Genomic DNA, 57,101 nt, shown 5'->3' with positions numbered 1-57,101 from the left:
ATTTAATTTTTATTTATTATCTATTTAATATAAAAAGTGGTGAAAGCCACTTTTTTGTTTTAAGTTTGTTAACAAATTAGAAATAAATTAGGTCAAGTAAACGATTTCTGTGAAAAGAAGTATATGGAAAACGTTGTAAAATAGTAATTTGATAATAATAAATGATAAATATTTACAGAATACCATAAAAGTGTTATTATTATTAATAATCTCCTAATAGGAGAGCGCAATTATAATTAAATATAGAGGGGGCATTTTAAATGAATGGATTAACTATTGTAGGGTTAGCCATAGTTGTATTAGGAATTGCCTATGTGACTTATGGAAGATATCTTGCTAAAACTTGGGGAATTGATCCAAATGCAAAAACACCTGCTTATACAAAAGAGGATGGAGAAGATTACATTCCAACACCTAAAGCAGTTGTGTTTTCACATCAATTTTCATCAATAGCAGGGGCAGGACCTGTAACGGGGCCAATTATAGCAGCAATGTTTGGATGGGTTCCAGTGTTATTATGGGTACTTATAGGTGGAATATTTTTTGGAGCAGTTCATGATTTTGGAGCATTATATGCATCAGTAAAAAATGAAGGTAAATCAATAGGTGGATTAATAGAACAATATATAGGAAAAGCAGGAAGAAAGTTTTTTTTCTTATTTGCTTGGATTTTTACTTTACTAGTAATTGCAGCATTTTCAGATATAGTTGCAAGTACATTTAATGGATTTGGAGAAGGTGGAGCATTAAATACACCTAATGCATCAGCAGCATCTATTTCAATGTTATTTATTGTTGTAGCTATGATATTTGGTGCATTTATTAAATATAAAAAGCCAAGTCAAAGTTTACAGTTTATAATAGGTGTAGTACTTTTAGTTTCAATGTTAGCTATAGGTATTGCTTTTCCATTATACTTTGATAAAACTACTTGGTTAATAGTAACATTTGCTTATTTATTTTTAGCATCAATAACACCAATGTGGTTATTAATGCAACCAAGAGATTATTTAAGTACATTTTTATTAATTGGAATGATTGTTGGAGCTGTTTTAGGAGTTGTAGTTGCAAGACCCGAAATGAATTTACCAGCTTTTGTTGGATTTGAAGTTGATGGTAAATATTTATTTCCAACTTTGTTTATTACTATAGCATGTGGTGCAGTATCAGGATTCCATAGTTTAGTATCATCAGAAACATCATCAAAGCAAGTTAAGAATGAAAAGGACATGCTTTGCATTGGATATGGAGCTATGTTAATAGAATCACTACTTGGTATTGTTGCTTTAGTGGTAGTTGGAGCTGCAGCTGTTGGGGGAAAAATGCCAGAAGGAACACCTTTTGCAATATTTTCTAGTAATGTTGCAGGTTTCTTAGGATTATTAGGTATACCACAACATGTAGCTACTTGTATAATGACAATGTGTGTATCAGCATTAGCATTAACATCACTTGATTCTGTTGCTCGTATTGGACGTATGTCATTACAAGAATTATTTAAGGATGATTCAAAAGAAGTATCTGGTATTTCTAAGATAATGACTAATAAATATTTTGCAACAATTATTACATTAGTAATTGGACTTGTGCTTTCACTTGGTGGATATAATAACGTTTGGCCATTATTTGGAGCAGCAAATCAATTATTATCAGCTTTAGTGTTAATAACCCTAGCAGTATTTTTAAAATCTACAAAGAGAAAAGGCTTTATGCTTTGGGCACCTATGGTTGTAATGTTATCAGTAACATTTACGGCTTTAGTTCAAGCTATACTTGGAATTATGAAGAAAATTGGTGCAGGACAATTTGTGTTCCTAACAGATGGATTACAATTAATATTTGCACTGTTATTAATAAGTTTAGGATTTGTAGTAGCAGTTTCTTGTTTTAAAAAGTTGTTTTCAAAGGATAATAAAGTAGAAGCTGCAAGTAATAATGCAGTATAAATTTTAGTTTAAATTTCAATATGCAAGTGATAGGTTACCAAATAGAAAATAAAAATTTATTTTTAGAAATTAGGTATTAATTTAATAATTAGATTATAACTTATCACTTGTAATTTGAAATTTTTTTATTATTAAATAAGTAGGGTTTAAAGTTGTATTATGAAATAACTAAATTATGTTAAATAAAAAACAATTCTATTAGTTGACATAGAAAAATCACTATGATATCTTTATCATAAAGACAATAAGGGACATGGGTTGTTACTGGTTATGCAGGCTTTACCAAATTATTTATGACATTATAAAAAATGTTGTTTTATTTGAGTATGGTCTTTTTTTGTACTTTAAATTAAAGAAAAGGTGTTAGTAAATGAAGATAGATAAGATAATCAATAATAATTTAATTAGAACCTTTGATAATAACGGTAAAGAAGTTCTTGTTATGGGATGCGGATTAGGATTCCAAAAAAAAATTGGAGATACTGTAGATAAGAGCAAAATAGAGAAAATCTATTCTATTGAAAATAAAAATGATTCTAATAAATTAATGACTTTACTAGCAGAAATACCTTTGGAGTATATTCAGGTTTCTAATGAAATTATTTCTTATGCAAAGTATTCGTTAGGGAAGAGATTGGATGATAATGTTTACGTAACATTAACTGATCACATTAGCTTTGCAATAGAACGTTATAAACAAGGGTTAAATTTTAAAAATGCTTTATTATGGGAAATTAAAAGGTTTTATAATCATGAATTTTTAATTGGTAAGGAAGCCTTAGCAATTATTAAAAAAAGATTAGATGTAGTTTTACCAGAAGATGAAGCTGCATCAATAGCTATGCATATTGTAAATGCAGAGCTAAATTCAAGAAATATGAATGAAACACTTGATATCACTAAGATGATTCAAAATATCTTAAATATTGTAAAATTCCATTTCAACATAGAATTGGACGAGTATTCATTACATTATGAGAGATTTATAACTCATTTAAAATTCTTTGCACAAAGAATGATTAGTGGAAAGATAATAAAAGATGATGATACTAATTTCTGTGAAATGATAAAAACACAATATAAAGAAGCTTATTCATGTGCAGAAAAAATAAAAAAATATGTTTTAAAAGATTTTAATCATGAACTTTCAGATGAAGAAATGATGTATTTAACAGTTCATATTAAAAGAATAATAAAAGAAGATTAAAAAAACTCAGCTCCTTTAGTTCTATGAGTACACTAAAGTGTACCTTCAAGGAGCAAAATTGAAATTTTGACTTTCAGGCAAGTTGGATTAACTAAATCAAATATTTAGAATCTTACTTAGGATTGTTACTAGTAATGTAGGCTATACCTAAGAAATATAGATTTGAGCGCTCATCTATATTTCTTAGGTTTTTTTATAAATAAAAGCTTAGTTATGAAAGGTAGTTACCGTAAGCAGTAGATACTGTATTATGGGCTTTACTTCATTAAAATTAATAAATTTTAAATGGAGGATATTAAAATGGATTATGCAGTAGTTGCAAAAAAAATATTAGAAAAAATAGGTGGAGAAGGTAATGTTAACAGTGTACAACACTGTATGACAAGACTTAGATTCATATTAAAAGATGAAAGCAAGGCTGATGATGAAGCTATAAAAAAGATTAAAGGTGTTATGGGTGTTACAAAACAAGGTGGCCAATATCAAGTTATTATTGGTAATAATGTTGGAGCATGCTATAAAGAAATATTAAAGTTAGGGAACTTTAAAGAAGGAAATTCAAATGAAGTTAAAGAAAAAAAAGGGGTATTTACTAGTATATTAGATGTAGTATCAGGATGTATGTCTGCAACAATGCCAGCAATCGTTGGGGCAGGTATGATAAAGGTTTTACTTGTAATATTACCAATGATAGGAATATTATCAGAAACTAGCCAAACATATACTATTTTAAGTGCTTTAGGAGATGCAACATTTTATTTCTTACCACTAATACTTTGTATTTCTGCATCTAAAAAGTTTAATATAAACGCTTATACTTTAGCAGCAGTAATTGGTGTTATGGTATATCCGGATTTTATAGGATTAGTTGATGCTGGTAATAAAATATCATTATTTGGATTGCCAGTTGCATCTGCAAGTTATGCTTATTCTGTAATTCCGGTAATTATGATGGCATGGGTAATGACATATATTGAAAAATTTACGGATAAAATTACTCCAGCAGTTACAAAGAATTTCTTAAGACCGATGTTAACACTTTTAATTGCACTTCCAATAGCTTTAGTTGTTATTGGACCTATAGGATTCTATGCAGGTGAAGTTTTATCAAGTGCAATGGTATTTATTTATGACAAAGCAGGTTGGTTTGCAATAATGGTAATGGGTGCATTAATGCCTTTATTAGTTATGACAGGTATGCATTGGGCATTTGTTCCACTTTCATTAATGAATATAAATAATCCTAATGTTGGATTTGATACTTTATTATTAGTTGGTATGTTAGCTTCTAACTTAGCACAAGCATCTTCATGTTTAGCAGTATTCTTTAAATCAAAAAATAAAGATTTAAAACAAGTTGCTGGTGCTTCAGCTGTTTCAGCATTCCTTGCAGGGGTTACTGAACCAGCAATGTATGGTGTTACTTTAAAATATAAGAAACCATTATACGCTTGTATGATTGCAGGTGGTATTTCAGGGTTATATGCAGGATTTGTTGGATTAAAATGTTTCGTATTTGCTACACCGGCTATTTTATCAATAGTTCAATTTATAAATCCAGCTGGTGGATCTAACTTTACAAATGCATTAATAGTTGCAGCAATGACGATTGTTATAGCATTTATATTAACTTGGGTATTTGGATTTGAAGATCCAGCTAATGAAGAAGAAGAAGAAAGTCAAGAAGAAGAGATTGCAGCAGATATAGCAGTAAATGAAGAGAAAACTAGCCCACAAACTGATGCAGTAGTATTAGCACCAATTAAAGGTAAAGCAGTTTCTTTAAGTCAAGTTAATGACATTACATTTTCAGAAGAAATAATGGGTAAAGGGGCAGCTATAATTCCAAGTGAAGGAAGAGCAGTATCTCCAGTTGATGGAGTAGTTTCAGCAATATTTGAAACAAATCATGCAATAGGATTAACTGCAGATAATGGCGCTGAAATATTAATTCATATTGGTTTAGATACAGTTAGGCTTGGTGGAAAGTACTTTACTGCTCATGTAAAGAATGGGGATAAAGTAAAAGCTGGGGATTTATTAGTAGATTTTGATATAAAAGCAATACAAGAAGAAGGATATGACACAATTACTCCAGTATTAGTTACAAATCCAGATAACTATAGCAATATTTTAACTTTGATAGATAGAGATGTTAATGAAAAGGAAGAGTTTATTAAAGCAACTAAATAATTTAAACAAAATGTTGTATCGAAATACTATTATATTTTAATTTTGATACAACATAAAATTAAAATATATGGAGGTAGTAAAAATGATTAAGTTTCCAGAAAACTTTTTATGGGGTGGAGCTACAGCAGCTAACCAATTTGAAGGTGCATATAATGAGGATGGTAAAGGATTATCAATTCAAGATGTTATGCCAAAAGGAATAACAGGTGCTGCAACTGAAGAACCAACAGCAGATAATATGAAATTAATTGGTATTGATTTTTATCATAGATATAAAGAAGATATCAAATTATTTGCAGAAATGGGCTTTAAGACATTTAGATTATCTATTGCATGGTCAAGAATATTCCCAAATGGTGATGATGCAGAACCAAATGAAAAGGGATTAGAGTTTTATGATAAGGTATTTGATGAGTTAGCTAAGTATGGTATTGAGCCTTTAGTTACTTTATCTCATTATGAAACACCTTTACATCTTGCAAAAGAATATGATGGATGGGTAGATAGAAGATTAATAGGTTTCTTTGAAAAATATGTTAGAACAGTGTTTACAAGATATAAGGACAAGGTAAAATATTGGTTAACATTTAATGAAATTAATTCAGCGTTACATTTTCCTTTAATGAGTGCTGGAATATGGACTCCAAAGGAAAAGTTAAGTAAGCAAGATCTTTATCAAGCAATGCATCATGAATTAGTTGCTAGTGCATTAGCAGTTAAGATTGGTCATGAAATTAATCCTGAATTTAAAATAGGATGTATGATTTTAGGTGTACCAAATTATCCATTAACTCCAATGCCAAGTGATGTATTAAAAGCTGTAGAACAAGACAGAGGAAATTTATTCTTTGCTGATATTCATGCAAGAGGAGAATATCCTAAGTACATGAATAGATATTTTAAGGAAAATAATATAGAAATTAAATTTGAAGATGGAGATAAAGAAATACTAAAAAATACAGTAGACTTTATTTCGTTTAGTTACTATATGAGTTCATGTGCAACAGCAGACCCAACGAAAAAGGCTGGGAAAGGAAACTTAATTGCAGGGGTTCCAAATCCATATTTAAAGGCATCAGAGTGGGGATGGCAAATAGATCCTGAAGGTTTAAGATATATCTTAAACTTCTTATATGACAGATATCAAAAACCATTATTTATAGTTGAAAATGGGCTTGGTGCTGTAGATGAATTAATTACTGATGAGCATGGAAATAAAACTGTAAATGATGATTATAGAATTAATTATTTAAATGATCATTTAGTTCAAGTTGCCGAGGCTATTGAAGATGGTGTTGAACTAATGGGATATACTACATGGGGATGTATTGATTTAGTATCTGCATCAACAGCTGAGCTTAGAAAAAGATATGGTTTCATTTATGTTGATAGAAATGATGATGGAACTGGAACTTTAGAGAGATATAAAAAGAAAAGCTTCAATTGGTATAAAGAAGTAATTGCCACTAATGGTGGAAGTTTAAAAAGATAATTATTTATTGGGTAATATTTAATTTAATGTATAAAAATAAAATAAAATAAAATTTCGGAAAGACACCTACATTTACTGATGTAGGTGTTTCTTTTTTATACATAATAAAGGTTAAAGTAACACTATTAAAATAAAAAACATAATATATAGTAAGTATAAGTAGTTAGTTAATTATGCTAAAAATATAGAGGTGTTATGTATGGATAATTATGAGGAAAGATCACGTAGAGGTCACAAATATTATTCAATTAATAGAAATAGTAGGTTACAAGAAAATGAATTGAAAGAACTAAAAGAAATAGGCGGAAAGAAAGTCTTAAAGATATTATTAGCTAATTCAAGTAACCCATTAATGGATATAGAGTCATTAGAAAATTCCTTAAGTCCATTATATAGTGATTTTAATAGAAGAACCGTATATTCTTATAGTCTTGAAGAGGAGAAATCACTTTTGAATTTATATTATGGCTATTTACAATAATAGTAATATAACGAAAGTGTAACAAGAGATAAAAACGATATGGACAAGTATTTTAAACCAAATGATATGGTAAATGGATATAGGGTTATTAAAATTATAGGACAAGGAAGATATGGAATTGCATATTTGGCTAAAAACAATCAAGGGGAAAAATGTGTTATTAAGCAATTAAAGAGTAAAATGCTAAATGTTACAAGAGATAAGTTATTTTATGAAGAAGATATTTTAAAAAGTTTAGATAGTCCAAGATTTCCTAAGTTTATTTCAAAGTTTAATGATGGAGTCAGAGAAGGATATTTATTAGAGTATATTGATGGTAGAGTGTATTATGATTTAATTAGTAAATATGATTATGTATTTAGTAGAAAAGAGATATATAATACAGCAAGTCAACTTTTAGATTTAATAGAAATTTTGCATAGTAGTGGTATAGTACATCGAGATATTAGACTTCCTAATGTTATCATTATGAAAAATAGTAAGCTAGCATTAATTGATTTTGGATTGGCTCGATATATTGATGGGTATTATAAAGAGAAGATGGATTATTGGTATATAGGAGATTTTTTAATACACTTATATTATTCATCTTATGAACCGGTATATGCAGAGGAAAGACCGTGGTATATGGAATTAAATTTAACTTCCCAAGAAAGAACCCTTTTAAAAAGATTAATGGGATTAGATAGAAGGTTTAGAAGTATTGATGAAATACGTGAACAATTATATAGAATTAAGAGTAGGTATTAGGAGAAAGCACCATGTAGTGTTAAATTCTAGTATAATATTACATGGTGTATTATTAAGATAAGAAAATAGGGGAGTGGGCTATAATGGAAGCTATAAGGATATTAGAAGTATATCCAGAAAGTTTTAGGGCAAATATTTATACCGATGATCCATTTAGAATGATTGGATTAATAGATGTAGATATTGAATACACTTATGGAATTGAGAGAGTAACATTAGCATTTTATAGATCCTCAGGAACAAATAGCGGTAAGATACAGGGATTATGGTATCCTATAGTTGGAATAAAAATTAAAAATGGAAAATTTACTGAGTTTTCAAGTGATATAAATATAATTATGAAAAATTCTACTAGACAAGGAAAAGGTAAAAAAGGGTGGCTGGCAAAATCAATATTCTTTTCTAAAAAGATAGATGCAAATTATCAAAAAAGAGGATTTTCATATGGAAGGCATTATGAAAAACTATTAGGTATTGGAGAATTATTAAGGCAGTTATATAATAAGCAAAAATATATATATGATAATTCTTTAAGTGCTAAGGAGTATAATAAAATACTGTATTCTGAGGAAATAAAACAAGGAAATAAATTAAGTCAAAAGGTGAATTTTGATAATTTTATAAAAGATGTATTTGAGCAAAGATAATTAAACTAAGACATGTATTGCTAAAAATTTAGTAATACATGTCTTTTTAAATTAATAATCATAAATTAGTTTAAATTTTAGAATGTATATAGTAATAATAATGTGTTATGAAATATTTTGAAAAATTAATATTTATAGTATAATTATGTAAATAAGAGCGATTAGCATTCAATTTAAGTAAAGTATAGGAAGGAATAGTATGAAAATAGGATTAGTATTAGCAGGCGGTGGTGGAAAAGGAGCATATGAGCTTGGTGTATGGAAAGCTTTAAAAGAATTAAATTTAGCGCAATATATATCGGTTTTTTCAGGAACGTCTATAGGTGCATTTAATTCTGTATTATTTGCTATGGATGATATGAAAAAGGCAGATGAGCTTTGGGAAGAGGTAACCATGGATAAATTAGTTCCTATTAGTAAAGGGGAATTAATAAAAAGAGGAATAGGTTTATATATTGGAGGGAAAAATCTTCAATTGGCTAAAAAGTTCTTAACTGATAAACTTGAACATGGAGCTATAGGTAATGATGGGGCCGTTGAAGTATTAGAAAAATACTTAGATTTTAATAAGATTAAGGAAAATAATAAAATATGTTATGCTGCATGTACAAAATTACCAGATCTAAATGCAAAGTATTTTAGGATTAATGATTATGATGAAGAAATAGGTAAAAAAATAGTGTTGGCTTCAGCTTCATTACCATTAATATATGAAAGTACAGAAGTATTAGGTGAGAAATATATTGATGGAGGTATTGCAGACAATGTTCCTATTCAACCTGTATACGGTGAAAAGTGTGATATTATAATTGTAGTTTTATTATCTAAAGAAGTGCAAATAGATAGATCGCTTTATCCAAATTCAAAACTTATTATAATATCACCAGAAAATCTAGTTGAAAATACGTTAACAGGAACATTAAATTTAGATACAGATGCTAAAAGGGTAAGAATAAGTGAAGGATATAATGATACAATCAATAAACTTGAGCCAATTGTAGAATTAATAAATTATATAAATTTAAAAGAGGAAGAAGAAAAGAATCCAGTTTTATTTAAATTATATGAGTATTTAAAAACTATTAAAAAAACAAGTACTAAGAAAGCAAAAGGATAAATACTTTATAAATGAATTCGTATGATATTAGATGAGGTTAATGTAGAAGTTATTGAGCTGTCATTTGATAATTTTATAAATTTATAAAGAAGTGGATAGAATAAAGTTAGAATTTATTAAATTTAATATTATTAGTATAATTATAAGTAAAGGTAGTAATGTTTGATTTTGAATACAAAACTGGTATAATTTACTTAAATAAAAATTTAAAATGAAAGCGAGGTAGGTTAGTTTAAATTTTATGACTAGCCAAATAAATATGTTAAAAGAGACATTAAAAAAAGATGAAATAGCTGCTATGAAAGCAAGAGATAAAGCAAGAGTAAGTGTTTTAAGATTAGTTAATTCTGAAATTAAGGCATATGAAGTTAACAATAGAGAAGAAATTTCAGATGAAAATGTAATAAAAATAGTAGAAAAGAGTATTAAGCAAAATAAAGAAGCTTTAGAATATGCAAAGCAAGCTAATAATGAAGAAAAAATAGCTGAAGGGAATTTTGCAATCGAAGTATTAACTCCATATTTACCAAAACAATTAACTGAAGAAGAAGTTAGTGCGATGTTAAGAGAAATAATTACAAATGGTAATTATACTGCAAAGGATATGGGAAAGATAATGAAAGAAATTATGCCAAAGGTTAATGGGAAATTTGATAGATCTAAAATTAATCCTATGGTAAAAGAGATTTTAGTATAATATTATATTATAATGGGCATGTATCATAATTATTAAGATATAGCCCATTTTTTATTTGCAATAAATTATATATAATTTATTTGATTTATTTATAAGATAAAGAAAGGAGTAAGTATGGAAATGATAAAAAGGTATATAAAAAATAATAAAGGACGATTTTTTACTGTTCTTATATTTTTTATAGTATTTTTGGTTTTATTTATTTGGACTAACAATAATTATAATATTTATAAATCTACAATAGCAAAAGTAATAAGCTTAGAAAATGTTTATGATAAAACTGAAAAAGGAACAAATGATATAGAAGAAAAATACTATATTCAAACAATGGTTGTGAAAGTAAAAAATGGACAGTATAAGGGGCAACAAATAACTTTGAAAAATTCATATTCATCATCAATGTTAATGAATGAGAAATATAAAAAGGGTGATGATTTATTTATAAGTATTAATGAAAACAGTAGCGAATTATCAGGGAGTATTATAGGATTAAAAAGAGATAAATTTATAGTTTTACTTATTGGATTTTTTGTTATAGCTTTAGTTGCTGTAGCAGGAAGGTTTGGAATATTTACATTATGTACTTTAATTGCTAATATAGTAGCATTTATATATTTTATTAAACTTTATGTTTCAGGCAAGGATTTTATGTTAATAAATGTTTTAATGATTATTTTCTTTAGTGTAGTTACTTTATTGATACTAGGGGGATTTTCTAGAAAGAACATTGGAGCAATTTTATCTACACTAATTACTACTTTTTTAATATTTGCACTATATAAGATTTCATTAGCTTATACTGGAGATTTACATTATGAGTTAATGGATTATATTGCAGGGCCTAATGATTTAGAGAATATATTTTTATCAGGGGTTTTAGTTGGATGTTTAGGAGCTGTTATGGATGTAAGTATTACAGTAAATTCTGCAGTTAATGAGTTGGTAAATGCAGCAAAATCTATTACATTAAAGCAGTTAATTAAATCTATTAGAGAAATAGGTCATGATATTATGGGAACAATGATTAATGTTTTAATGTTTTCTTATATTGGAGGAAGCTTATCTATTGTAATTTTAAAAATAATAAATGGGTATAATTTTCAAAGATTAATTCAATTTGATATATCTTTTGAAATAATAAGATTTTTAGTAGGAGCTATAGGAATAGTTTCAGCTGTCCCTATATCAGCTTGTGTAGCTCTATTATTTTTTAGAAAGGGGATGAGTAAGAATGATAGTGTTGCTAACAATAGTATTGCTGATGTTAATGATTCTAGTAGGAGGAGATAGGGGCGCAAAGTCGTTTATTGCACTTGCATGTAATGTGCTTTTATTAGTAATGGCTGTATTTATTATTAGTCATGGGGTAAATCCTGTACTTGTTACAATCATTGGAACTATAATTTTTTGTCAGATAACATTAATTTATCAAAATGGACATAATTTAAAGACCTATGCAGCAGTAATTTCGGTGGTAGGTGTTATTTTATTGCTAAGTTTATTAGTTTCAATATTAGGAACAAAGTCTAATTTGGGTGGATATAGTGAATTAGATTTAAGTTCTGAATTAAGTGTATACTTATCTCCTAATATTAATATAAACATGAATCAATTAATGATATGTATGATTATTATAAGTTTATTAGGAGCAGTAATGGATACTGCTATGGCTATTACATCTTCACTATATGAATTTAACGAAGTTAATAGTGAATTAACTTTTTCTGAATTAGTAAGATTAGGTTTTAATGTTGGAAGGGATATTTTAGGGACAACTGTTAATACAATATTTTTTGCTACTATAGGTGAAACTATGATGATAGGAATATTATTTATAAAAAATAAATATACTTTTGAAAGTGTTATTAATTCAAAAGAATTTTATAAGAATTTATTCGATTTAGTTATTTCTAATATAGGATGTTTATTAATAATTCCTATAAGTATTTTTATTTGTACTTATATGATTAAGAGTAATAATAGTTTTATTAAAAAGGTAAAGGATTATTGCCAAAAGATGAGTAATGAAAATTAAATTTTAATTTTATGTAAAAATGCTACATAACACCTAAATAAATGTAGTATTTTTCTGTATTATATTACAAGATAAAACATAATATTCTATAAAAAACTATAATATTAAAAAAATATATATTATGTTATAATAAGGAATATGAGGGGAGATAAGTTGGGGATTGTGTATAAGGGGTAAATATAATAATGAAAAATCATATTTTAGTAATTAATAATAATTTAGAAGACATTGAAAAAATAAAAAATATATTAGGTAAAGTCTATAGAATTACTATAGTCAAATCAACCCAAAAAGCACTTGAAGTGGTAAAAGATGATACACCAGATTTAGTATTAGTAGATATTAGTTTAATTAGAATTAGTGAAGATGAATTTATTAAAATAATAAAAAAAAATAAGAAGTTATATAAAATACCAATAATCTTTATAGCGGCTAGTTTAAGATATAAAGATGAAGAGCTGAATATGGAATTAGGTGCAATAGATTTTTTAAGAAAACCTATAGAATCAGAGATAATGCTTAAAATAATAAAGCTTAATTTAGAATTAAAAAACTATATAAAAGATTTTGAATATAGAATTCATGAAAGAAATAATAGAATTGAGGATTTAAAAAATGCATTGATATTATCTTTATATGAATTAGTTGAATGTAGAGATTCTCATACTGGAGAGCATGTAAAGAGAACAGCAAAATATGTTGAGATATTGACTGAAGAATTAGTTAAAGAGGGGATTTTTAAAGAGATATTAACAAAAGAATATGTTAAAGATATGATTAGAACAGCTTTATTGCATGATATTGGGAAAATTGGAATTGATGATGCAACTCTTTTAAAAGCAGGATCATTAGATAGCGATGAATTTGAATTTATGAAGTTACATACGACTTTAGGAGCAAAGGCATTACAAAAAATAATAGATGAAATTAAAGAAGAAAATAAATTTCTAAATATCGCTAAGGATATGGCTCATTATCATCATGAAAAATGGGATGGCACAGGATACCCAAAAGGGTTAAGTAAACTAGATATTCCTCTTTGTGCTAGGATAATGGCTGTTGGTGATGTATATGATGCATTAACAACCATGAGACCTTATAAAGAAGCATTTTCACATGAAAAAACTGTAGAGATTATTTTAAAGGGAAAAGGAACAAGTTTTGATCCGAATATTATTGAAGTTTTTGAGAAGATTCATATTAAATTAAAAGTTGAAAAAGAAGCAATGAATAAATAGTCAATTATCAGTTTTATTTATAATACAAAAAAAGTTAGGATGGAGATGATATCCTAACTTTTTATTGTTTTAAAAGTACCAATTTTATTGGTATTAGTATGAGGCATATCAAAAAAAAATAGGTTTGGCTAAGTGTACTTAGAAACAAAGGAATAATAAAGGCCATATTAACCAAGCATTACCAAATCCACAACCATTATTGAAATTTCCACAGCATCTATTATTCATACAAGAGTTGTTATTTCTACAACAATTTCTTCTACAATTATTACAATTGTTTCTCATGTTTACTCCTCCTATAAATAGTAAAGCTTGTTTTTAGAGCTAAACTATTTTGCTTATACTATAATATACTCAAAGGTAGTAATTTGGTGCACATAACAACAAGAAATGTAAATAAAAATATATTTATTTTACTTAATTTTTAAGAAGAAGCACGCTATAGAGAATAATATTGAGAATCTATTTTATTATTTTAATAAATAATATAAAATAATAGTAATCAAAAGGAGAAATAAAAAGAAAAGAGGGAATAAAAATGAGTAGACTTTTAAAGTTAAGAGAATCAATGAAAAAATATAATATAAATTATTATATAATTCCAAGTTCAGATCCACATCAAAGTGAATATGTAGCAGAGTACTATACGGGTAGAGCTGCGATTTCAGGTTTTACTGGATCAGCAGGAACATTATTAGTTGGAGAAAATGAAGCTAAGTTATGGACTGATGGAAGATATTTTATTCAAGCTGCAGAACAGTTAAATGGAACAGGAATAGACTTAATGAAAATGGCTACACCAGGCTATGATACTATAAATGAGTGGATAGAAAAGAATGTGTATGAAGGAGAAACTATAGGGTTTGATGGAAATTGCTATAGTGTTAATCAGTATAAAGAACTATTAAATATAAGTAAAAAGAACAACTTTAATATAAAAATGGACAAAGATCTATTAGAAGAGGTTTGGGAAAATCGACCTAGTTTACCTAAATCAAAAATATTTATTCATGATGTAAAGTATTGTGGAAAAACTGCTAATGAAAAGTTAAAAGCTGTAAGACTCGTTATGAAGGAAAAGAATGTAGAAAGTTATTTATTAACTTCCTTAGATGATATAGCTTGGTTATTTAACATAAGAGGAAATGATGTTTTGTTTAATCCAGTAGCATTAAGCTATTCAATAATCACTGATACCGAAGCTAAACTATTTATTGATAAAAGCAAGGTAAATAAGGAAGTTGAAGATGAGTTAAAATTACAAGGAATTGAAGTGTTTGAATACCTAGAAATTGAAGAAGAAATAAAGAAACTTAATGGTAAAGTGCTAATAGACCCTGCAAAAGTTAATGCAAAATTATACTCTTTATTAAAATGTGAAATAAAAGAAGAGGTAAACTTAACAACTAATTTAAAAGCAATAAAAAATAATGTTGAAATAGAAAGCTTAAAGAATTGCCATATTAAAGATGGAGTTGCAATGGTTAAGTTTATCAAATATTTAAGAGATAATATAGGAAAAGAAAAGATTACAGAATTATCAGCTAGTAAGGTATTAACTGAACTTAGAAGTAAGGAAGAACTAGCAATGGGTGATAGTTTTGGAACTATAGCAGGGTATAAAGAACATGCAGCAATGATGCATTATAGTGCTACAGAGGAAAGTGCTTATGAGCTTAAAGAAGAAGGATTATTTTTAGTAGATTCAGGTGGACAATATTTAGATGGAACAACAGATATAACAAGAACTTTTGTTTTAGGAAATATTACAGAAGAAGAAAAAAGGGATTTTACGTTAGTATTAAAGGGACATATTAATTTAGCTAATGCAAAATTCTTAAAGGGTGCTACTGGAGGAAACTTAGATGTATTGGCAAGGGGACCTTTATGGCAATATGGATTAGATTATAAGTGTGGAACAGGTCATGGAGTTGGATTTTTCTTAAATGTTCATGAAGGCCCACAAGGAATAAGACCGTATGGAAATAATGTAGTTTTAGAGCCAGGAATGATATTAACTAATGAACCAGGTGTTTATAAAGAAGGTAAATTTGGAATAAGAATTGAAAATATTATGGTAGTAGTTGAAGATGAAACTAATGATAATGGAGAGTTTTATAGATTTGATACAATATCATACTGCCCTATAGATTTAAATGGAGTTAAGGTTGAGTTATTAAATGATGATGAAAAAGCATGGCTAAATAACTATCATAAGAAAGTATATGATAATCTTTCTCCTTATTTAAATGAAGAAGAAAAAGAAGTTTTAAAAATGGAAACTAGAGAAATATAAATATTGTGTAGGAATTTAGTTGATTTATATGATATAGAAAGAAATATTATATTGTAATACAAATTGTTTATGGAATTTTAATATAGAAATAAAGAAAAAATAAATGGAGTATCGTAAGGGAAGTTATATTAATTTCTGTAGATAACCCATTTATTTTTTTATATATTAAATGAAGAGAAGTAGTATAAAATATATACTTACATATAAGAAAAATTAAAAAAAGAGAGAAATATGAGTATAATTTTAAAAAATAATATATCAGACTATATTTATCTACTTTAAAATAATTTAAAAAGTATTATAATTAATATAAGTAATAATTATTATTAAATAAAAATTAAAGTTAATAATAAGAATGAGGTAAAAATATGGATGAAGCAAAAACTATAGAGATGATAAAGAAAAATCCAATTATTATAAAAAATATAGATAATCCTACTGAGGAAATGAAATTAATAGCCATTAATAAAAATGGACTTTTATTAAGATATATAAATAATCCTACATTAGAAATGCAGGAAATTGCTATGAATAATAATCCTAGAGCTATTGAGTTTATAGAAAATCCTACGGAAAAAATGATGATTGAAGCAGTAAATAATGGATGGAGCAATTTAAATTATATTAAAAATCCAAGTTATAATGTTATTAAATTAGCTATAGAGCAAAGGGGATGGGCAATTAGATATGTTAAGGAGCCTAGTGAAGAGTTACAATTATTAGCTGTAATGAGGGATTACGATTCAATCAAATATATTAAGGAGCCATATGAAAGTGTTCAAGAGGCAGCTGTAAATATAAGTTATGATGCGTTAAGATATATAAATTCACCTTGCTATAAAGCTGAGGTTGCAGCTATTAAAAATAACGAAGCAGCAGTAAAATTTATAACCGATTTAAATAAAGATAAAATATTAAACTTTTTAAAGGTAAATATTTTAGTAATTAGATATATTACAAGAAGTATGCTAAATGAAATTTCTCATGAAGAATTAGAAGAAATATTTAAAGAAGTATTATCAAAAGATGATGTTGATGAAAAGTATGTTAGAGATTTCTTAAATTGTAGTATTATTGATAGAAATAGTGAAATAATTGATATTGATAAAATTATGTTTATATATAAGTATGGAAGTAAAAAAGCAAAAAGAATTGCTGTAGATGAAAAACTAAAGATGATGTAAGGGGAAGAAAAATGAATTTTATAGATACGTTAAGAAGTGTAGAATTAGTATTAGCAACAGAGGAAGTGCCTTTAGTAGTTGGAGAAAGTGGAATAGGAAAAACAGCTTTAGCTAAAAGATTAGCTAAAGAAAATAAGTGGAAATTAATAGTTATTGATGGTAATCTTCTTAAAGAAGGTGAAATAGGGGGATTACCGACTGTAGAGTCATATATAGCTATGGATTCTAATGGAGATAAATTTGAAAAGAAGACAACAATATATGCTGTTCATACAAAGTTAAGGGAAATTGATGAAGAAATAGCTAAGGGTAATAAGGTACTTTTATTTATTGATGAAATAAATCGTTGTGAGCATACAGTTCAACAAGAACTTATGAATTTAATATTAAATAGAGAGATAAATGGATACAAATTACATGATAATGTAAATATATTAGCAGCAATGAATCCATCAAGTAAATATGGCTCTGACTTTGATTATCAAGTAGTTGATATGGATGCTGCTCAAGAAAATAGATTTGTATGGCTTAATATGGAAAGTGATCATAATGTTTGGTTAAAGTGGGCAATGGAAGCTAGAATTGAGCAAGAAGTAATAGAATTTATTTCAACATTCCCAGAATATTTACATAAGATAAATGAAGATGATGTAAGAGCAACGCCAAGAAGTTATGAAAGAGTTTCTAAAGCGCTTAAAATTTATAAAGAAAAGAAAGACTCTATACCTAGAGCTGTATTTTTAAATGTTATAAAAGGTAATGTAGGAAAAGTTATAGCAGAAGAATTTATAAGTTTCATCGAAGCTGAACATAGTCCTTTAATATCATTTGAGGAAGTATTTGCTGGAGATACCTTAAGTGAGGAAGTTATAGAAAAAGTAAAAAATGAAAGTCATACTAGACTTTATTTAAGTGCAATGAATATTTTAAAATCTTTAGAAGAAAATATCAAAAATTTTGGTGATGAAGATTCTTATTATATTAATAGATTTATTGAGTTCTTAAAAGAGTATCCTGTAGATTTAATGGTAGGAATTATGAAGGATATGAAAAATGCTTATCCTGAAAGCTATAAGAGGGCTTTAGAAAATGAAACGTTTGTAGAAAGTTATTTTGAATCTTATAGTTCAATAAGGGGATAATGTATGGAAGGAAATTTTGAAAGCATAAAGAATGTACTTTATAATGAAGCTAGTGAATTAGTTAATAGTTCAGCTATGTTTAAAGCATTGCGTGCTAAAGAAAAAATTGATGTAGATATACCTAAAGAGTTTGCCGAGAAATTTTTTAAGATTATAGATAAAGTAAATTTAAGTCTTATGGAAGAAAAGGATAATTTTTATGGATACTTTTTATTTCAAATGGGTAGGGAAATACGCTTTGATATAAATAGTCCAACTGGTATAAATTTTAAAGGGGCTAAATATGTTATATATTTTAATCCAATAATATTTTTACAGCTTAATATAAAACAAATGGAAAGTACTATTAAGCATGAAATTCATCATGTATTATCTATGCATTTAGCAAGAGCAAAAGAATTAAGAGGAAAGTTTAGTACACTTGCAATTAATTTAGCCATGGACATAGTAGTGAATCAATACTTAAATAATTTACCAACATATGCAACTACTTTAAAAGGTGTAAACTTAAAGTATGAATTAAATCTTGAGCCTTATAATTCATTTGAATATTATGCTGAAAATATTCAAAATGTTTTAAATGTATTAGAAGAAAGTGATGAAGGGGAAGAGGATGATAGCTGGGGAGAAGAATTAGAAAATGGATATGATCCAGAAACTACTCATGATCTTTGGGATGAAAGTGAAAACATAGATGAAAAAACTCTTAGGGATTTTACTGAAAAGTTTATAAGTAACTCTGAGAAAGGTGTAATACCTATTCATATAGAAGGAATGATCGATTCATTGAAAAAAAGCAAGGGAGAGCTTCCTTGGAATTTATTCCTTAAAAAATTAATGGGTACAGTAGAAAGTAATAAAAAGAAAACTATAACAAGAAGAAATAGAAGACAGCCTAATAGATTAGATTTAAGAGGTGAACTTAGAAATCATAAAGCTGAAATTGCAGTTGCAATTGATATAAGTGGTAGTATTAGCGATGAAGAGTTTAAGCAAGCAGTTAAAGAAGTTTTATCTATAGTAAAAAATTATAATCATGAAATAACTATAATAGAATGTGATAAAGACATTAAACGAGCGTATAAGGTTAAAACTATAAAGGATGTAAAAGAAAGATGTTCTTCTGGTGGAGGAACTAGATTTACTCCTGTCTTTGAATATGCAAATAATAAAAATATTAATTTATTAATTTATTTCACTGATGGTAAGGGAGAAGATAAATTAGGGGTAATACCTAGAGGATATAAAGTATTATGGGTTATTTCAGGAAGAGGAGAAGGAATTTCATTAAAAGAATCTTATGGAGCTGTTAAAAAGCTTAGTAAAGTTGAAATAAAATATAATACACTAGATATGAAAGATGTTAGAAATGATGGTTATTCAATGAATAACCAAGAACCGATATTTTAAGTGATAATAAGTACAGATTTTATTTAGTATATATTGCAAAAGGAGAATTTACTTTGGATAAGACATACATGTTTGATAACTATATATCAATAGGACGAAACTTTATGACTGAAAAGAATTATTTAAAAGCTTTAAAGTTCTTTAAAAAAGCATATAATTGTCCAGAAGGAAAAGAAGATATAGATTTAATTTTGGATTTAGCATTTCTTTATGATAAAATAGCAAACTTTGATTTAGCTGAAAAAATGTATAGAAAAGTAATAGAATTAGATGATACTAATGCTATAGCTTATTATGGTTTAGGTATAATTTATGATGATGATGAATTATATGAGGAAGCTATTGAATATTATAAGAAAGCTATAGAAAATGATAATAAATACGAAAAGGCATATTTCTTTTTAGCTAATGCTTATGATGAATTAGGAAATAAAGAAGAGGCTATAAAGAATTACAAGGAAGTATTAAAGATAAATCCGAAGGATTTATGGGCAAATGCAAATTTAGGATGTATTTATGATGAATTAGGAGATACAAAACTTGCTTTAGAATATATGGAAAAAGCTTTAGAAATAGATAGTAAGCATTTTAGAATTCTTTTTAATATGGGTGTATTTAATAAGAAGTTAGGAAATTTAAAATTAGCAGAAGAATATTATAAAAAGTCTATAGAAGAAAATCCGTATTATCCATACAGTTATTTGAATTATGCTGTAATGTATAGAGAAAAAGAAGATTATAATAGAGCAATTGAAATAATTAATGAAGGAATCTTAGAAAATAAAGATGAAGGATTCTTATATTACAATAGGGCTTGCTTTTACGTATGTATAAATAAATTAGACTTAGCATTAGAAGATATACTTAAATCTATTGAGCTAAATGATTTTTTTGAGGAATATATGAAAGAAGACGAAGACCTTGATGCTATTAGGAAACTAGAAAAATATAAAGAGATATTTGGATAAAAATACAGTAGACAAATTTGTTTTCATACAAATTTGTCTACTGTTTATTTTAATTATCTATTATCTATTTTTTCAGGATATAAATCATGATTAGCTAATCTATTAAAAGCAATTTCCTCCCATTTTGTACCTGGTTTTCCATAGTTACAGTAAGGATCAATTGAAATACCGCCTCTTGGAGTGAATTTACCCCAAACTTCAATATACTTAGGGTCCATAAGCTTAATTAAATCCTTCATAATTATATTCATACAGTCTTCATGGAAATCACCGTGATTTCTAAAACTAAATAAATATAATTTTAATGACTTACTTTCAACCATTTTTATATTTGGTACATATGATATGTAAATTGTAGCAAAATCAGGTTGAGCAGTAATTGGACAAAGGCTTGTAAATTCAGGGCAGTTAAACTTTACAAAATAATCATTGTTTGGATGTTTATTGTCAAAGGTTTCTAAAATATCTGGATTATATCCAAATTCATATTTTATATTTTGATTTCCAAGTAAATTTAATTCTAAATCATTTCTCATGGGTTATTCTCCAATCTTATTTTTTAAAGCATTAATTAAAAATAAACCTAATATTGCAGGTATAACTTGTCCTAAACACAAGCTAATAGCTAATGCACTATAAGGAACATTTAATAACATTGATAGCCAAATAGGTACTATTAAACCAGGAATAAAGATTATTGGTAATATAGTAAAGTAAATATTTAATTTATATTTACGAACAGCATAAACTAATAAAGCTGTTATTATTCCAACTAATCCTCCTCCGATAATATCAAATATACCTAATCCACCAAGTAGCATGTTAGATAAAACGTTCGCAAGTCCCAAAGGTAAAGCTAGGAATGGAAAAATATAAGATAATGAATATAAACTAGTTGCTAAACGAACTTGTATAGCACCAAAGGCAAAGCTTTGAGTTATTACCATTATTACAACATATAGAGCAATAACAATTGCTGAAATTGTTATTTTTCTTGTTTTAGTCATAGTATTTTCCATAAATATCACCTCCAGAAAATAAAAAAAGGATGGAAAAAATCCATCCTAAATAAACAATAATAGTATTTCTATTATTAATCCCTAGTTTTATTTTGAGACAGGATGGTTACGAACTGTCTTATATTAAATTATTATTCAACTTTGCTCTTAGAGAAAAGTTGAATTTTAGATTAACTAAATTCAAAATCTAGAATCTCACTTAAGTATATAGTGCTTATGTGGATAAGTCAACCAATTAATAAATAATAGAGGAAGAGAGGATAATATAGTAAAAATGAATATTTAATTTTAAAACAAAATGAATAATATGATAATTTGTATGCATACAATTGATTTATTTGTTTTATTAGGTATAAAATGGATATAAAGTTTTATAAATAAGGGGGCAAATATTAATGAATAACCAAATAAGATTTAAAAAATTAATTCAAACTGCATTATTAGCAGCATTATGTTTTGTATCATTTACTTACTTACAAATTAAAATTCCAGTACCAGGTGGAGATGCAACTTCACTTCATATTGGAAATGCATTTTGTGTTTTAGCAGCTTTATTGCTTGGAGGATGGTACGGAGGATTAGCTGGAGCAATAGGAATGACAATTGCTGATTTACTTGATCCAGTATATATATTAGTAGCACCTAAAACATTTGTTTTAAAATTATGTATAGGATTAATAACTGGATTAATTGCACATAAAATAGCAAAAATAAGTGAAAGTAATGATAGTAAATATATTTTTAAGTGGAGTTTAATAGCATCAATAGGTGGACTTGCTTTTAATGTAATTGCAGATCCTATAGTAGGCTTTTTCTATAAGCAATATATACTTGGACAACCTCAAGATGCAGCTATGATTTTAGCAAAATTAAGTGCTGCAACTACATTCATAAATGCTGTGGTATCAGTAATTTTAGTAGCAATTATATATAATGCAATAAGACCAATACTAAAAAAATCAGGTTTATTACTACCGGTTTAGTTAGTTAAGAGTTAAGGTTGAAAACATACGGTTTTCTTTGAATGACAAGGGTGAAGAAAGTTTCAAGTGACAAGTTAAGGAATAAATTATATTTTAGCTTATCACTTGTTACTGAATCCTCTTTTCAAAATTTAGATTAATCAATAGAAAAGTCTTTTCCATAAGCACATTTGTTAAAGTGCTTTTCAGCATCAATTAATCTCATACCTAAAATTTTAATAGGGGAGCTAGAATCAGTAGTAACTTCTCCGCAACCAAGACCTTTATTTATTGACTTATATAAATAATTTATAGCTTGAGGCTTAAACCCAAGTAGTCTAGCAGCAACAGTATCTGTAGCAATAGGATCAGTTCCGCATAAAACTAAGCCAGTATGATTACCAATTCCTTTATGAGGCCCAGTTCCAACCATTGCAGGGCTTGCGCTTACAATAGAAAGATCTATAGTGAACTTTTCGAGCATAGCACTTATAAATCCATGCAAATCTTTATGGATACCTAAATTCTTTTTGGGATAACCTTGTTCTTCACCAGTTGGCCATCCCATAGCTATATTTTTAATAGATGCAGAAATAGTAGCTTCTTCATGAATTTTTAATTGAGTAAATGATATTAAAAATGTCATTTCATCATATAGTTTATTTAAAGCTATTGATTTTGGACAACTATGATTAAGTGGAAGATTAATAAAAGGCCCATTATTTAAATTTATAAATTCAACATTTTCTGATTTAATAACATCCATAAAACCAATATCAATCATTAATTTTTCAACATCTTTTCTTGCTGAAGCTGTAGCAATTACAATTCTTTTAGGATTGCAACTTTTAATTATTTGAATAATCTTTTTTAAACTATTAGGACCAACTACATCTCCAATTTCAGGTCCACCTGCCCCAACCCAATTTGGTGTAATGACAACAACATCATTACTGTTTATCATTGATGAGATATTAAGTAAATTTAAGCCTTCTTCTATAGCAAAAGATTCATCATTATTTTGTGTAATTGCAACTAATGGACTTAGTGTTCTCCTTACTCTCATGTAAAATTTCCTCCAAAATAAAATTAATTTATTATTAGTTTTAGCAAAATTTAATATTTTATTTGATGTTTATTCTTATTGTAGAAATATATAAATAGTATAAGAAAATACATGGAAGTTTCTGTGAATTTGTAATAATATATAGTTTGGTAAAAAGATTATATAGTCAATGTTAGAAATAAGTAAAAAATAAAATTAAATATAAATATGAAGAGGAAAAATTATGAGGAGTAATGAAGTTAAAGATTTAACACAAGGAAATGTATTTAAGCTTATTTTAGGATTTTCAGTACCACTGCTGTTAGGAATGTTATTTCAACAACTCTATAGTATGGTGGATACAATTATTGTTGGTAAATATTTAGGGGTAAGTGCTTTAGCTGAAGTAGGTTCAACTGGTTCAATAAACTTTATGATAATTGGATTTTGTATGGGAGTATGTAATGGGTTTGCTATACCTGTTGCACAAAAATTTGGAGCAAATAATTATAAGAAGTTACGTAAGTATGTATTTAATAGTGCTGTTTTAGCAGCTATTTTTTCTATTGTTATGACTATGATTGTATGTGTTCTTTGTAGAAGTATTTTGGAATGGATGAATACACCAAGTGATATTATAGATGGAGCATATAGTTATATTTTTGTAATATTTTTAGGAATACCAGCAACATATCTTTATAATTTATCATCAGGAATTATTCGTTCTCTTGGAGATAGTAAAACACCGTTAATGTTTTTAATTATGTCATCAATAATAAATATAGTTTTAGATTTAGTATTTATAATTGTGTTTAAAATGGGTGTTGCAGGGGCTGCATGGGCAACAATTATAGCACAGGCCGTGGCTGGAATTTGGTGTACTATATTTATGATGAAAAAATATAAGATACTAAAGTTTGAAAAAGATGAGTTAAAATTAAATGGACATTATATAAGTAGGCTTTGTTATATGGGCATTCCAATGGGATTACAATACTCCATTACTGCTATAGGAAGTGTAATTTTACAAACGGCAGTAAACGGGCTTGGCTCTCTTGTTGTAGCAGCTGTTACGGCTTCAAGTAAAATTTCAATGTTCTTATGTTGTCCTTTTGATGCTTTAGGGTCAACTATGGCAACATATGCGGGACAAAATGTAGGAGCAAAAAAATTAAGTCGTATCAGTGAAGGAATAAAGAAAAGTTTATTAATTGGATCAGTATATTCTATAATAGCATTAGTAGTATCAATTTTCTTTGGTGAAACTATAGCATTATTATTTGTTAATGCAGGAGAAACAGAACTGCTTTTAATGGTTAAGCAATGTTTAGTAACATCAGCAGCATTTTTTATACCACTATGTATTGTAAATGTTGTTCGTTTCACAATTCAAGGTATGGGATATTCAACATTTGCAATTTTTGCAGGTATTTGTGAAATGATAGCAAGGGCACTTTGTGGATTTATTTTAGTACCTATGTTTGGATTTACAGCTGTTTGTTTTGCAAGTCCTATTGCTTGGATATTTGCAGATGCATTTTTATTGCCAGGATATAAAAATGTATCTAATAAGCTAAAGAAAAAGATAGAGATCTCAGAAATAGATTATAAAAACAATAAAGATGAAAAAATTGAAGAAAGTATTACTTTAATAGATTAAAAATATAAGATTAATTATTTTATATAAAAATTATATATTAGTTAATAATAAGAATGGTATCATGATTTAGCAATGATATCATTTTTTTATTGAATTATTTTATCATAGTAGTTTAAGTTGTTTTAGACTAAGTGTTTGACAAAAAAAAACTTTTAGAATAAAATAAATTTAAAAGTAGTTCACAAAGTAAACTACTTTTTCTTATATTAGTTAGAGGGTGTTGTGATTATGGAAAATAATGATTGGATAACAATGGTTGAGAATATGAATGAAATCAGATTATTTAGTAGATTACTTATACGTCGTGTTACAAAAGAACATGAAATATCAACTCAGCATTTAGATTTATTATCTCAACTTATAATTAATAATGGAGGAATGACTCCGTTAAGGCTTAGTAAGGCGATGTGTGTTAGTAAAACTATAATAAGTAGATTAATAGAGGGGTTAAGCCAAGCTGGATATGTAGTTAAAAAGCAAGATTCTCATGATAAAAGAAGTTATAGTATTTTTATTACAGAAGCTGGTGAAAAAAAAGTAGATGAAATACTTAAGTTCTATTTAGGGCCAATATATAATCTGCGAAGAAAATTAGGTGATAAGGATTTTTTAGAATTAATGTATTTTATAGAAATGGCTAATAAAAAAATAGGAGAAGAGGGGGAATTAGAATAATGAGTTTTTATCAAGCTATACAATTAGGAGCTAATAGTTTAAAACCACTAATAAAGAATGCTGAAAGCAAAGAAATAAGAAATAAGTATATAGCAGCAATTATATTAAGAACAGTGTTAAATCTTATGTTTTGTATGTTTGTTATTGTTAGTTTTGGGGCAGTTTTTGGATCGGAAAATAGTATAGTTGGAGTTGTAGCAGTTTTAGCTTTATTACATTTTAGATTTTCAAATTTAGATTTTAATGTTGGACAATCAGCATTAACTATATTTGGGGTATTTTGCATTTTTGCAGTGGTGCCTTATTTTGCAAGTATATCAAATCCCATATTAGGATTTGTAATAAATTTTCTTTCAATAATAAGTATATTAATTTTAACATGCCATAATGTAAAATTATTTAATCATAGTATACTTGTATTATCATATCTTCTTTTATATGGATATAAGATTGATAATGAACAAGTTCTTTTTAATCGTATTATAGGATTAATTTTTGCAGGGATTTTAGTGACATCAATATTTTATATAAAACAAAGAAAAATAAAGTTTGAAAATAAATTTTCTAATATGATAAAAGATATTGATTTTAATACAGAAAGAACAAAATGGCAATTTAAATTTGCTTTTGTGGTAACTTCATCAGTATTAATTGGAGAGCTTTTACACATTCCAAGAGCTATGTGGATAGGAATTGCATGTATGTCAATATTTCATCCAGATAGGGAGCAGATAGAAATACGTTATAAAGATAGAATGAAATATATGATTATTGGATCTATAATATATGGATGTATTTATATTTTACTTCCAGAGGAATTTAGAAGTTTTATAGGGCTTATGGGTGGAATAATGGTTGGATTTAGTGCAACTTATAAATGGCAAGTAGTATTTAATGCATTTGGTGCCTTAGCTGCAGCAACACCTATTTTAGGACTTGGAGGAGCGATAATATTCCGTATTATAAATAATGTTTTTGGAGCATTATATAGTAAGGGATTCGATTATATAACTAACAGCATAAATAAAAAGGTATTAATGAATGTAAATGAAGCATAGAAGCTTTCTATAATAATTAATCATAATACTAATTTTTTATTGTACTTTATCAGTGGAGAACGAAAAAATGGATTATCTTAAGGAGTTAATATAAAATTCCTTTAAATAATCCATTTGTTTTTTTATTTAAAATCAAGTAATTAATAACTAAATAAGGCAAAGCAAACTAACGATTTATCTGTATTTATAGGTGCATAACCACAAGTAACAAGGTAATCCTCTTTAGATAAAATTAAATCTGTAGTTTCACTAGGGTACAGCAATTCTGTAGTACTCCATAAACTTTCTTGGTTATTGCTTCCTATACATTCAATAAAAGCATGAGAGTTATTATTAATTGTTGAAGATCCAGAAATAATATAATTACCTTCTTTTGATTGAATTATATTATTTAATTTATAATTGGAATTTTTTTTCGACCATACAATATTACCAATAGAATTTATTTCGAAGATAATAGATTTTGCTACTACAGCAAAATGTCCATTTTTCATTTCAATAATAGATGAATTTACAATATCGCTATCTATAAATTCACTATAAATCCTATCCCATAATTTTTTTCCATTTGAATCTATTCTTAATATAAAAATATTATTTAAAGATGAATTTAATGTATTTATAGCTCCAGACAACATAAATCCATTATCCATGGTTTCAACTATTGAAAAAGCAACACCTATATCGAATAATTCATCCCACTGTAACTCATATTCATTATTAAATTTGAAGATTCTAGTCTTATAAGAAGTACCATTATAAAATAAACTAGTTATGGCAAATCCACCATCAGATGTGGCACAAATATCATAACCTTCAGATTGCATACCAACAAATCCTAGTGTTTTTTGCCAAACAATATTTCCGTTTTCATCTAGTTTAACTATCCAAGTATATTCATCACTAGCATATTCAGAATAATAATATATACCGGTAGCTACTAAATCACCATTAGTTGTTTGAATTATTGAAGTAAAAAATTGAGGAAGTGGGGAACTATATATTTTTTTCCAAATTACATTACCTTTGTAATTCACTCTTATAGCAAAGGCAGATGAATGAGAGTCTTTATTATGAGCTTTTCCAACAATTATATAATCACCATTTTGGCACTCAATAATTGAGTTTGGTGTTAGCGAATAATCAAAGCTATAAGTAGTAGCAAATTTAAGTTTTGTCATAATATAAACAACCTCTTTATAAAGTTACTTTTGGTAAAAATAACTAAAACATTCTAATGTAAAATATGTAAAAGGCGAGGAAAATGTTACTGCTAAGAAAGAGTGATAGATTGAATATGAATTTGTTAAGGAGTTTAATGTAATGCTAAATAAAATGGATATATTAATAAATGATGAGGTTAATGAAATAAGATTCATTACTTTTAAAAGTTTAGTAATAAATGATATGTTATAATTACAAATAGTAGATAAGGAAAATTAGTATGAAATACTAGGGAGGAAAATCACATGAAATTAAAAAAGATGATAGTAGGAGTAACAAAGACCGATATAAAGAACTTTTTAAAGTTACAAAATAAAATTAATATAACTGATATATTTATTAATGATGAAATAAGATTAATTGGAATAGTTCAATTTTTAGGAATGAATATAAATATTGAAACAGAATTAAACATTTCAAAGGTTAAATTTAATAGTGTTTATTTAAATATAAACAGTTTTAAAATTTTAAAAATGAATATAGTGAATTCTATATCAAAAAAAGTTTTTAATTATGTAATAAATGTTTTTACTGATTTAGAAGGTATAAGCTTTGAGGGAAATGATTTTAAATTAGAAGTAGATAAACTTATTAATAGATATTATAAAGAACAAGGACTAATTGATTTAAATAAGATGCAAGTAACTGAGGTATCAATAATTAACAAAGAAATAGAAATAGTTTTTGGTGGAATTGATATTGATACTGAAGTAATTAGAAAAGAATATGGTGTAGATGAAATTCCATATGTTGAAGCTGAAATAGTAAGTGAGTAGCAATAGATGAACTATCTATATAAGTAATGAAATATATAATTATAAAAGGTAATATATTATGAGGGGATTAGTTTATGAATACAACAATTTATTTAACAAGACATGGTCAAACTTTATGGAACTTGGAAAAAAGATTACAGGGAAGAGGAAACTCACCATTAACTGAAGATGGAATAGAAAGAGCTAAAGAGCTACGAGATAGACTTAAAAATATACATATAGATATTATTTATTCTAGCCCAATTGAAAGAGCATTTGAAACAGCTAAAATTATTAAAGGTGATAAAGATGTTGAAATTATAACTGATGACGGATTTATGGAAATGTGTTTTGGTGATTATGAAGGAAGAAAAACTGATGAGGTTATGAAAGAAAATCCTAATTGGGATATAGGCCTAATTATGAAAGGTAATACTGAATTATCAGCACCAAACGGTGAAAATTTAAATGAAGTTAGGGCTAGGGTTGCTAATACTATGAATAAAATAATAAAAGCAAATATAGGAAAAACTATTTTAATTGTAGCTCATGGAATAACTCTTAAAGCTATTATGTATTACTTTAAAGACAATGAGGTAAATTCAGAAGTTATGGGACAATCAACTTTAACTAAAATTAATGTAGATGAAAATAATAATTTTAATATTGAATTTAAAAATGATAGTAGCCATTTTACAGTAAAAGATCAAAAATTAGGGTGGTAGATGTTAAAGTATTATTCAAACAATATAAAACAATGTACTGAAAAATTTATTTTAAGTTATTTTATAAAATGAAAGTAATTGATAATTATATTAAGTATAATATAATTTCTTAAGCATGTAGCTTATAATAAAGTAATAACATCGAAATGGAGTTAGTGACATATGAATAAAGAAGTGAAAATTTTTAAGATACAAAATTATGATTATTTTAGATGTACTGCTGATAAATGTAAGTTTACATGTTGTTCAGGATGGGATGTAAATATTGATAATAACACTTATATTAAGTGGAAGAATAATAAAAAAAATTATATATTACAAAATGTAATAGAAATAATTAATGATGATGAAGTTGAGTATTTTATAAATAAAGAAACTCAAGAAAAGTGTCCATTTTTAGATAATAAGGGATTGTGTAATATAGTAAAAAATGATGGTGAGGAATGTTTATCATTAACATGTAAAAAGTTCCCTAGAATTGAAAATGTACTTGAAGGAAGAAAAGAAATTACATTATCATGCGCATGTCCAGAAGTTGTAGAAAATATAAGTAAATTAAAAGGAAAAATTAAAATGATTTCTTCAGATAATAAAATAATTGAGGAAAAATCTACAATGTATAAGGTTAGGGAATTATTAATTTATATTATTCAAGAGAAAAAGTTGTCATTAGATGATAAATTAATACTTTGTTTTGATATATTAATTAATATGTTAAGTAATGATATAAGTAAAAATCAAATATTAAAAGAATATAAAAGTGATAAATATATTAGTAACGTACTAAGAGCATTTAGTGAAATTGAATTTAATATAGAAGAAGCAATAGAGGAATTAAATTATTTATTTTTAGATATTACTGAAAATTATAAGGATGTTGAAGGATTAGAAAATTCATTAAGAGAAATATATAAATTTTCAGAAAGTAAGAAAGATAAGAATTATATTAATAAATGGATAATCTATAAAAAAACATTTGAACAATATAATGAGTTAATAGAAAATTGTATAGTATCTAAAATCTTAAGTGAGTGTACTAGTGAAGATTTTCAAGAGCTTGCACTTAGTTTTCAACTTATAATATTAGAATATTTATTAATGAGATATACGGTATTTTTAAAATATTATACTAATAATAAAAATGAAATATCAATTGAAGATATTAAGGAATATATTGTAGTATTTTCTAGAGTTATTTCAAATAATTCTGAAGCTGTTTTAGAGTTTTTAGAGGATGGATTTGGAAAAGCAATTTTAGATATTGGATATATTAAATTAATTATGATATAGAATAAAAATATTATAGTGTTGAATATTAATATTGGTAATCAATTTTTAAAGAATAAAGAAGAAGTTTATATTTTAAATACTTATTTTAACCTTAATCAAATATAAGAAGTTGATTAAGGTTTTTTATTTTTAATGAGTTATAGATTTGTAATATTCCTAAATTAATGTAAAAAAGTGAAAAAATGTGGCAAAAAGGAGTTTTGAATATTAAATAAAATGTTTAATCATAATAAAAAAATATAGAAAAATAAAGAAAAAGGGTATAAAATATAAAAAAAGGTATTAATACAGAAAAACTTTTGTTGAGTATTAATGGTTAAAGGGGAGATGTTGTATGGGAGAGGTATCTATAAAAAAAAACACTGTAGCTGAAAAGGCAAGTGATATAATAAGTGTTTTTTTAATGTTAGCTTTAGTTCTGATAACATTTTTTGTTTATAAAATATTTATAACAGGCAATAATAAAGAATATTTATCAGCTACATTAGAATTATTAAAGATGATTAATAGTTTTTTAGCTATTATTTCAGTTATAAGTTGTTCAATTTTATATAAAAAAACAAAGAAAAATACAGTATTTACATTAATATTAGTATATATAGGGTTAGTTATTGGAATAATTACAGATCAATTTGATTATTTTACTTTTATAAGTAATGAATTTTATATTTCTGATTATATAATGATTTCTACATCAATATTAAGAATGCTAATACTTTACACTATTCTTTTTCCAAAAAGTAAATTATATAAATTTATAAAAGAGAATAGGGGTTTTTCATTAATATTTGTTGTTATATATTCATTTATAGTAGGAATAATTGAAAAGTATTTAAGAGGAACAATTTTAAATATACCTGATAGTGTATTTGTATACTATAATGTATTTTTATTTATCTCATATTATATTATTGCCATCAGGTTGATTTTTATATCATTAAAGGAAAAAAGTGTAATAGTAGGATGTTTTAGTGTTAGCTTAGCTTTATTAGGAATAAAGGCTATATATGCAATATATGCTCATACTGGTTTATATTTTGATATAATGCTAACATCAATATTAATTACCTATATATCTTTTATTAGTGTAATTATTGGAACAGTAATAGAATTATATTTATTGTATGAAGAATCAAAAATTCTAAATGAAGAATTGCAAAAATTTTATAATTTAGCGCATTATAATAGTCATACATATATGTTTATTTGTGATAATAAGTTTAATGTATCTTATATGAATAACAAAATTAAAGAAGGATTTTCAAATGATATCAGTAATGAGAAATTTAGAGAATTAATACTTGAAATTGAAGATGTAAAAGAGAAAATACCAGAAATATTAAGGGAATTAAAAAGAACTGGAATGTGGAGAGGGATACTTACAGATGTTAAAAAAGATGAAATAATTGATTGTTTTATTCAACTTATTCATTCAGATAAAGGTGAAAATCAAATTTTGGTTAGTTATATTAATATTTCTAATAATATTAGACTAGAATCTGAAATTCAGGCTCATAAACTAAATGATATAAAAAAAGCCGAGTTTATATCTACTCTTTCACATGAATTAAAAACACCATTAAATATTTTTGCTTCGAGTGTGCAACTTTTAGATAGTTTTAGTGATGGTGATAAAGAAGAGTTTGTTTATAAATATAAAAAACATAGTCCATATTTAGCTTTAAATTGTAAGAGGATGTTAAGACTAATAAATAATATAATAGATTTAACAAAAATAGATGTAGGAATGATAAAACCTAATTTTGGGAACTATGAAATAGTATCACTTATAGAGGAGATAGCTTTATCCATAATTCCATATGGAATGTCTAAAAATATTGATATTGAATTTGATACTAATGTAGAAGAACATTATATTAAATGTGATCCTAATATGATTGAAAAAATAGTATTGAATTTACTGTCTAATGCTATTAAATATTCAAAAAATAATGGATATATAAAAATAAATTTAATTTTAGAAAGTGATATAATAAGATTTATTGTTAGTGATAATGGAATTGGTATCGATGAAAAAATAAAGGGTAAAATATTTGATAGATTTTCAAGAGGAGATAATTCGTTAAATAGATTAAATGAAGGTAGCGGAGTAGGTTTAAGTATAGTAAAATCAATGATAGATATTCATAATGGAAATGTAACTGTAGAAAGTGTTTTAGGTAAAGGAAGTACTTTTGAAGTTCAGTTACCAAACATAAAAATAGAAGATGAATTAGAGGAAATATATGAATATAATCGTGATAAAACAGTTTTAGAATTATCAGATATTTATTAAATTAATTTATATTATAAATATTTTGTTGACAAAAAATAATAATGGAATATAATGAATTATAATAATATAAAGCTTTGAAGAGAAAGAGTAAAATTAATAGAGTTATAAAGAGAGGTTCCGGTTGGTGAAAGGAACATAACAAGTTAATTTGAATACATCTCTGAGTAGCACTCCGAAAGATAACAACCAGTAGGCAGATGTCGTAATGCACACGTTATAGTGCTAGAGTATAACCAAAATTTTTTTGGCGTACTTGAAGAGGTTGTTATTGTGAGATAATGATAAATTTAGGTGGTAACACGTGAGTAATGCTCTCGTCCTATTCATATAGGATGAGAGCTTTTTTGTATTTAAAAATAATTGCACAATTTATATATAGTTTCTTAAAGTAAAGTGCACGTCAGTTTAAGAAAAAAGTAATTATTGGAGGAAAGTAAAATGATAGATGTAAATGAACAAATCAAGATAATATTAAAAGGTGTAGATGAAATAATAGGTTTAGAAGAATTAAGAGAAAAATTACAGCAAGGAAAAAGTTTAACAGTAAAGTTAGGATTAGATCCAAGTGCTCCTGATATTCATTTAGGACATACAGTAGTTTTAAGAAAGCTTAAACAACTTCAAGATTTAGGACACAAAATAGTAATAGTAATTGGTGATTTTACAGGAAAGATAGGTGATCCAACAGGAAAATCACAAGCTAGAAAAGCACTAACAACGGAACAAGTTTTAGAAAATGCTAAAACATATGAAATACAGATTTTTAAGGTTTTAGATAAGAATAAAACTGAAGTTAGATTTAACAGTGAGTGGTTATCTAAGATGAATTTTGAGGATGTAATTAGATTAGGATCTAAGATGACAGTTGCCAGAATGCTTGAAAGGGAAGATTTTAAAAAGAGATATGAAAATCAAATGCCTATAAGTATTCATGAATTCTTTTACCCTTTAATGCAAGGTTTTGATTCAGTAGAATTAAAAGCTGATATTGAACTTGGTGGTACAGATCAAAGGTTTAATTTACTTATGGGTAGAATGTTACAAAAGGAATTTGGTCAAGAACCGCAATGTACAATAATGATGCCACTACTTGAAGGTTTGGATGGTATAAATAAGATGAGTAAGAGTTTGGGTAATTACATTGGAATTGATGAAGAAGCAACAGTAATGTTTGAAAAAACTATGACTGTTCCAGATAATTTAATTGTTAAATACTTTGAGTTAGTTACAGACATTCATCCGGATAAAGTAGCAGAGATAAAGAAGAGTTTAGAAGAAGATAGTATAAATCCAAGGGATATAAAAATACAATTAGCTAGAGCAATTGTTGAATTATACCATGGTAAAGATGCAGTTAGAGATGCAGAAGAAAGATTTAGAACCGTATTTCAAAAGAGACAAATTCCAGATGATATAAAAGTAATTAAAGTTAAGAATGATGATTTTAATTTATCTGAAATAATTGTAAGTAATGGATTAGCTAAGAGTAAAAATGAATTTAGAAGATTAGTAACTCAAGGTGGAGTTAAAATAAATGAGGAGAAAATAAGTAATATTGAAGAGCTTAAATTAGCTTCAGAAATTATAGTTCAAATAGGCAAAAAGAAATTTATTAAAATAATTACTAATTAATACTGTAAGTAGGTTGTTTAGATTTTAAATTTGACTAAATAATAAAATATTTCTTGAAATAAAAATAAATTTTAGATATAATGATAAAAGAAATTTATGCGCGTATAATTGTTCAGCGTGGAATCAACTAATTGGTTCCACGCTTATTTTTTTGATATAAAATAAATTTAAGGGAGAAAAATAATATGGAATTTTATATGAAGTTACCAAGAAATAAAAAGGAGATGACAATTTTTATAGCAATTATTTCAGTTATATCTGTATGTATAATTGCACCACTAATAACTTGCTTTGAAATTGGATTTAATATTACTGTATGGGGAGAAGCTATGAGAGTTGTACCATTCATATGGATTAGTGTTATTATAGTTGTTTTACTTACACATAAGCCAGCGGACTGGTTAACTGGAAAAATAATAAAAAAAGAAGATAGTTTTAATGCACATATTATAGTAAACACATTATGTACAGTATTCTTAATGTCAATATTACTAACGATAATTGGAACATGGATTGGTTTTGGGAAAATTACTATGGAGCCGATTTATAACTTCTTTTATAAATGGCCAAGAAATTTTGCAATTGCATTTGCTGTAGAGATTTTTATAGCACAACCTATTGCTAGATTTGTAATGAAAAAGATGCATGAAGTACAAGAAAAAGTTGTTCAAAATGAATGCTAATTAGTGCTATTAAAGTTATAAAAGTAGAAATAGTTATTTGATACTACAGGAACTTTAAATATGTCAAGAAGTTGATTCTATTTCAAGTTCAAGTAAATTATTCATGGTATAACAGGAACTTTAGCTATAGTTTTAATGTTATTTCATGTAGGATGGGTAACTTGGGTATTATATAAAAATAATGAAGAGCAAAAAGCTAAATTTCATAAGTTTAGTATATTTGTATGGGCAGTATGGCTTATACCATATGTTATAGGTATGATTATTGGAATGGGTGCTTAGTTAAAAGGATAAATTAAGAAAAAATAAAAGCAAGTAGTATTTTCAAAAGTAAATACAGCTTGCTTTTATTATTATACTTAAAATATTAATTTATCATTTTTAAAATTTCATCTTCTGGAGTAGAAGAATCACATTTAACTTCTATTTTGCCACTTTTATTAACAATAAATCCAGGAACAGTTACAATATTATATTTTTCTCTAAATGCCTTAAGATTATTATCAGAGAAAGACTCACTATTTACATAATATATAGTTGTATTAATTTCATCTGATAATCCACTTAATTTTTTAGCAAATTTACGACAATAAGGACAAGTTTCTCTTCCTATATAAACAACAGCTAAGTTTTCTTCAGACAATAATTTATCTGCTTGTGTAGAATTTATTTCTTTAAATACTTGAATATCTTCTTTATATGTATTTTCATCAAACATTTAAAAACCTCCGAGTCTTTTAATATATTAAATTTTAGTTTTATTATATCAAATTAATTTAAGTATTATATTTAATATATAAAAAACTAATCTTTATAATTTACTATTTTTTACTTGCTGTTTTCTTAGTTCTAAATAATAAGTGCTTTAAAGCGCTCCAATTGAAAGGTATTAATGGATAAAGATAACTTTCACCAGTAAGTGTTTTAGTTGAAGCTACAATTGCTATACTTATAATTATTCCCGCAATAAAGCCCCAAGTACCAAAGAGGCCAGTAAATACAAGTAGGATTAATCTAATAAACTTTAATGCAAATGTTAACTCTACACTAGGTTGAACAAAGCTTGAAAGAGAAACAATTGCCATATATAAGATACTTTGAGGAATAAACCATCCAGATTGAACAGCATAATCACCTAATATTAAACCACCAATAATTGATAAAGATGTTCCTAAAACATTTGGTGTATTTAATGAAGCTAATTTTAAACCATCTACAGCAAATTCACCAATAATAAATTGTAAGAATAATGGTATTGTATATGAATCTTTAGGCAATAAAAAACTAAGTGGACCAGCAAGCCAAGTTGGATTATCTGTAAGTAAAACATATACCGGTGTTAAAAATACATTTACTAAAAGTACTAATGCTCTAATTAGTTTTTGATAGTTACCTGTAAGCACTGGCATATAATAATCATCTATAGATTGAATAAAGTCAAAAACATTAGATGGAAATATTAAAGCAGATGGCATATTATCTATCAATATAATAACACTACCTTCAATTATCTGTGCAGCTGCAACATCAGGTCTTTCAGTAAATTTCACCTTAGGAAATGGATTAAGCCAACTTGATGAATTAAGTAATTCTATTAAACTTTGATCTCCTAAAGTTAATGATTTAACTTTTAAATTATCAATCATATCTCTAATTTTACTAAGGGTATCTTCTTTAACTGTTCCTGCTAAAAATCCAATAGCAATATCGGTTTTTGAAATACTACCTATATTATGCATTTCAAAAGTAAGGTGAGGATCGCGAATTCTTCTTCTGATTAAAGCTGTATTAAAAACTATTGTTTCAACAAAGCCATCGTGGGCACCCCTAAGAACCTTTTCTTTTTCAGGTTCTTCAACACCTCTTGCAGGATAAGTTCTATAATCTAATAGTACTGCTTCATCAAAGTTTTCGCATAACATAGCTGTTTGACCACAAAGTATAGCAGTAATTATATTACCAATATCACTTTCGGTAGAAGCTTCAATTGAGCATAGGGCTTTTTCAACTAAATCTGTAGCGTTTTTTATGCTATTAAAATCTTTTTCATCTAAATTATAAATATCTCTACGAACATATTCCATATTTGTATCTTTTACAAAGCCATCAAGAAAATAAAAGTAATACTTATGATTATGGACTTCTATTATTCTTTCAATTACATCAAAGCTTTTACCTAAATTTAATTCTTCCCGTAATTTCTTTACATTAATATTAATATCATTAGTTAGTTTCATAGCTTTCTCCTTTAAATAATAAGACTAAATATATTTTTTACTATTTTTTATCTAATATTCAAAGATTAAATAAGATAAGTTTTTAAATATAAGTAATGAATAAATTTAGTAGTTTTGGGAAAATAATTTATAGGATAAAAGATAATGACTATAGTATTAATTTAAGTATGAGATATTATAAATAGCAAAGTATTTTGGACTCTAATTAAAAGTTACAATTATTTTGGACTCTAATTAAAAGTTACAATAATGAAAGATAAATGTAATAAACATAAATATGAAAATAAAGAATTAATTAATATAATAAAAGTACATCGTAAGATAAAACAAGGAGCTGATTATTGATGAAAAAAATAATTGAAGTTATAAAAGTAGTTGGATTAGTAATGTTTGCTGGTTATGATGAAGAAAAATTTAAATTAGTTCGAAGATAAAAATTATGTTTAATATACATATTGGTAAATGAAATATATTATAATGTTAATTAAGCTTTGATTAATATATATAAATATTAACAAAGCTTTTTATTTTATAATTATATGAGGAGTATAAAATGAGTAAAATTTTTATTGTGGAAGATGAAAAAACAATTAGAGATGAGTTAAGTATTTTTTTATCTAGATATGGATATCAAATAGAAGCACCAGATAACTTTGAAAATGTAATAGAAAATATAAAAGAAAGTAAGGCTGACCTAATATTGTTAGATATAAATTTACCTATATTTGACGGATATTACATATGTAGAGAAGTTAGAAAGTTTTCAGAAATTCCAATAATAGTTGTAACTAGTAGGGATAGTGATATTGATGAATTAATGAGTATGAATTTAGGTGCTGATGATTTTGTAACCAAACCATATAATACACAAATTTTATTAGCAAGAATTGAATCAATTTTAAAGAGAGTAAATAGAAATTCGACTCAAGTAGATATATTAGAATATAAAGACATGAAAGTAAATTTATCAAATGGAACAATAAGTTATAATGATAAAACTATTGAAATAACAAAAAATGAATTAAAGATTCTTTCTTATTTAATAAAAAATAAAGGAAAAATAGTATCTAGAGAAAACTTAATGAATTATCTTTGGGATTGTGAAATGTTTATAGATGATAATACTTTATCTGTAAATGTTACAAGAATAAGAAAAAAGCTTGATGAAATAGGAATTAAAAATGTAATAGAAACAAGAAGAGGGTTAGGATATATTATTCCATAAGATAAAAGGAAGTAAAATATGAGCATAATTGAATTTATAAAGGAAAGAATGATTTTTTTAATAATTAATTTGATAATGTTTTTATTAGTAGCAATATTAATGAAAATAGTAAAAGTATCAATAAATATAATATTAATATTATTTTTAATATGGTTTGGCCCGATTCTAATATATATGTTTTTGGAATTTATTAAATATAGAAGATATTTAAATAATTTAATTAATACAGTAGAAAATTTGGATAGAAAATATTTATTGCCAGAAGTTATTGAAGAGCCTAGATTTCAAGAAGCAAGAATTATAAATGATGTTTTAAAACAATGTAATAAATCTATGCACGAAAAAGTTAAGCATTATAAAGATGAACAAATTGAATACAGGGAATATATTGAAACATGGGTACATGAAATAAAAACTCCAATTGCATCAGCTAAGCTTATTTTAGAAAATGATAATAGTAATTTAAGCGAAAGAATTAATTATGAAATGAAAAGAGTAGAAGGATTTATTGAACAAGTTTTATATTATGCTAGGAGTAGTGATGTAAGTAAAGATTATATCATTAAAGAATTTTCATTAAGAAGTGTAGTTATGAAATCTGTTAAAAGCAATAGCAGGGATTTCATAAATAAGAATATAAAATTAGATATTAGAGGTATAGAAGGTAATATTTTTAGTGATGAAAAATGGGTAGAATTTATTATAAATCAAATTATAATAAATGCAGTGAAGTTTTCTATACCTAATGAAGGAAAAGTTTCGATATATTCAAAAGTAAATGAAAATAATATTATTTTAACTATAGAAGACAATGGTGTTGGAATAAATGAAAAAGATATAGATAGGGTATTTGAAAAAGGGTTTACTGGAGAAAATGGACGGAAATTTGGAAAATCTACAGGAATAGGACTTTATTTATGTAAAAAGCTTTGTGATAAATTAGGTATTGGAATAAGTTTAAATTCAAAAGAAAATATAGGAACTAAAGTAAATATAGTTTTTCCGCAAGGAAAGTTTACTGATTTTTAAATTATTATGTAATAACTATGGAAGTAGTAAAATAAAAAAGTTGAACTTTAAATATTTCTATAAAGGTATAGGAATGAAAAGAGTTTAACTTTTTTATTTTTTTATTTTTTTATTGTAATAAAGACAAACCTTTTGATAATTTCATAAGAGCAGTAGAACTATAGTAGGAGAAGTGAGTTTTTTATTGAAAATATATTAATGTAACTTAAATAAATTAAAAGTTTTAATATTATTAAAGTTACGATTTTGTAAGATTACTGAAATGTAATTCAATATGTACTTTGCTAACATTAATATAAAATAAATAATGAAGACAGCGATGATTACAAATACTTAAAGTAAGAAGATAGTTTGTTAAATTAAGAGATATAAAATAATTGGAGGGAAGATTAGATGAAAAATATATTAAAAGTTGAAAAAATAGAAAAATATTATGGAAATAAAGATAATATAACAAAAGCCATTGATAATATCAGTTTTAGAGTGGATAAAGGTGAATTTGTTGGAATAATGGGGCCATCAGGAAGTGGTAAAACAACATTGCTTAATTGTATTTCTACAATAGATACCGTAACTACAGGTAATATTATAATAAATGATAAAGATATTACTAAAATGAAATCAAAACAATTAGAAAACTTTAGAAAAGATGAACTGGGATTTATATTCCAAGATTTTAATCTTTTAGATACATTAACAGCTTATGAAAATATAGCATTAGCATTAACAATACAAGGAGTTAAAACTAGTGAGGTAGATAATAAAATAAAAAAGGTTGCAGAGAACTTAGGCATTATAGAAGTTTTAAATAAATATCCATATCAAATGTCTGGAGGGCAAAAGCAAAGGATTGCTTCTGCAAGAGCTATTGTAACAAGTCCATCATTAATTTTAGCTGATGAACCTACAGGTGCATTAGATTCAAAATCTTCAAGATTACTTTTAGATTCTTTTGAAAAATTAAATAAAGATTTACAAGCAACAATTTTAATGGTTACTCATGATGCTTTTACTGCAAGTTATGCTCATAGAATTTTATTTATTAAGGATGGTAAAGTTTTTAATGAATTAGTAAGAGGTAATGATACAAGAAGAGAATTTTTTAATAGAATAATTGAAGTAGTAACATTGCTTGGAGGGGATGTAGAAAATGTATTCTAAAATAGCAATAAATAACGTAAAAAAGAGATTTAAAGATTATACAATATACTTTTTAACTATAGCTTTTGCAGTTTGTATATTTTATAGTTTTAATTCAATAGAATCTCAAAAAGCACTATTAGATATGAATAAAAATCAGGCAGAATATATGTCACTTGTAACAACATTAATATCATATGTTTCTGTATTTGTATCATTTATTTTAGGTGGATTGATACTATATGCAAATAATTTTTTAATTAAAAAAAGAAAAAAAGAACTTGGAATTTATATGACTCTTGGAATGAGTAAAAGAAAAATATCAAAGATATTATTAAGTGAAACTTTAATAGTTGGAGTCTTATCACTTATAGCAGGTTTGTTATTAGGATTAGTTGTATCACAAGGTTTATCATTATTTACAGCTAAGTTATTTGACGTTGGAATGACAGAATTTAAATTTATAATATCAAGTAGTGCTATTTTAAAAACAGTATTATACTTTGCTTTAATATTTGGTGTTTTAATGATATTTAATACAAGGATTATAGCTAAATATAAATTAATTGATATGTTAACTGCAGCAAGAAAAAGTGAAGATATTAAAATAAAGAATCCAATAATTTCATCAATTATATTTATTTCAGGTATTATAATTTTAGGAACAGCTTATTATTTAGTAACTAAAAGTGGGCTAAATCCAGACAAGTTAGGATTTAAGCTTTCTATAGTATTTGGAATAATTGGAACGGCAGGATTTTTCTATGGAATCGCAGGGTTCTTATTAGGGGTAATTCAAAGAAGTAAAAATATATATCTAAAAAAATTAAATATTTTTGTTACGAGACAAATTAGTAGTAAAGTAAATACAAACTTTGTATCAATGACAGTAATTTCACTTATGTTATTTATAACTATAGTACTTTTATCAACTGGTTTAAGCTTTAAAAGTGCTTTAGAAAAAGGTATAGTTGTTCCATTTGATGCTTCAGTAAAGTTATTTACAGATGAAGAAAATAAGTATAAAAGTATGGAAGATGTATTTAAAGCTATAAATTATGATTTTAATGGAAAAGAGCCTATATTTATCAATGGTTATATAATAGATGGTATAGATGCTAATATGATATTAAAAGATTATGCAGTAGGAGAATTTAAAAAAAGCTTAGATAATGGAAAACACAGATGGGAATATATAGATACTATTAAAATTTCAGATTATAATAAAATAAGAAGTTTATATGGTGAAGAACCATTAAGTATAAATGATAATGAAATATTAGTTACATCTAATTTTACAGAAGCTAAGGATTCAGTAAAAAACTTTATTAAAAATAGTCCACAGGTTAGTATAGCTGGAAAAGAGTATAAGGTAGCTAATAAAGAATATTTAAATGAAGCTGTATATAATTCTGAGTTAGCAGATAATGTACTTACGATTATAGTACCAGATGATTTTAAGGATATGACTTTAAATGCAGCATATATGAATATGAATTATAAGAATCCTAATGATCCTGCTGAAGAAGAGGATATGAATAGTCTATTTGATTCTTTTAGAAGATATGATGAAATTTATGATTTACCAATGATAAGGGCTACAAAAAGCCAAGTTTATGAGGCTAGCAAAGGACTTACTACAATGATACTTTATATAGGATTATATTTAGGAGTTGTATTTTTAATTTCTAGTGCAGCAGTTCTTGCTCTTCAACAATTATCAGAAGCTAGTGATAGTAGTGATAGATATAAGGCATTAAAGAAAATTGGTGCAACAGAAAAGATGATAAATAAAACTATATTTACTCAAACTGCAATTTATTTTGCAATGCCATTAATACTTGCAATAGTAAGTTCAATTGTTGGGATATCAGTAGTAAATAAGTTTATAGCTTTATATGGAAAGCCTAATATAGGCCCAACAGCATTACTAACTTTAGGTATACTTGTTATAGTATATGGAGGATATTTCTATGTAACATATGCAGGTTATAAGAGCATAGTTAAAAATTCAAAATAAAATATTATAGTAAAGTAAGAACTCTATAGGTTTTATATCTATAGAGTTTTTACTATTTAAAGTATATTAATTAATGATAAAGGTTTAGATAGAGAATATGGATTTAATAATAGAGAATGATATAGTTTTTTATTTGTATATAATTTTTGTGTGAATGTAACAGTAAACAAGGTTGCAACATAATATATATTATAAAAAAATAGGGGGGGAGATATTATGAGCAAATCAAGTGTTACTAAAGCTTTAAAGTTTATTTTGAATTCAGATTTATTAGATTTAACAATTGATACAAGTGCAGCACACTATGGATTAAGATTTTATACTGAATTTAATAGAATAGATGCTGTAGATGAAATGCCAAAGTTAGTAGTTAATAATAATCTAGTAAGTTACACTGCTAATATTATTACTCCAGTAGATTATCCAAGTAGGTTTGATAACCTAATGAGAGAAATATTTATTCCAGTAACAGATATTATTGGCATTGCATTAGTAGTAAAAGAAGAGAAATTAGATGAATTCATGGATCAATTATCTAAGATATATGATTGGAGTAGATTGCCAAGTGAAAGTGACGTTAATTGCAATAGCGAAATAGCAGAATTCTTAACTCAAAATAATGATATAGAGAATTTTGATATTGCTCTTGATGCAATAGATCGTTCAAATAACCCAGCAAGAGGAAAAGTTATTTGTATAGATAATGATTTAATATGGATTAAGGGAACAGATATGGATGTGCCACCAACTTTTTATATTGTTCAAATAAATAAAATACCATTTATTTGTAAAAGTTAAAATTAAGCAAGCTCAAGAGTATAATATTTTTGAGCTTTTATTTTATATTCTGATGAATTAGTATTTATATAATTACTATTGAATACTATAAAAAAGTAAGTTAAATTATATTTAGAATTTTTTATTTAAAAGTAAGTTATGTAATATGGATATATAATAATCCACAGATTGAGTAGAAATAGTTAACAATTATAAATAGTAATTAGTTATAAAAAGAAACTATTTTTGGTTGTTATATACATATGTTTTTATAAAATCTTATAATATGGACTATATGAGTCTTATTTATAGGCTAATATATAATAAAAAAACTTAATAAAGTATGTGAGGCAGTATTAATGAGATTATTAGATATTATATTTTATTTATTAAGAAAAGGCTCTAAAATTACAATGAATGAATTAGCGGAATATTTTAATGTATCTATTAAGACTATACAAAGAGATTTAGATAAATTATCAGTAGTAGGAATTCCATTAATAATTCATAGAGGTAAAAATGGAGGCGTAGAAATAGATAGGAGTTATAATATATCAAGACTAATGCTAAGATATGAGGATTATGAAAATTTAATATTTGCAATGTATATCGCTGAAAGTATTAGTAAAAATTTAAGAAAATCCTATTTGAGTGATAGGTTTAGAATAATAGATAATGATAGATATTCTCAAATTTTAAGTAAATATAAGAAACGATATATATTAGATTATAAAGATGAATTTGATATAAAAAATGAAGTATGTAAAATGATTGATAATGCTTTGGATAATAAATTTTATATAGAAGTTTATATTAATGATAGAAAAATAGAAGTATTTCCCATTTGTTATGTTATACGAAATGAAGGATTATATTTGTATTGTTATAATGGAGAGTATTTACTTATTTATGTAAATGAAATCAAAGATGTTTTAATTATTAATAAAATTTATGAAGGAAAGATAATAAGTTATGAACATAATAAGGAGAAATTATACATAAATAGTGTTTTGTAAGTTAAAGATATTTCAATATATTGTGAAGTAAAAGAAATAGAGAGATAAGTTATTAATCTTATTGAAAATATATTTAAATTTATTTAAATATATGGTGAAAATGTGATGATAAAAGATATTAATAATATTTTTATAAAAGATAATTGTAATCCCCCTGTTTTTAGAACAGAGGGGTTTTTTAGAATACTTTTATTTAGCTGCAGGTTCCCATTTGCAACGAACTGGTGAAACGATAGCTTCTTCTTTTTTTAATTCCTTAAATGCTTTATCTATATCTTTACGATCAAGTCCTGATAGTTTTTCAACTTCTCCAGCACTAACAGGTTTTCCAGCTTCTCTCATAACATCTAAAATAGTTTCTTTAATATCCATAATATAGCCTCCTTGAAGATAATAATTATTAGTTAATATTATATATTTATTATTAACATAAATCAATAAATATAATCAATATCTTACAATTTTTATAAAATAATTTATTGTTTTTTAGAAAATAAATAATTATGTTAAAGGTATAATAGAGGCTAATTAAAATAATAAACAAAATATAAATGTCTTTAATTAATAATTGAGGACATTTTGTTTTATTTAAAGTGTTCTATATTGTAAAATATAAGAAATAATATAGTATAAAAAATTATTTAATAGTTAATTGAGAGGTAAGTAAAATGAATAGAGGGGCAATAATAGATATTGGATCTAATTCTGTGAGACTAATAATTTATCATATAAATGAACATTCAAATTTTGAAGTAATTGATGAAGCAAAAGAGACTATTAGATTAGGTAGCTATTTAACAAAAAATAATTATTTAATTGATGATGGAATAGAGATAGCCATTAATGTATTAAAAAGATTTAAAGAAATATGTCAAAGGTATGAAGTTGTAGAAATTTATGTTGTTGCAACAGAAGCAGTTAGAAAAGCTGTTAATAGAAGTTATATATGTAATAGAATTGAATCAGAATTGGGGTTAAATGTAAATATATTATCAGGAAAAGAAGAAGCTAGATATGGATATTTGGCAGTTAAAAATTCAATGAAGGAAAAAGATGCTGTTTTATTGGATTTAGGTGGTTCAAGTATGGAGATTACTCTTATGGAAAAAGGAGAATTTAAAGAAACCATAAGTTTACCATTAGGATGTATTCCGCTTACTAAGATGTTTAATAATATTGAATCTGATGATGAAAATATTGAACTAGAAAAATTTATTAATAATAAGCTTGATGAAATATCTTGGTTAACAAAAAATAATAAATTGAATGTAATTGGAATTGGTGGTATTGCTAAGCATATAGGGAGGGTAGCTAAGGGGGATAAAAATTATCCTAAGGAATCACTTCACGATTATAGTATGACAAGAGAAGAAGTATCTAAAATATATAGTGATTTTTTAAAGTTATCTATAAATGAAAGAAATAATTTTAAGGGTTTATCTAAGAAGAGAGCAGAAATATTTGCAGCACCGCTTGGGGCTATTTTAGTAATACTTAGATATTTTAATTCAGAGAAGTTTATAATAAGTGCATTAGGACTTAGAGAAGGTATAATTTATGAAGAAATTATAAATAAGAAATAAAGTTATATTAAAAATAAGTATTATTCATATATCTATTAAATTGAAGATAAGAAGTGTATCATGTATAATTATTCCTGCAAATGAAAACATAGGAGGAATAATTATGTTAAGTAACTTTTTAGAAATAGTAATCCCTGAAATTATTCATTTACTTGAAGCTATGGGGGTAATTATAATTTTTATAGGTGCTATTAAAGCGTTTTGGAAGTATTTTTGTAATTTAATAAAGGGGACAAACTATCCAATAAAAATTCAATTTGCGGAAGCACTAACTTTAGCTTTAGAATTTAAAATGGGTGCAGAAATATTAAAAACAGTAATAGTAAGATCCTTAGATGAAATGTATATTTTAGCAGCTATAATACTATTAAGAGCAATATTAGCTTTTGTAATTCATTGGGAAATAAAGGCCGAGAATCATGTAAAATAAATTAGAAAATCAATATTATTCATGTATTAAACAATATTGTATAAATTATTATAGTTTATTTTATATTTACACTAAAAATAAAAAATATTGAAAATTTAAATAGTTTATAAGAAGAAGTTTAAGCATATAATTTAAAAGTTTTTTAACTTGTAGTATTACATTAGAAAATAAAATTATGTTATACTTAAAAGAGTAAATGCGTTGTACCGATGGTTATACCACTTGCCGTCGATACAATGCATTTTTTATTTTATAAAAGGTAAAAGTAGTATTAATAAAAAGTGGATAAAAGAGAATGGAGAGAAAAAATGGATATTGATAAGAAGAAAATGGCAGCTATAGAAACAGTTATGAATCAAATTGAAAAACAATACGGAAAAGGTTCTATAGTTAAATTGGGTTCAAATAAAACACTAGATATAGAGTCTATACCTACAGGTTCATTAGCTTTAGATATAGCATTAGGAATAGGGGGAGTTCCAAAGGGAAGAATAATAGAAATATATGGACCAGAATCGTCAGGTAAGACAACTATATCATTAAGTATAATAGCTGAAGCACAAAAATTAGGAGGAGCAGCAGCTTTTGTTGATGCAGAGCATGCATTAGATCCAACATATGCTAAAAAATTAGGAGTTAATACAGATGAATTAATAGTCAGTCAACCAGATACTGGAGAACAAGCTTTAGAAATAGTAGAAGCTCTTGTAAGATCTAATGCTATAGACGTATTAATAGTTGATTCTGTAGCAGCATTAGTACCAAGAGCTGAGATAGAAGGAGAAATGGGAGATTCACATATAGGATTGCAAGCTAGATTAATGTCTCAAGCATTGAGAAAATTAACAGCGGCTATTAATAAATCAAATTGTATTGTGATATTTATAAATCAATTGAGAGAAAAGATAGGTATTATGTTTGGTAATCCAGAGACAACAGCAGGTGGAAGAGCACTTAAGTTTTATGCATCTGTAAGGCTAGATATAAGAAAGATTGATACAATAAAGAATGGAGATACTTTTTTAGGAAATAGGGCTAGGGTAAAAGTTATAAAAAATAAAGTTGCATCACCCTTTAAACAGGCTGAATTTGATATTATGTATAATGAAGGGATATCTAAGGAAGGTAATTTAGTAGATGTTGGAGTGAATGAAGAGATAGTTCAAAAGAGTGGTGCATGGTTTGCTTATAATGACATAAGATTAGGTCAGGGAAGAGAAAATGCAAAAATATATTTAAAAGAAAACCCTGAAATAGCTCTTGAAATTGAAAATAAAATTAGAGCAAAGCATGACTTACCGCTATGTAATGAACAAATTTATAAGGATGAAAAATAGAGTTTAAATTAAAATAGAGTATAAGTAAAAATACTATTGCCAGACATAAATTTATCTGGCAATAGTATTTTTTATAATTTCAATTATATCTAATAAAACAAAATCAATTCTTTTATTAACATTAATAATAAAATCTGCTTTGTTTTTGTAAGACATGATATGTAAGTTAGTAGTTCTTGTTAGCATTGATGCAGGATCATCATTTCTAAAATTCATTCTCTTTTCCATAACATCCACAGGGATATCTAGGTAAATAGTAATTGCTTGGGATTTTAAAAGTTCTTTCATTTTTATAGCACCTTTATCATCTAAAACAATAATTGAATTTCCTATATTCAATGAATTATTTATAGATTCTAAGCAAGTTCCATAGTAGTTTCCGAAGTTTTCAACATATTCTAAAAAGTCATCATTACTAATTTTTTTTTCAAATTCATCTTTATTATAAAAATAATAGTCAACACCATGTATTTCTTTTTCTCTTGGAGGTCTTGAAGTAGATGTAATGATTTTATTAAAAGGAGACTTTTCCAAGGTGTTAATTGCTATATTTAAATTTTCTAACATTGATGATTTATCTAAATCATTAACTACATTAATTAGATTTTGCAAAAAATTAACATCTTTATGTACTAAAAAGTTGGAAATTAGAGTCTTTCCTGCTGCTGATGGACCAACTAATATAAATAATTTATTCATAAAACACACCTTTTTAATAATTTTTATAGTATTTGATTTGTACATTATAGCATGTTTTGAATATTGATTGGATATTAAATTAATAGAAATTATTAATTATAGATTTTCACTATCTTGAATTAATTTTTTTTTATATCTTCATCCCTTGTAGCCAAGTAAGTAAGGAAACGAACTGCACAATGATTATCTAGTTATAGATGTTTTATATTTGATTTAAATACATATTATGGTATAATAAAGGAAAAGATGCTGAAAGGGGAATGTAAGTTATGAGACCAGCTAATTGCTAATATAAATTAAATTTTAATTTTATATTGATTTTATAATGAGTAAAAATTGACCTAATTATATAGGTTTTATTGTTGTGCTCTTTATAGAATAAGGCATTTAGAAGGTAACTTACTTTACTGAAATAGGCATTATAGTTTTTAGATATAAGTTTAAATAAATAATATATTAATTATATAAACACATATTATTATAAAATAACATAACAAAAAGTTTACGTTATTTATAGTATCTTTGTGGAGTATAATTAATTGTTTGACTATGAATATTTGGAGATTATAGGTTAATAATGTGATTTCAGACTGTAGGGAGAGTATATCTTTTTACAGTTTTTTTGTTTTTATCTTAAGACTGACCGTTGTAATAACCTAGAATATTGGGTGATTGATAACAAGGAGTAGTTTTTAGCTAACAAATTCTTAGATTAAGTTTGAGTTAAAAGTATATATGAAGCTAAGAGTTAAGTTTATAGCTTTGTGCCTTTCTATTTAGAGTTTTAGTAGAAAAAGAAAGAAGGCGTATTTATGTTTGAATTATCGTTAGTTAATGTAAAAAAATATATGGAAGCAACACTTGTTCTTAAGAATATTAATTTTCAAATATATTCAGGAGAAAAGGTTGGTATCGTTGGTGTCAATGGAAGTGGTAAAACTACGGTTTTAAAACTTATTGCAGGAATATTGCCAATGGATTATTGTGTTGGATATCCAGGGGCTACTAGTCCTGGGTATGATGAAGGATTTATTAATAAGCCAAGTGGAGCTACATGTGCATATTTAGAGCAAATTCCACAATATGAAAATGGAATAAAGGTTATTGATGTTTTAAAGATGGCTTTTAGTGAAGTTTATGAAATAGAAGAAAAAATGCATAAGTTAGAAGATGAGATGAAAGTGTTGAAAGGAGAAGAACTTGAGAGAAGTTTAAAACAATATAGTAGATTAGTTCAAAGCTATGAAGTTAAAGGTGGTTATAATACTGAAGAAAAATTAGCAAAGATATGTACAGGATTAAAATTTACACAAAACTTTTTAGATAAAGAATTTAATTTATTAAGTGGTGGTGAAAAAACTACAGTTATATTAGGAAAATTATTAATGGATAATCCAGATATTTTATTATTAGATGAGCCTACAAATCATTTAGATATGGATTCTATTGAATGGCTTGAAAGATATCTTAATAATTATGATGGTATTGTAATCATAGTATCTCATGATAGATATTTCCTAGATAATGTAGTTAGTAAAATTATAGAAATTGAAGATATGGAAAGTAAAACTTATAAAGGTAATTACTCAAGTTATGTTAAGCAAAAAGAAGAAAAGTTACTTGAACAAATGCATAACTATAAAGAACAACAAAAAGAAATTAAAAGCATGGAAAGTACTATAAAGGACCTTAGAGATTGGGCAATACGAGCTGATAATAGTAAATTCTTTAAAAGAGCTGCTAGTATGGAAAAAAGGCTTGAAAGAATGAAAAGTAATGAGGATGCACAAAAGCCAAAGATTGAAAATAAAACTATGAAGCTAAACTTCAAAAATAGTGAAAGATCAGGAGAAGAAACTATAAAAGCTAAGGGCTTATGTAAAAGTTATATTGATAAGGTAATTTTTAATGAAGCTGATTTATTAATTAATTTTAAAGAAAGAGTTGCTTTAGTTGGTCCTAATGGAAGTGGAAAGACAACATTTTTAAAGATGCTATTAGGAGAAGAAGCTCCAGACAAAGGAACAGTAGAATTAGGTGATAATGTAAAGGTGGGTTATTTACCACAAGTTATTACTTTTGATAATGAAGAGTATACTGTGATTCAGGCTTTTAGAGATGATATTTCAATATTAGAAGGGCAAGCAAGGGAATATTTATCTAAGTTTATGTTCTTTGGTAATAGTGTGTTTAAAAAAGTTAAAGCCTTATCAGGAGGAGAAAGAATAAGATTGAAACTTTCAATGCTTTTATATGAGAATATTAACTTATTGATATTAGATGAACCAACTAATCATCTTGATATAGATTCTATAGAAACTTTAGAAGAAGCTTTAGAAGAATTTAAAGGAACTATTTTCTTTATATCACATGATAGGTATTTCATTAATAAGATTGGTGAAAGAATAATTGCAATTGAAGATAATAAATTTAAAAGTTATCTTGGAAATTATGATTACTATAAAGAAATACAGGATAGGGTAAAACTAGAAAAGGAAATTAATGATTTACAGAAAGAAAAAGTTATAAAAAAGGAAAAGAAGAAAAAAGAAATAGATGAAGTAAAAAAGAGAGAAAATGAAATAAAGAAACTTGAAATAAAGATTAAAAAGCTTGAAAAGGAACTTGAAGGGATTGAGTTAACTATGAGCAATTTAGAGTTAAATTATGAAGAACTTAATGAACTATTTTCTAAAAAAGAAGAATTAAGTGAAGAGTTAGAAAAGGTTATGGAAGAATGGATAGAGTTGAATAGTTAAAAAGAGTTTAGAGGTAAAATATCAGTATAGGTTTATGAGGGGAAATGTATGAATAGTAGATTAATATTAGTTGAGGGTATACCAGGTGCAGGTAAAACTACAACTGCAAGAAAAATAAAGGAAAAGTTAATAGATGAGGGAAAAGAGGCAATTCTTTATGAAGAAGGAATGTCACATCCAGCAGATATGGCATGGAATGCTTGTTTAAAAGAAGATGAATATAATGATTTTATTAAGAAGTGTTCTGAAATGTAGGAAGGTTCAAAGAAGAGTATAAGTAAAGAAGAGTTAATTAGTAGAATTCAAAGACAAACACGAATAGAAGATAATAATGTTATTTTAGCTTATACTAAAATAGATTTTCCAGAAGATTGTTATTTGAGTTTAATAGGTGATGTTGCTTCAAAGGAAATATGTGATGGTAGAAAAAGCTTAGATGAATTTAGAGATATACATTTAAGAAGATGGAGTAAATTTGCAGAGCAGGCTTTGTTAAATGATAATATTTATATTTTTGAATGTGCATTTCTACAAAATCATATATTTGAATTGTTAGGTGTATATGAAAAAAGTGATGAAGAAATATATTTATATCTTAAAAGCTTATTAGAAACAGTAAAATCCTTAAGTCCATCTATTGTTTATATTGAGCCTTCAAGTGTAGAAGATATAATAATTCAAGCAGCAAATGAGAGCAAGTCACCAGAGGGTTCAAGGCCAGATTGGATTGATGAAGTTGCAAATTGGGTTAGTAATGTGAATTTTGGTAAGAGTCATAACTTAAAGGGGATAGAAGGAGTATTTTATTTTTGTAAGGAAAGACTGAGAATTGATAAGCTAATGATAGAGAAGTTAAATGTTCCAGTAACTATAATTAAAAGATAAGATAATAATATTATTAGGAACACCTATTTAAACGTAGGTGTTTTTATTTTAAAACTTTTAGAGAAATAAACAAGGAATATTATGCTATAATTAGTACATAATCAATAATATTAGATAAAGAAGAGAGGAGTAAAATGGAGAATATACAGTTAGAAATATTAGATAAATTAAAGAGTAAAGAATTAAAGAATTATCTTAGTAAGTTAGATATAAATAATGCTTTAGTTTTTGGTAGTATAATTACTGACAATTTTAATGAAGAGTCTGATGTGGATATAGCTATATTAGGAACCTCAAAGTTAACAATTAAAGAAATTTTAAAATTAGAATTATTTTTAGAAGATCTTTTAGAAAGAAATATAGATGTAATTGATTTAAATAGTGATAACTTAGATATATTTATTAAAATAGATATTCTAAATGATGGTAAAAGTATTTATACAACTGATAATAATAAATTTTTAGAAAAATTTATAGAAAAAGTTGATTGGTATTATAGAGAAAATGAGTATTATTTTAAGTGTAGAAGAAGGGAATTGTTATCATGAATCAAGAAAGATTAATAAAAATAATTGAAGATATGACTGAAGTAATAAAGAATTTGAAAGATTGTAAGCAATTATTGCAAGATTTAGAAGAAGATAATAAAACAATTTTTATAGAATTTGGGCTAAAGCAAATATTTGTAGATTTTTTTATAACAGTTGAAAATTTAACTTCTATGATCTTAAAAGAGTTAAAGAAATATAAAATAGGAATAGATATGAAAGCATCGCTTATTATTTTAGTTGAAAATAAAGTTATAGGTGAAGAGACGTATGAATTCTTAAATGGAGCAAGATTGCTTAGAAATAGAATTTCACATAGATATAAAGAACCGTCAAGAGAAGAGCTTTTAGAATTTATAAATGATAATATAAATGAATTTGAAAAGGTGTTGGATATAGCAAAAAGTTATATTAAAGCCTAGTTAATTAAAGAGAATGGTAAGTGAAAATTGAGGATCTAAAATAGATTCTCTTTTTCTTTGGAAAAATATAGATTATAATTAGTAAAAAGCAATAAAAGGAGATAATATGTGGAATGGTAGATATGCTGAATGCATTTCTGTAGATGATACTATTAAAAGAATAACAAAATAGAATAAAGTTAGGAGGTTATATGTATGGAATTATGGGATGGATATAATGAAAATGAAGAAAAAATAGGTGTTGATATAGTCAGAGGAGAGAAAATAAGTAAAGGGATTTTGCATGCAGTAGTTGATGTTATTGTATATCATGAGGATGGAACTTTTTTATTAATGCAAAGAGATTGGAATAAACCTAATAAACCAGGCCTTTGGGAAGCTGGAGCTAGTGGAAGTGTAGTAAAAGGTGAAGAGTTTTTAGATGCAGCAAAAAGAGAATTGTTTGAAGAGACAGGTATTAAAGCTAATAATTTAGAGCTTATTTATACAATAAAAAAGGTAGAGAAAAATACATTTTATAAGATGTATACATGTAGATGCAATATAAAGAAAGATTCAATTATATTACAAGATGGGGAAACTATTGATTATAAGTGGGTTACAAAAAATGAATTAATTAATTTAATTGATTCTGATAATTTTGTTAGTCCAGATAAGAGTAAACTTCTTCAGTTTATTGAAGTACTATAATAATATGAAGAACTAAATGTCAGCCTTAGGTAATTATTATAAAAATAAGAGGGAAAGATAATAACGAATGATATTTATAATATTTAAGAGGTGAAGGTAATGAGTACAAAATATAAAAATACTAAAAAGAAAATGGCATCTTTAGGATTAAAAAAGGATAGCAATGGAGACTATGTCTACATTGACCCTAATGATACTACTTCAGAGTTTGTACCGGTAAGAAACAAAAATAAAGAAGGTAATAAATAATATAAAAGGTATTAGAAAGTTTCAATAAGTAGTCTTTACATTTGCTCAAAAATCCACTGCAGAAATGTCGTGTTTTTTGATATAATGGAATAATAAATTAGATATTGAGATATGATCTGAGGAGAGATAGATAAATTTGTGTAAATCACAAATATAGATGTAGTACTGGTATACATAGGCATTAATAGTTATTATGAAAAACTCGACAACACTAAGATGTATTGTCGAGTTTTATTGTCTATTTGATTGAATTTATAGTAATTTAACAAGCTTTTCTAGTTGTTCAGATAATTCTTTTGCAAGTATAAAATTATTATCTCTTAAAGCTAATTCAATATTTGTTTCAACTGATTTTTTCTTTTGTTCAATTTTTAAATAATCTTTATTAAAATGATTAGCATAAATTATATCTTTAAAATGGTTTATGTTAATTTTTCTAATTTTCTTATCTTCAATAAGTAAAACATAATCCATACAATTTGCTATAGTATAGTAATCATGAGATACCATTAAAATAGCACCTTTGTAGTTTTTAATAGCCTTTTCTAATGCTATTTGTGAATATGTATCTAAATGACTTGTAGGTTCATCAAGAAGAAGAAGATCAGCTCCAACTTCACAAAGCTTAGCTAATTGAATTAAATTCTTTTCTCCACCAGATAAAGTTCCTATCTTTTGATTAAGTAACTCTTCATCAAAGTTATAACCAGCAAGATATTCTTTAATATCATCATAGGTTTTAAAACCAAGGTCAAAGAATTCTTCAGCTATAGTATTAGAATAATTTAATGTTTGGCCTTGAAGCTGAGATAAATAACCTATCTTAGTATCTTTATCTATTTCAATGGAAGGATTATTATTTTTAAATATCTCTTGGAAAAGTGTAGTTTTACCAGTACCATTTGAACCAACAAGAGCTACTTTATCAGTAGATTTAATTTCAAAATTAACATCTTCTAAAAGCACTTCATCAAAAGCAAGATTATAATCAGTTACTTTTAAAGCTGTTTTTTCTTCAATTTCATTTGCTGTAACGAAAATTATATTTGGTTCTTTAATCTCTACAAATGGAGCTTTAATTCTACGTTTTTCTAATCTTTCTTGGAATTTAACTCTAGCTCTTAAAGTTTTTCCTCTAAATTGTTCTGCATTTTCAGATGCTAGCTCTCTTAATCTATCTATTATTTCATCATTTCTTTCAATTTCTTCAGTATCAGCGGCAGCTAATTCTTGTAATTCAATTTTAGTTTGAAGTAATGAGAAATTATACTCAACATATCCTCCATCAAACTCTTGAATTTCCATGTTTTCAAGATGAATAATTTTGTTGAAACAATGATTCAATAAGTATCTATTATGGGTAATAATCAATGTTGTTCCCTTGTGTGAATTAATTAGATTTTTAAGAGCATTAAGGTTTGTAAAATCTAAAAATACATCAGGCTCATCCATAATAAGTAGATCAGGATTAGTTAGCATTGACTTAATTACCTGAATAAGCTTGAATTCTCCACCACTAAGTTCAGATATCATTAAGTCTTTAGACTTAATTAATTCTATAAGGTTTAATTTTTTATCAATCATGTTTTCATAGTCATCACCATTAATTGCTTCAAATGCATCTAATGCTTCTTGATATTTTTCAAGTAAAGTTTCAATATCAGAAGATGTTTCCATTTCAGTACATATAGCAGTTATTTCATTTTGTAATTTAATGAAGTCTTCTGCTAAATATTCAAAAACTGTGATTTCTTTTGTTTTATCAATTTCTTGGAATTGACGTACATAACCAATTCTACAGTTTGGATCAATTTCTAATTTGCCATCAAACATATATTTTTCAGGATCCATAATTATATCTATAAGTGTACTTTTTCCACTACCATTTGTTCCTATAAAGGCACAATGTTGTCCCTCTTCTAGTGTGAAGGAAATATTATTATATAGATTTTTCTGTGGAAATGAGTAGGATAAGTTTTCAACTTTTATCATAGTATTACCTCTCTTTATCATTAAAAAAGAGCCTATAAACTGAATACTTAGCTTCAGATAAAAATAAGCTCTTTAATATATTATTTTATCAATTGAAATTTTACAGTTGATAAAGATATTTTTAGTTTAATATTGATAGCTTAACACTTTTTTTAACTAAGTTCAATCATTTCATATGAGCAAGAAAAAGTTCTATGAGATTACTTTTTTTAAGTAATAATTAATTGGAATTAATA

General features: G+C 26.1%; 53 protein-coding genes, 1 pseudogene and 1 other annotated feature. Of the genes and pseudogenes, 44 read left to right on the top strand and 10 right to left on the bottom strand.

Translation table 11 applies throughout. From position 1 onward, the window contains the following. The first annotated feature begins 260 nt into the window (after positions 1 to 260). The 12 genes from TY07_RS11255 (at position 261) to TY07_RS11200 (ending at position 13,803) form a co-directional block, all read left to right on the top strand. Positions 261 to 1,946, top strand: coding sequence for a carbon starvation CstA family protein (locus tag TY07_RS11255; protein WP_042399677.1), 1,686 nt, complete (start codon positions 261 to 263; stop codon positions 1,944 to 1,946). A 370-nt stretch (positions 1,947 to 2,316) separates the two neighbouring features. Then, complete coding sequence (licT, locus tag TY07_RS11250) at positions 2,317 to 3,153, top strand: BglG family transcription antiterminator LicT (protein ID WP_042399675.1); 837 nt, start codon at positions 2,317 to 2,319, stop codon at positions 3,151 to 3,153. Positions 3,154 to 3,453: 300 nt separating this feature from the next. Next, complete coding sequence (locus TY07_RS11245) at positions 3,454 to 5,346, top strand: beta-glucoside-specific PTS transporter subunit IIABC (RefSeq protein WP_042399672.1); 1,893 nt, start codon at positions 3,454 to 3,456, stop codon at positions 5,344 to 5,346. Between the two features lie 82 nt (positions 5,347 to 5,428). Further along, positions 5,429 to 6,838, top strand: coding sequence for a glycoside hydrolase family 1 protein (locus tag TY07_RS11240; RefSeq protein WP_157029179.1), 1,410 nt, complete (start codon positions 5,429 to 5,431; stop codon positions 6,836 to 6,838). Between the two features lie 199 nt (positions 6,839 to 7,037). Continuing rightward, positions 7,038 to 7,319 (top strand): hypothetical protein, encoded by a 282-nt coding sequence (locus tag TY07_RS11235; RefSeq protein ID WP_042399664.1) that lies wholly within the window; start codon positions 7,038 to 7,040, stop codon positions 7,317 to 7,319. A gap of 39 nt (positions 7,320 to 7,358) precedes the next feature. Beyond that, on the top strand, positions 7,359 to 8,069 hold the full coding sequence (locus tag TY07_RS11230; RefSeq protein ID WP_042399660.1) for a protein kinase family protein: 711 nt from the start codon (positions 7,359 to 7,361) through the stop codon (positions 8,067 to 8,069). An 83-nt stretch (positions 8,070 to 8,152) separates the two neighbouring features. Continuing rightward, a complete protein-coding gene (locus TY07_RS11225; RefSeq protein WP_042399657.1) occupies positions 8,153 to 8,716 on the top strand; it encodes a hypothetical protein in 564 nt (187 codons plus the stop codon). 199 nt (positions 8,717 to 8,915) lie between these two features. Next, complete coding sequence (locus tag TY07_RS11220; protein WP_042399654.1) at positions 8,916 to 9,833, top strand: patatin-like phospholipase family protein; 918 nt, start codon at positions 8,916 to 8,918, stop codon at positions 9,831 to 9,833. A 241-nt stretch (positions 9,834 to 10,074) separates the two neighbouring features. Further along, positions 10,075 to 10,530, top strand: coding sequence for a GatB/YqeY domain-containing protein (locus TY07_RS11215; RefSeq protein ID WP_242833254.1), 456 nt, complete (start codon positions 10,075 to 10,077; stop codon positions 10,528 to 10,530). Between the two features lie 114 nt (positions 10,531 to 10,644). Next, positions 10,645 to 11,820: a YibE/F family protein gene (locus tag TY07_RS11210; RefSeq protein WP_052330703.1), complete on the top strand. Its 1,176-nt coding sequence runs from the start codon at positions 10,645 to 10,647 to the stop codon at positions 11,818 to 11,820. Beyond that, positions 11,762 to 12,565, top strand: a complete 804-nt coding sequence (locus tag TY07_RS11205; RefSeq protein ID WP_052330702.1) for a YibE/F family protein — start codon at positions 11,762 to 11,764, stop codon at positions 12,563 to 12,565. Before TY07_RS11210 ends, TY07_RS11205 begins: the two co-directional genes overlap by 59 nt. 185 nt (positions 12,566 to 12,750) lie before the next feature. Next, complete coding sequence (locus tag TY07_RS11200) at positions 12,751 to 13,803, top strand: HD-GYP domain-containing protein (RefSeq protein WP_042399651.1); 1,053 nt, start codon at positions 12,751 to 12,753, stop codon at positions 13,801 to 13,803. A 138-nt stretch (positions 13,804 to 13,941) separates the two neighbouring features. Here TY07_RS11200 and TY07_RS18095 read toward each other — a convergent pair whose 3' ends face one another. Then, a complete protein-coding gene (locus TY07_RS18095; protein ID WP_157029177.1) occupies positions 13,942 to 14,088 on the bottom strand; it encodes a hypothetical protein in 147 nt (48 codons plus the stop codon). A gap of 247 nt (positions 14,089 to 14,335) precedes the next feature. Between TY07_RS18095 and TY07_RS11195 the strand changes: the two genes are divergently transcribed. The 5 genes from TY07_RS11195 (at position 14,336) to TY07_RS11175 (ending at position 20,803) form a co-directional block, all read left to right on the top strand. Further along, positions 14,336 to 16,099, top strand: coding sequence for an aminopeptidase P family protein (locus TY07_RS11195; RefSeq protein WP_042399648.1), 1,764 nt, complete (start codon positions 14,336 to 14,338; stop codon positions 16,097 to 16,099). 368 nt (positions 16,100 to 16,467) lie between these two features. After that, positions 16,468 to 17,283, top strand: a complete 816-nt coding sequence (locus TY07_RS11190) for a hypothetical protein (protein WP_042399644.1) — start codon at positions 16,468 to 16,470, stop codon at positions 17,281 to 17,283. Between the two features lie 11 nt (positions 17,284 to 17,294). Further along, positions 17,295 to 18,425: an ATP-binding protein gene (locus TY07_RS11185; protein WP_042399642.1), complete on the top strand. Its 1,131-nt coding sequence runs from the start codon at positions 17,295 to 17,297 to the stop codon at positions 18,423 to 18,425. 3 nt (positions 18,426 to 18,428) lie between these two features. Continuing rightward, the gene (locus TY07_RS11180) at positions 18,429 to 19,835 is read left to right on the top strand and encodes a vWA domain-containing protein (RefSeq protein WP_042399639.1); all 1,407 of its coding nucleotides are present in this window, start codon (positions 18,429 to 18,431) and stop codon (positions 19,833 to 19,835) included. 68 nt (positions 19,836 to 19,903) lie between these two features. Then, a complete protein-coding gene (locus TY07_RS11175; protein WP_042399693.1) occupies positions 19,904 to 20,803 on the top strand; it encodes a tetratricopeptide repeat protein in 900 nt (299 codons plus the stop codon). A 53-nt stretch (positions 20,804 to 20,856) separates the two neighbouring features. Here TY07_RS11175 and queF read toward each other — a convergent pair whose 3' ends face one another. Beyond that, positions 20,857 to 21,339 carry a preQ(1) synthase gene (gene queF / locus TY07_RS11170; protein WP_042399636.1) on the bottom strand — a complete coding sequence of 161 codons (483 nt, stop codon included), beginning with the start codon at positions 21,337 to 21,339 and terminating at the stop codon, positions 20,857 to 20,859. A gap of 3 nt (positions 21,340 to 21,342) precedes the next feature. Continuing rightward, on the bottom strand, positions 21,343 to 21,822 hold the full coding sequence (locus tag TY07_RS11165; protein ID WP_242833253.1) for a QueT transporter family protein: 480 nt from the start codon (positions 21,820 to 21,822) through the stop codon (positions 21,343 to 21,345). A 395-nt stretch (positions 21,823 to 22,217) separates the two neighbouring features. Here TY07_RS11165 and TY07_RS11160 point away from each other — a divergent pair, with 395 nt between their 5' ends. Then, complete coding sequence (locus tag TY07_RS11160; RefSeq protein ID WP_042399633.1) at positions 22,218 to 22,805, top strand: ECF transporter S component; 588 nt, start codon at positions 22,218 to 22,220, stop codon at positions 22,803 to 22,805. Positions 22,806 to 22,941: 136 nt separating this feature from the next. Here the strand turns inward: TY07_RS11160 and TY07_RS11155 are convergent, their stop codons facing one another. Then, positions 22,942 to 23,850 carry a DUF362 domain-containing protein gene (locus TY07_RS11155; protein ID WP_042399631.1) on the bottom strand — a complete coding sequence of 303 codons (909 nt, stop codon included), beginning with the start codon at positions 23,848 to 23,850 and terminating at the stop codon, positions 22,942 to 22,944. Positions 23,851 to 24,073: 223 nt separating this feature from the next. On the opposite strand from TY07_RS11155, the gene TY07_RS11150 reads away from it, so the two are divergent. From TY07_RS11150 to TY07_RS11140, 3 genes are all read left to right on the top strand, one after another. Further along, positions 24,074 to 25,489 (top strand): MATE family efflux transporter, encoded by a 1,416-nt coding sequence (locus tag TY07_RS11150; RefSeq protein WP_042399627.1) that lies wholly within the window; start codon positions 24,074 to 24,076, stop codon positions 25,487 to 25,489. 228 nt (positions 25,490 to 25,717) lie between these two features. Then, positions 25,718 to 26,164, top strand: a complete 447-nt coding sequence (locus TY07_RS11145; protein ID WP_042399623.1) for a MarR family winged helix-turn-helix transcriptional regulator — start codon at positions 25,718 to 25,720, stop codon at positions 26,162 to 26,164. After that, positions 26,164 to 27,222: an FUSC family protein gene (locus TY07_RS11140; protein ID WP_042399621.1), complete on the top strand. Its 1,059-nt coding sequence runs from the start codon at positions 26,164 to 26,166 to the stop codon at positions 27,220 to 27,222. The genes TY07_RS11145 and TY07_RS11140 overlap by 1 nt, the downstream gene beginning before the upstream one ends. Positions 27,223 to 27,362: 140 nt before the next feature. On the opposite strand, the gene TY07_RS11135 is transcribed toward TY07_RS11140, so the two are convergent. Beyond that, positions 27,363 to 28,403 carry a hypothetical protein gene (locus TY07_RS11135; RefSeq protein ID WP_042399618.1) on the bottom strand — a complete coding sequence of 347 codons (1,041 nt, stop codon included), beginning with the start codon at positions 28,401 to 28,403 and terminating at the stop codon, positions 27,363 to 27,365. Between the two features lie 288 nt (positions 28,404 to 28,691). Here TY07_RS11135 and TY07_RS11130 point away from each other — a divergent pair, with 288 nt between their 5' ends. From TY07_RS11130 to TY07_RS11100, 7 genes and pseudogenes are all read left to right on the top strand, one after another. Continuing rightward, complete coding sequence (locus TY07_RS11130; protein ID WP_042399615.1) at positions 28,692 to 29,222, top strand: hypothetical protein; 531 nt, start codon at positions 28,692 to 28,694, stop codon at positions 29,220 to 29,222. 74 nt (positions 29,223 to 29,296) lie between these two features. After that, a complete protein-coding gene (locus TY07_RS11125; RefSeq protein WP_042399612.1) occupies positions 29,297 to 29,926 on the top strand; it encodes a histidine phosphatase family protein in 630 nt (209 codons plus the stop codon). A gap of 162 nt (positions 29,927 to 30,088) precedes the next feature. After that, the gene (fliB, locus tag TY07_RS11120; protein ID WP_042399608.1) at positions 30,089 to 31,216 is read left to right on the top strand and encodes a flagellin lysine-N-methylase; all 1,128 of its coding nucleotides are present in this window, start codon (positions 30,089 to 30,091) and stop codon (positions 31,214 to 31,216) included. 334 nt (positions 31,217 to 31,550) lie between these two features. Continuing rightward, on the top strand, positions 31,551 to 33,512 hold the full coding sequence (locus TY07_RS11115) for a sensor histidine kinase (RefSeq protein ID WP_042399605.1): 1,962 nt from the start codon (positions 31,551 to 31,553) through the stop codon (positions 33,510 to 33,512). 65 nt (positions 33,513 to 33,577) lie between these two features. Next, positions 33,578 to 33,837 (top strand) — a binding site (T-box leader). Between the two features lie 113 nt (positions 33,838 to 33,950). Then, positions 33,951 to 35,144, top strand: coding sequence for a tyrosine--tRNA ligase (gene tyrS, locus TY07_RS11110; RefSeq protein ID WP_042399602.1), 1,194 nt, complete (start codon positions 33,951 to 33,953; stop codon positions 35,142 to 35,144). 185 nt (positions 35,145 to 35,329) lie between these two features. After that, positions 35,330 to 35,827: a DUF2798 domain-containing protein gene (locus TY07_RS11105; RefSeq protein WP_042399598.1), complete on the top strand. Its 498-nt coding sequence runs from the start codon at positions 35,330 to 35,332 to the stop codon at positions 35,825 to 35,827. 99 nt (positions 35,828 to 35,926) lie between these two features. Beyond that, positions 35,927 to 36,109, top strand: a pseudogene (locus tag TY07_RS11100) (HsmA family protein); the annotation flags it as partial. Between the two features lie 85 nt (positions 36,110 to 36,194). Here TY07_RS11100 and TY07_RS11095 read toward each other — a convergent pair. Both TY07_RS11095 and TY07_RS11090 read right to left on the bottom strand, forming a co-directional pair. After that, positions 36,195 to 36,545: a DUF6568 family protein gene (locus TY07_RS11095; RefSeq protein WP_042399595.1), complete on the bottom strand. Its 351-nt coding sequence runs from the start codon at positions 36,543 to 36,545 to the stop codon at positions 36,195 to 36,197. Between the two features lie 103 nt (positions 36,546 to 36,648). After that, positions 36,649 to 38,064 (bottom strand): spore germination protein, encoded by a 1,416-nt coding sequence (locus TY07_RS11090; RefSeq protein WP_042399592.1) that lies wholly within the window; start codon positions 38,062 to 38,064, stop codon positions 36,649 to 36,651. A 553-nt stretch (positions 38,065 to 38,617) separates the two neighbouring features. Between TY07_RS11090 and TY07_RS11085 the strand changes: the two genes are divergently transcribed. From TY07_RS11085 to TY07_RS11060, 6 genes are all read left to right on the top strand, one after another. After that, complete coding sequence (locus tag TY07_RS11085; RefSeq protein WP_042399590.1) at positions 38,618 to 39,289, top strand: response regulator transcription factor; 672 nt, start codon at positions 38,618 to 38,620, stop codon at positions 39,287 to 39,289. An 18-nt stretch (positions 39,290 to 39,307) separates the two neighbouring features. Continuing rightward, entirely contained in the window at positions 39,308 to 40,318 is a 1,011-nt protein-coding gene (locus tag TY07_RS11080) for a sensor histidine kinase (RefSeq protein WP_042399587.1), read from the top strand. 393 nt (positions 40,319 to 40,711) lie between these two features. Then, positions 40,712 to 41,479, top strand: coding sequence for an ABC transporter ATP-binding protein (locus tag TY07_RS11075; RefSeq protein WP_042399584.1), 768 nt, complete (start codon positions 40,712 to 40,714; stop codon positions 41,477 to 41,479). Beyond that, positions 41,469 to 43,478, top strand: coding sequence for an ABC transporter permease (locus TY07_RS11070; protein WP_042399580.1), 2,010 nt, complete (start codon positions 41,469 to 41,471; stop codon positions 43,476 to 43,478). Before TY07_RS11075 ends, TY07_RS11070 begins: the two co-directional genes overlap by 11 nt. A 216-nt stretch (positions 43,479 to 43,694) precedes the next feature. After that, entirely contained in the window at positions 43,695 to 44,276 is a 582-nt protein-coding gene (locus TY07_RS11065; RefSeq protein WP_042399577.1) for a hypothetical protein, read from the top strand. A 338-nt stretch (positions 44,277 to 44,614) separates the two neighbouring features. Beyond that, complete coding sequence (locus TY07_RS11060) at positions 44,615 to 45,271, top strand: helix-turn-helix transcriptional regulator (RefSeq protein ID WP_042399575.1); 657 nt, start codon at positions 44,615 to 44,617, stop codon at positions 45,269 to 45,271. Positions 45,272 to 45,460: 189 nt separating this feature from the next. On the opposite strand, the gene TY07_RS11055 is transcribed toward TY07_RS11060, so the two are convergent. Beyond that, complete coding sequence (locus tag TY07_RS11055) at positions 45,461 to 45,643, bottom strand: transcriptional regulator (protein WP_042399572.1); 183 nt, start codon at positions 45,641 to 45,643, stop codon at positions 45,461 to 45,463. Positions 45,644 to 45,939: 296 nt separating this feature from the next. On the opposite strand from TY07_RS11055, the gene TY07_RS11050 reads away from it, so the two are divergent. From TY07_RS11050 to recA, 3 genes are all read left to right on the top strand, one after another. After that, entirely contained in the window at positions 45,940 to 46,854 is a 915-nt protein-coding gene (locus TY07_RS11050; RefSeq protein WP_052330701.1) for a Ppx/GppA family phosphatase, read from the top strand. A gap of 103 nt (positions 46,855 to 46,957) precedes the next feature. Beyond that, on the top strand, positions 46,958 to 47,284 hold the full coding sequence (locus TY07_RS11045; RefSeq protein ID WP_042399683.1) for a DUF1622 domain-containing protein: 327 nt from the start codon (positions 46,958 to 46,960) through the stop codon (positions 47,282 to 47,284). 308 nt (positions 47,285 to 47,592) lie between these two features. Continuing rightward, complete coding sequence (gene recA / locus TY07_RS11040; RefSeq protein WP_052330700.1) at positions 47,593 to 48,621, top strand: recombinase RecA; 1,029 nt, start codon at positions 47,593 to 47,595, stop codon at positions 48,619 to 48,621. Between the two features lie 51 nt (positions 48,622 to 48,672). On the opposite strand, the gene TY07_RS11035 is transcribed toward recA, so the two are convergent. Next, on the bottom strand, positions 48,673 to 49,320 hold the full coding sequence (locus tag TY07_RS11035) for a guanylate kinase (RefSeq protein WP_042399570.1): 648 nt from the start codon (positions 49,318 to 49,320) through the stop codon (positions 48,673 to 48,675). A gap of 812 nt (positions 49,321 to 50,132) precedes the next feature. Between TY07_RS11035 and abc-f the strand changes: the two genes are divergently transcribed. From abc-f to TY07_RS18370, 7 genes are all read left to right on the top strand, one after another. Continuing rightward, on the top strand, positions 50,133 to 52,079 hold the full coding sequence (abc-f, locus tag TY07_RS11030; protein WP_042399568.1) for a ribosomal protection-like ABC-F family protein: 1,947 nt from the start codon (positions 50,133 to 50,135) through the stop codon (positions 52,077 to 52,079). A 48-nt stretch (positions 52,080 to 52,127) separates the two neighbouring features. Beyond that, positions 52,128 to 52,334: a P-loop NTPase family protein gene (locus TY07_RS11025; protein WP_042399567.1), complete on the top strand. Its 207-nt coding sequence runs from the start codon at positions 52,128 to 52,130 to the stop codon at positions 52,332 to 52,334. Between the two features lie 123 nt (positions 52,335 to 52,457). Beyond that, on the top strand, positions 52,458 to 52,964 hold the full coding sequence (locus tag TY07_RS11020) for a P-loop NTPase family protein (protein ID WP_042399566.1): 507 nt from the start codon (positions 52,458 to 52,460) through the stop codon (positions 52,962 to 52,964). Positions 52,965 to 53,098: 134 nt separating this feature from the next. Continuing rightward, positions 53,099 to 53,512: a type VII toxin-antitoxin system MntA family adenylyltransferase antitoxin gene (mntA, locus tag TY07_RS11015; protein WP_042399565.1), complete on the top strand. Its 414-nt coding sequence runs from the start codon at positions 53,099 to 53,101 to the stop codon at positions 53,510 to 53,512. Continuing rightward, a complete protein-coding gene (locus TY07_RS11010; protein ID WP_042399564.1) occupies positions 53,509 to 53,934 on the top strand; it encodes a HepT-like ribonuclease domain-containing protein in 426 nt (141 codons plus the stop codon). The genes mntA and TY07_RS11010 overlap by 4 nt, the downstream gene beginning before the upstream one ends. Before the next feature lie 195 nt (positions 53,935 to 54,129). After that, positions 54,130 to 54,624 carry an NUDIX hydrolase gene (locus TY07_RS11005; protein WP_042399563.1) on the top strand — a complete coding sequence of 165 codons (495 nt, stop codon included), beginning with the start codon at positions 54,130 to 54,132 and terminating at the stop codon, positions 54,622 to 54,624. Between the two features lie 99 nt (positions 54,625 to 54,723). Next, a complete protein-coding gene (locus tag TY07_RS18370; RefSeq protein ID WP_172676155.1) occupies positions 54,724 to 54,873 on the top strand; it encodes a hypothetical protein in 150 nt (49 codons plus the stop codon). Positions 54,874 to 55,125: 252 nt separating this feature from the next. On the opposite strand, the gene TY07_RS11000 is transcribed toward TY07_RS18370, so the two are convergent. Further along, positions 55,126 to 56,865 (bottom strand): ABC-F family ATP-binding cassette domain-containing protein, encoded by a 1,740-nt coding sequence (locus TY07_RS11000; protein ID WP_042399562.1) that lies wholly within the window; start codon positions 56,863 to 56,865, stop codon positions 55,126 to 55,128. Positions 56,866 to 57,101: the final 236 nt, after the last annotated feature.

This window comes from Clostridium saudiense (assembly GCF_000577815.1).
GTDB classification, from domain to species: domain Bacteria; phylum Bacillota; class Clostridia; order Clostridiales; family Clostridiaceae; genus Clostridium; species Clostridium saudiense.
The sequence above is the reverse complement of the archived record's forward strand: the minus strand, read 5'-3'. Positions and strand labels throughout refer to the sequence as shown.

Coding starts and splice junctions, on each gene's coding strand:
- TY07_RS11010 (WP_042399564.1), top strand. CDS start 53,509: ATGAATCAAGAAAGATTAATAAAAATAATTGAAGATATGACTGAAGTA.
- TY07_RS11175 (WP_042399693.1), top strand. CDS start 19,904: ATGTTTGATAACTATATATCAATAGGACGAAACTTTATGACTGAAAAG.
- TY07_RS11035 (WP_042399570.1), bottom strand. CDS start 49,320: ATGAATAAATTATTTATATTAGTTGGTCCATCAGCAGCAGGAAAGACT.
- TY07_RS11155 (WP_042399631.1), bottom strand. CDS start 23,850: ATGAGAGTAAGGAGAACACTAAGTCCATTAGTTGCAATTACACAAAAT.
- TY07_RS11220 (WP_042399654.1), top strand. CDS start 8,916: ATGAAAATAGGATTAGTATTAGCAGGCGGTGGTGGAAAAGGAGCATAT.
- TY07_RS11235 (WP_042399664.1), top strand. CDS start 7,038: ATGGATAATTATGAGGAAAGATCACGTAGAGGTCACAAATATTATTCA.
- TY07_RS11025 (WP_042399567.1), top strand. CDS start 52,128: ATGAATAGTAGATTAATATTAGTTGAGGGTATACCAGGTGCAGGTAAA.
- TY07_RS11045 (WP_042399683.1), top strand. CDS start 46,958: ATGTTAAGTAACTTTTTAGAAATAGTAATCCCTGAAATTATTCATTTA.
- TY07_RS11185 (WP_042399642.1), top strand. CDS start 17,295: ATGAATTTTATAGATACGTTAAGAAGTGTAGAATTAGTATTAGCAACA.
- TY07_RS11090 (WP_042399592.1), bottom strand. CDS start 38,064: ATGAAACTAACTAATGATATTAATATTAATGTAAAGAAATTACGGGAA.
- TY07_RS11145 (WP_042399623.1), top strand. CDS start 25,718: ATGGAAAATAATGATTGGATAACAATGGTTGAGAATATGAATGAAATC.
- TY07_RS11160 (WP_042399633.1), top strand. CDS start 22,218: ATGAATAACCAAATAAGATTTAAAAAATTAATTCAAACTGCATTATTA.
- TY07_RS11105 (WP_042399598.1), top strand. CDS start 35,330: ATGGAATTTTATATGAAGTTACCAAGAAATAAAAAGGAGATGACAATT.
- queF (WP_042399636.1), bottom strand. CDS start 21,339: ATGAGAAATGATTTAGAATTAAATTTACTTGGAAATCAAAATATAAAA.
- TY07_RS11080 (WP_042399587.1), top strand. CDS start 39,308: ATGAGCATAATTGAATTTATAAAGGAAAGAATGATTTTTTTAATAATT.
- TY07_RS11205 (WP_052330702.1), top strand. CDS start 11,762: ATGATAGTGTTGCTAACAATAGTATTGCTGATGTTAATGATTCTAGTA.
- mntA (WP_042399565.1), top strand. CDS start 53,099: ATGGAGAATATACAGTTAGAAATATTAGATAAATTAAAGAGTAAAGAA.
- TY07_RS11210 (WP_052330703.1), top strand. CDS start 10,645: ATGGAAATGATAAAAAGGTATATAAAAAATAATAAAGGACGATTTTTT.
- TY07_RS11095 (WP_042399595.1), bottom strand. CDS start 36,545: ATGTTTGATGAAAATACATATAAAGAAGATATTCAAGTATTTAAAGAA.
- TY07_RS11115 (WP_042399605.1), top strand. CDS start 31,551: ATGGGAGAGGTATCTATAAAAAAAAACACTGTAGCTGAAAAGGCAAGT.
- TY07_RS18095 (WP_157029177.1), bottom strand. CDS start 14,088: ATGAGAAACAATTGTAATAATTGTAGAAGAAATTGTTGTAGAAATAAC.
- TY07_RS11180 (WP_042399639.1), top strand. CDS start 18,429: ATGGAAGGAAATTTTGAAAGCATAAAGAATGTACTTTATAATGAAGCT.
- TY07_RS11255 (WP_042399677.1), top strand. CDS start 261: ATGAATGGATTAACTATTGTAGGGTTAGCCATAGTTGTATTAGGAATT.
- tyrS (WP_042399602.1), top strand. CDS start 33,951: ATGATAGATGTAAATGAACAAATCAAGATAATATTAAAAGGTGTAGAT.
- TY07_RS11215 (WP_242833254.1), top strand. CDS start 10,075: ATGACTAGCCAAATAAATATGTTAAAAGAGACATTAAAAAAAGATGAA.
- TY07_RS11135 (WP_042399618.1), bottom strand. CDS start 28,403: ATGACAAAACTTAAATTTGCTACTACTTATAGCTTTGATTATTCGCTA.
- licT (WP_042399675.1), top strand. CDS start 2,317: ATGAAGATAGATAAGATAATCAATAATAATTTAATTAGAACCTTTGAT.
- TY07_RS11140 (WP_042399621.1), top strand. CDS start 26,164: ATGAGTTTTTATCAAGCTATACAATTAGGAGCTAATAGTTTAAAACCA.
- TY07_RS11085 (WP_042399590.1), top strand. CDS start 38,618: ATGAGTAAAATTTTTATTGTGGAAGATGAAAAAACAATTAGAGATGAG.
- TY07_RS11000 (WP_042399562.1), bottom strand. CDS start 56,865: ATGATAAAAGTTGAAAACTTATCCTACTCATTTCCACAGAAAAATCTA.
- TY07_RS11225 (WP_042399657.1), top strand. CDS start 8,153: ATGGAAGCTATAAGGATATTAGAAGTATATCCAGAAAGTTTTAGGGCA.
- TY07_RS11200 (WP_042399651.1), top strand. CDS start 12,751: ATGAAAAATCATATTTTAGTAATTAATAATAATTTAGAAGACATTGAA.
- TY07_RS11130 (WP_042399615.1), top strand. CDS start 28,692: ATGAAATTAAAAAAGATGATAGTAGGAGTAACAAAGACCGATATAAAG.
- TY07_RS11050 (WP_052330701.1), top strand. CDS start 45,940: ATGAATAGAGGGGCAATAATAGATATTGGATCTAATTCTGTGAGACTA.
- TY07_RS11165 (WP_242833253.1), bottom strand. CDS start 21,822: ATGGAAAATACTATGACTAAAACAAGAAAAATAACAATTTCAGCAATT.
- TY07_RS11245 (WP_042399672.1), top strand. CDS start 3,454: ATGGATTATGCAGTAGTTGCAAAAAAAATATTAGAAAAAATAGGTGGA.
- TY07_RS11005 (WP_042399563.1), top strand. CDS start 54,130: ATGGAATTATGGGATGGATATAATGAAAATGAAGAAAAAATAGGTGTT.
- TY07_RS11125 (WP_042399612.1), top strand. CDS start 29,297: ATGAATACAACAATTTATTTAACAAGACATGGTCAAACTTTATGGAAC.
- TY07_RS18370 (WP_172676155.1), top strand. CDS start 54,724: ATGAGTACAAAATATAAAAATACTAAAAAGAAAATGGCATCTTTAGGA.
- TY07_RS11150 (WP_042399627.1), top strand. CDS start 24,074: ATGAGGAGTAATGAAGTTAAAGATTTAACACAAGGAAATGTATTTAAG.
- TY07_RS11065 (WP_042399577.1), top strand. CDS start 43,695: ATGAGCAAATCAAGTGTTACTAAAGCTTTAAAGTTTATTTTGAATTCA.
- TY07_RS11055 (WP_042399572.1), bottom strand. CDS start 45,643: ATGGATATTAAAGAAACTATTTTAGATGTTATGAGAGAAGCTGGAAAA.
- TY07_RS11060 (WP_042399575.1), top strand. CDS start 44,615: ATGAGATTATTAGATATTATATTTTATTTATTAAGAAAAGGCTCTAAA.
- recA (WP_052330700.1), top strand. CDS start 47,593: ATGGATATTGATAAGAAGAAAATGGCAGCTATAGAAACAGTTATGAAT.
- TY07_RS11070 (WP_042399580.1), top strand. CDS start 41,469: ATGTATTCTAAAATAGCAATAAATAACGTAAAAAAGAGATTTAAAGAT.
- TY07_RS11240 (WP_157029179.1), top strand. CDS start 5,429: ATGATTAAGTTTCCAGAAAACTTTTTATGGGGTGGAGCTACAGCAGCT.
- TY07_RS11190 (WP_042399644.1), top strand. CDS start 16,468: ATGGATGAAGCAAAAACTATAGAGATGATAAAGAAAAATCCAATTATT.
- TY07_RS11075 (WP_042399584.1), top strand. CDS start 40,712: ATGAAAAATATATTAAAAGTTGAAAAAATAGAAAAATATTATGGAAAT.
- fliB (WP_042399608.1), top strand. CDS start 30,089: ATGAATAAAGAAGTGAAAATTTTTAAGATACAAAATTATGATTATTTT.
- abc-f (WP_042399568.1), top strand. CDS start 50,133: ATGTTTGAATTATCGTTAGTTAATGTAAAAAAATATATGGAAGCAACA.
- TY07_RS11230 (WP_042399660.1), top strand. CDS start 7,359: ATGGACAAGTATTTTAAACCAAATGATATGGTAAATGGATATAGGGTT.